This window comes from Cellulomonas sp., from assembly GCF_015234515.1.
GTDB lineage: Bacteria > Actinomycetota > Actinomycetes > Actinomycetales > Cellulomonadaceae > Cellulomonas.
The window spans coordinates 1-51247 of the sequence record NZ_JADGMY010000006.1 but is presented as its reverse complement, the minus strand read 5'-3'; the positions used below and the strand labels follow the sequence as shown (position 1 = coordinate 51247).

At 73.3% G+C, this 51247-nt stretch carries 45 protein-coding genes, 4 tRNA genes and 1 pseudogene; 33 read left to right on the top strand and 17 right to left on the bottom strand.

All coding sequences use genetic code 11. The features are described 5' to 3' along the window. The 12 genes from IR158_RS01610 to IR158_RS01555 all read left to right on the top strand — a co-directional run. The coding region (locus tag IR158_RS01610) for an NADH-ubiquinone oxidoreductase-F iron-sulfur binding region domain-containing protein (protein ID WP_291808600.1) at window positions 1–975 on the top strand (975 nt) is incomplete at its 5' end. Beyond that, the gene (locus IR158_RS01605) at window positions 972–3626 is read left to right on the top strand and encodes an NADH-quinone oxidoreductase subunit G (protein WP_291808598.1); all 2655 of its coding nucleotides are present in this window, start codon (window positions 972–974) and stop codon (window positions 3624–3626) included. The genes IR158_RS01610 and IR158_RS01605, both read left to right, overlap by 4 nt. Beyond that, complete coding sequence (nuoH, locus tag IR158_RS01600; protein ID WP_291808596.1) at window positions 3623–4999, top strand: NADH-quinone oxidoreductase subunit NuoH; 1377 nt, start codon at window positions 3623–3625, stop codon at window positions 4997–4999. The genes IR158_RS01605 and nuoH overlap by 4 nt, the downstream gene beginning before the upstream one ends. A gap of 118 nt (window positions 5000–5117) precedes the next feature. Beyond that, the gene (nuoI, locus tag IR158_RS01595) at window positions 5118–5801 is read left to right on the top strand and encodes an NADH-quinone oxidoreductase subunit NuoI (protein WP_291808606.1); all 684 of its coding nucleotides are present in this window, start codon (window positions 5118–5120) and stop codon (window positions 5799–5801) included. Next, window positions 5798–6757, top strand: a complete 960-nt coding sequence (locus tag IR158_RS01590) for an NADH-quinone oxidoreductase subunit J (RefSeq protein ID WP_291808593.1) — start codon at window positions 5798–5800, stop codon at window positions 6755–6757. The genes nuoI and IR158_RS01590 overlap by 4 nt, the downstream gene beginning before the upstream one ends. Beyond that, window positions 6754–7053: an NADH-quinone oxidoreductase subunit NuoK gene (nuoK, locus tag IR158_RS01585; protein WP_046529033.1), complete on the top strand. Its 300-nt coding sequence runs from the start codon at window positions 6754–6756 to the stop codon at window positions 7051–7053. Before IR158_RS01590 ends, nuoK begins: the two co-directional genes overlap by 4 nt. A 46-nt stretch (window positions 7054–7099) precedes the next feature. After that, window positions 7100–9049 (top strand): NADH-quinone oxidoreductase subunit L, encoded by a 1950-nt coding sequence (gene nuoL / locus IR158_RS01580; RefSeq protein WP_291808604.1) that lies wholly within the window; start codon window positions 7100–7102, stop codon window positions 9047–9049. Window positions 9050–9079: 30 nt separating this feature from the next. After that, window positions 9080–10627, top strand: a complete 1548-nt coding sequence (locus tag IR158_RS01575) for an NADH-quinone oxidoreductase subunit M (protein ID WP_291808590.1) — start codon at window positions 9080–9082, stop codon at window positions 10625–10627. Next, a complete protein-coding gene (nuoN, locus tag IR158_RS01570; RefSeq protein ID WP_291808587.1) occupies window positions 10624–12327 on the top strand; it encodes an NADH-quinone oxidoreductase subunit NuoN in 1704 nt (567 codons plus the stop codon). Before IR158_RS01575 ends, nuoN begins: the two co-directional genes overlap by 4 nt. A gap of 97 nt (window positions 12328–12424) precedes the next feature. Continuing rightward, window positions 12425–13432, top strand: coding sequence for a polyprenyl synthetase family protein (locus tag IR158_RS01565; RefSeq protein ID WP_291808585.1), 1008 nt, complete (start codon window positions 12425–12427; stop codon window positions 13430–13432). Between the two features lie 25 nt (window positions 13433–13457). Continuing rightward, the gene (locus tag IR158_RS01560; protein ID WP_291808582.1) at window positions 13458–14213 is read left to right on the top strand and encodes a protein phosphatase 2C domain-containing protein; all 756 of its coding nucleotides are present in this window, start codon (window positions 13458–13460) and stop codon (window positions 14211–14213) included. A 70-nt stretch (window positions 14214–14283) separates the two neighbouring features. Then, window positions 14284–15855 carry an RDD family protein gene (locus IR158_RS01555; RefSeq protein ID WP_291808580.1) on the top strand — a complete coding sequence of 524 codons (1572 nt, stop codon included), beginning with the start codon at window positions 14284–14286 and terminating at the stop codon, window positions 15853–15855. Window positions 15856–15880: 25 nt separating this feature from the next. Here IR158_RS01555 and rarD read toward each other — a convergent pair whose 3' ends face one another. Further along, window positions 15881–16801: an EamA family transporter RarD gene (gene rarD, locus IR158_RS01550; protein WP_291808577.1), complete on the bottom strand. Its 921-nt coding sequence runs from the start codon at window positions 16799–16801 to the stop codon at window positions 15881–15883. Between the two features lie 210 nt (window positions 16802–17011). On the opposite strand from rarD, the gene IR158_RS01545 reads away from it, so the two are divergent. Both IR158_RS01545 and htpX read left to right on the top strand, forming a co-directional pair. Continuing rightward, a complete protein-coding gene (locus IR158_RS01545; protein ID WP_291808573.1) occupies window positions 17012–18397 on the top strand; it encodes an FAD-dependent oxidoreductase in 1386 nt (461 codons plus the stop codon). 190 nt (window positions 18398–18587) lie between these two features. Continuing rightward, the gene (htpX, locus tag IR158_RS01540; protein ID WP_291808571.1) at window positions 18588–19457 is read left to right on the top strand and encodes a zinc metalloprotease HtpX; all 870 of its coding nucleotides are present in this window, start codon (window positions 18588–18590) and stop codon (window positions 19455–19457) included. 57 nt (window positions 19458–19514) lie between these two features. Here htpX and IR158_RS01535 read toward each other — a convergent pair whose 3' ends face one another. Then, window positions 19515–20012 carry a YajQ family cyclic di-GMP-binding protein gene (locus tag IR158_RS01535; protein WP_291808569.1) on the bottom strand — a complete coding sequence of 166 codons (498 nt, stop codon included), beginning with the start codon at window positions 20010–20012 and terminating at the stop codon, window positions 19515–19517. Window positions 20013–20250: 238 nt separating this feature from the next. Here IR158_RS01535 and IR158_RS01530 point away from each other — a divergent pair. Then, window positions 20251–20332: transfer RNA gene (locus IR158_RS01530), tRNA-Tyr, on the top strand. Between the two features lie 129 nt (window positions 20333–20461). On the opposite strand, the gene IR158_RS01525 is transcribed toward IR158_RS01530, so the two are convergent. Beyond that, window positions 20462–20890, bottom strand: coding sequence for a hypothetical protein (locus IR158_RS01525; protein WP_291808567.1), 429 nt, complete (start codon window positions 20888–20890; stop codon window positions 20462–20464). A 160-nt stretch (window positions 20891–21050) separates the two neighbouring features. Here IR158_RS01525 and IR158_RS01520 point away from each other — a divergent pair. The 5 genes from IR158_RS01520 (at window position 21051) to IR158_RS01500 (ending at window position 22441) form a co-directional block, all read left to right on the top strand. Beyond that, window positions 21051–21123 (top strand) — tRNA-Thr (locus IR158_RS01520). A gap of 61 nt (window positions 21124–21184) precedes the next feature. Then, window positions 21185–21261, top strand: a tRNA-Met gene (locus tag IR158_RS01515). Between the two features lie 94 nt (window positions 21262–21355). After that, complete coding sequence (gene rpmG, locus IR158_RS01510) at window positions 21356–21526, top strand: 50S ribosomal protein L33 (RefSeq protein WP_046529021.1); 171 nt, start codon at window positions 21356–21358, stop codon at window positions 21524–21526. Window positions 21527–21557: 31 nt separating this feature from the next. After that, the gene (locus IR158_RS01505; RefSeq protein ID WP_291808560.1) at window positions 21558–22010 is read left to right on the top strand and encodes a MaoC family dehydratase N-terminal domain-containing protein; all 453 of its coding nucleotides are present in this window, start codon (window positions 21558–21560) and stop codon (window positions 22008–22010) included. After that, a complete protein-coding gene (locus tag IR158_RS01500; RefSeq protein ID WP_291808559.1) occupies window positions 22007–22441 on the top strand; it encodes a MaoC family dehydratase in 435 nt (144 codons plus the stop codon). The genes IR158_RS01505 and IR158_RS01500 overlap by 4 nt, the downstream gene beginning before the upstream one ends. Before the next feature lie 54 nt (window positions 22442–22495). Here the strand turns inward: IR158_RS01500 and IR158_RS01495 are convergent, their stop codons facing one another. Continuing rightward, the gene (locus IR158_RS01495) at window positions 22496–23563 is read right to left on the bottom strand and encodes a LacI family DNA-binding transcriptional regulator (RefSeq protein WP_291808601.1); all 1068 of its coding nucleotides are present in this window, start codon (window positions 23561–23563) and stop codon (window positions 22496–22498) included. A gap of 166 nt (window positions 23564–23729) precedes the next feature. Here IR158_RS01495 and IR158_RS01490 point away from each other — a divergent pair, with 166 nt between their 5' ends. From IR158_RS01490 to IR158_RS01475, 4 genes are all read left to right on the top strand, one after another. Beyond that, complete coding sequence (locus IR158_RS01490) at window positions 23730–25151, top strand: MFS transporter (RefSeq protein ID WP_291808557.1); 1422 nt, start codon at window positions 23730–23732, stop codon at window positions 25149–25151. After that, a complete protein-coding gene (locus IR158_RS01485) occupies window positions 25148–26428 on the top strand; it encodes an MFS transporter (RefSeq protein WP_291808554.1) in 1281 nt (426 codons plus the stop codon). Before IR158_RS01490 ends, IR158_RS01485 begins: the two co-directional genes overlap by 4 nt. 9 nt (window positions 26429–26437) lie before the next feature. Then, window positions 26438–27583 carry a UDP-N-acetylmuramate dehydrogenase gene (locus IR158_RS01480; RefSeq protein WP_291808551.1) on the top strand — a complete coding sequence of 382 codons (1146 nt, stop codon included), beginning with the start codon at window positions 26438–26440 and terminating at the stop codon, window positions 27581–27583. Window positions 27584–27780: 197 nt separating this feature from the next. Then, a complete protein-coding gene (locus IR158_RS01475) occupies window positions 27781–29592 on the top strand; it encodes an alpha/beta hydrolase (protein WP_291808549.1) in 1812 nt (603 codons plus the stop codon). Between the two features lie 61 nt (window positions 29593–29653). On the opposite strand, the gene IR158_RS01470 is transcribed toward IR158_RS01475, so the two are convergent. The 8 genes from IR158_RS01470 to IR158_RS01435 all read right to left on the bottom strand — a co-directional run bounded on the left by IR158_RS01470 (window position 29654) and on the right by IR158_RS01435 (window position 38053). Then, window positions 29654–30685, bottom strand: coding sequence for an adenosine deaminase (locus tag IR158_RS01470; protein WP_291808546.1), 1032 nt, complete (start codon window positions 30683–30685; stop codon window positions 29654–29656). A 63-nt stretch (window positions 30686–30748) separates the two neighbouring features. Then, window positions 30749–31423, bottom strand: coding sequence for a response regulator transcription factor (locus tag IR158_RS01465; protein ID WP_291808543.1), 675 nt, complete (start codon window positions 31421–31423; stop codon window positions 30749–30751). Continuing rightward, window positions 31420–32961 carry a HAMP domain-containing sensor histidine kinase gene (locus tag IR158_RS01460; RefSeq protein WP_291808540.1) on the bottom strand — a complete coding sequence of 514 codons (1542 nt, stop codon included), beginning with the start codon at window positions 32959–32961 and terminating at the stop codon, window positions 31420–31422. The genes IR158_RS01465 and IR158_RS01460 overlap by 4 nt, the downstream gene beginning before the upstream one ends. A 78-nt stretch (window positions 32962–33039) precedes the next feature. Further along, the gene (locus tag IR158_RS01455) at window positions 33040–33669 is read right to left on the bottom strand and encodes a response regulator transcription factor (RefSeq protein ID WP_291808537.1); all 630 of its coding nucleotides are present in this window, start codon (window positions 33667–33669) and stop codon (window positions 33040–33042) included. Continuing rightward, window positions 33666–34901, bottom strand: coding sequence for a sensor histidine kinase (locus IR158_RS01450; RefSeq protein ID WP_291808534.1), 1236 nt, complete (start codon window positions 34899–34901; stop codon window positions 33666–33668). The genes IR158_RS01455 and IR158_RS01450 overlap by 4 nt, the downstream gene beginning before the upstream one ends. Window positions 34902–34944: 43 nt before the next feature. After that, the gene (locus tag IR158_RS01445; RefSeq protein ID WP_291808531.1) at window positions 34945–35820 is read right to left on the bottom strand and encodes an ABC transporter permease; all 876 of its coding nucleotides are present in this window, start codon (window positions 35818–35820) and stop codon (window positions 34945–34947) included. Further along, a complete protein-coding gene (locus IR158_RS01440) occupies window positions 35817–36722 on the bottom strand; it encodes an ABC transporter ATP-binding protein (protein WP_291808528.1) in 906 nt (301 codons plus the stop codon). The genes IR158_RS01445 and IR158_RS01440 overlap by 4 nt, the downstream gene beginning before the upstream one ends. 95 nt (window positions 36723–36817) lie before the next feature. Further along, entirely contained in the window at window positions 36818–38053 is a 1236-nt protein-coding gene (locus IR158_RS01435) for a pyridoxal phosphate-dependent aminotransferase (RefSeq protein WP_291808525.1), read from the bottom strand. A 242-nt stretch (window positions 38054–38295) separates the two neighbouring features. Between IR158_RS01435 and IR158_RS01430 the strand changes: the two genes are divergently transcribed. The 5 genes from IR158_RS01430 to rplA all read left to right on the top strand — a co-directional run bounded on the left by IR158_RS01430 (window position 38296) and on the right by rplA (window position 41082). Further along, a tRNA-Trp gene (locus IR158_RS01430) sits at window positions 38296–38368 on the top strand. A gap of 160 nt (window positions 38369–38528) precedes the next feature. Beyond that, entirely contained in the window at window positions 38529–38810 is a 282-nt protein-coding gene (gene secE, locus IR158_RS01425; RefSeq protein WP_291808523.1) for a preprotein translocase subunit SecE, read from the top strand. 98 nt (window positions 38811–38908) lie between these two features. Then, window positions 38909–39736, top strand: coding sequence for a transcription termination/antitermination protein NusG (nusG, locus tag IR158_RS01420; RefSeq protein ID WP_291808521.1), 828 nt, complete (start codon window positions 38909–38911; stop codon window positions 39734–39736). 83 nt (window positions 39737–39819) lie between these two features. Further along, on the top strand, window positions 39820–40251 hold the full coding sequence (gene rplK / locus IR158_RS01415) for a 50S ribosomal protein L11 (RefSeq protein ID WP_291808519.1): 432 nt from the start codon (window positions 39820–39822) through the stop codon (window positions 40249–40251). A gap of 114 nt (window positions 40252–40365) precedes the next feature. Beyond that, entirely contained in the window at window positions 40366–41082 is a 717-nt protein-coding gene (rplA, locus tag IR158_RS01410; protein WP_291808516.1) for a 50S ribosomal protein L1, read from the top strand. Between the two features lie 155 nt (window positions 41083–41237). Here rplA and IR158_RS01405 read toward each other — a convergent pair whose 3' ends face one another. The 3 genes from IR158_RS01405 to IR158_RS01395 all read right to left on the bottom strand — a co-directional run bounded on the left by IR158_RS01405 (window position 41238) and on the right by IR158_RS01395 (window position 43858). Beyond that, window positions 41238–41762 (bottom strand): hypothetical protein, encoded by a 525-nt coding sequence (locus IR158_RS01405; protein WP_291808515.1) that lies wholly within the window; start codon window positions 41760–41762, stop codon window positions 41238–41240. Continuing rightward, the gene (locus IR158_RS01400; protein WP_291808512.1) at window positions 41743–42384 is read right to left on the bottom strand and encodes a sigma-70 family RNA polymerase sigma factor; all 642 of its coding nucleotides are present in this window, start codon (window positions 42382–42384) and stop codon (window positions 41743–41745) included. Before IR158_RS01400 ends, IR158_RS01405 begins: the two co-directional genes overlap by 20 nt. 73 nt (window positions 42385–42457) lie before the next feature. Beyond that, complete coding sequence (locus tag IR158_RS01395) at window positions 42458–43858, bottom strand: S8 family serine peptidase (protein WP_291808510.1); 1401 nt, start codon at window positions 43856–43858, stop codon at window positions 42458–42460. Window positions 43859–44028: 170 nt separating this feature from the next. Here IR158_RS01395 and IR158_RS01390 point away from each other — a divergent pair, with 170 nt between their 5' ends. The 3 genes from IR158_RS01390 (at window position 44029) to rplL (ending at window position 47824) form a co-directional block, all read left to right on the top strand. Further along, a complete protein-coding gene (locus IR158_RS01390) occupies window positions 44029–46515 on the top strand; it encodes a CHAT domain-containing protein (RefSeq protein ID WP_291808508.1) in 2487 nt (828 codons plus the stop codon). A gap of 294 nt (window positions 46516–46809) precedes the next feature. Next, a complete protein-coding gene (gene rplJ / locus IR158_RS01385) occupies window positions 46810–47340 on the top strand; it encodes a 50S ribosomal protein L10 (RefSeq protein ID WP_227576146.1) in 531 nt (176 codons plus the stop codon). A gap of 94 nt (window positions 47341–47434) precedes the next feature. Then, window positions 47435–47824 carry a 50S ribosomal protein L7/L12 gene (gene rplL, locus IR158_RS01380; protein ID WP_227576145.1) on the top strand — a complete coding sequence of 130 codons (390 nt, stop codon included), beginning with the start codon at window positions 47435–47437 and terminating at the stop codon, window positions 47822–47824. 117 nt (window positions 47825–47941) lie between these two features. On the opposite strand, the gene IR158_RS01375 is transcribed toward rplL, so the two are convergent. Next, window positions 47942–48418 (bottom strand): hypothetical protein, encoded by a 477-nt coding sequence (locus tag IR158_RS01375; RefSeq protein ID WP_291808499.1) that lies wholly within the window; start codon window positions 48416–48418, stop codon window positions 47942–47944. A gap of 140 nt (window positions 48419–48558) precedes the next feature. Continuing rightward, entirely contained in the window at window positions 48559–48966 is a 408-nt protein-coding gene (locus tag IR158_RS01370; protein ID WP_291808496.1) for a DUF4383 domain-containing protein, read from the bottom strand. A 474-nt stretch (window positions 48967–49440) separates the two neighbouring features. Between IR158_RS01370 and IR158_RS01365 the strand changes: the two are divergent. Further along, window positions 49441–51247 (top strand): annotated as a pseudogene (locus tag IR158_RS01365) (DNA-directed RNA polymerase subunit beta); the annotation flags it as partial.

Here is a 51247-nt window from a genome sequence, read left to right as displayed (position 1 = left end):
TTCATCTACGTGCGCGGCGAGGTCGTGCACGTCTACCGCCGGCTGCTCGAGGCCGTGCGGGAGGCGCGCGAGGCCGGGTACCTGGGGACCGACATCCTGGGGTCGGGCTTCGACCTCGAGATCACCGTGCACGCCGGCGCCGGCGCGTACATCTGCGGCGAGGAGACGGCGCTGCTCGACTCGCTCGAGGGCCTGCGCGGTCAGCCGCGCCTCAAGCCGCCGTTCCCCGCGGTCGCGGGCCTCTACGCGCGCCCGACGGTCGTCAACAACGTCGAGTCGGTCGCGTCCGTGCCGGGCATCCTCGTCGGCGGGGCCGACTGGTTCACGTCGATGGGCACCGAGCGCTCGGCCGGTCACGGCCTGTTCTCCCTGTCGGGTCACGTCACGCGCCCCGGGCAGTACGAGGCGCCGCTGGGCATCACGCTGCGCGAGCTGCTCGACATGGCCGGTGGCGTACGCGAGGGCCACGAGCTGAAGTTCTGGACGCCCGGAGGCTCGTCGACGCCGATCTTCACCGCGGAGCACCTCGACGTGCCGCTCGACTACGAGTCGGTCGGCAAGGCCGGGTCCATGCTGGGCACGCGCGCGCTGCAGATCTTCGACGAGACGACGTCGGTCGTGAAGGCCGTGTCGCGGTGGATCCAGTTCTACAAGCACGAGTCGTGCGGCAAGTGCACGCCCTGCCGCGAGGGCACGTTCTGGCTGGCGCAGATCATGGGCCGGCTCGAGGCGGGTCAGGGCACCACGGCGGACATCGACCTGCTGCTGGACCTGTGCGACAACATCCTGGGCCGCGCGTTCTGCGCGCTCGGGGACGGCGCCACCAGCCCGGTGACCAGCGCCATCCAGTACTTCCGGGAGGAGTTCGAGGCGGGCACGCACACGCCCGCCGACGTCCTCTTCCCGCCGGAGCGCAGCTCGCTCTTCGACTACACGCCGCGTCGCAGCACGCAGCTGGCGGGGGTGCACGCATGACCATCACGACCCCGAGGGGAACGCCCACCACGCCGCTGGTGCCGGCCGCACCGCCGGCCACGCCCGCGGAGCCGTCGGACACCGTCACGTTCAGCGTCGACGGGATCGAGACGACCGTGCCGAAGGGCACGCTCGTCATCCGCGCCGCCGAGCAGCTGGGCATCCAGATCCCGCGCTTCTGCGACCACCCGCTGCTGGCACCCGCCGGCGCGTGCCGCCAGTGCCTCGTCGAGGTGTGGGCTCCCGGCCGCGACGGCAACCTGGCGAAGATGCCGAAGCCCCAGGCCTCCTGCACGCTGCAGGCCACGCCGGGCATGCAGGTCAAGACGCAGCACACGTCGCCCGAGGCGGACAAGGCCCAGCACGGCGTCATGGAGCTGCTGCTCATCAACCACCCGCTCGACTGCCCGGTCTGCGACAAGGGTGGCGAGTGCCCCCTGCAGAACCAGGCGATGAGCAACGGACGCGCCGCGACCCGGTTCGTCGACGTCAAGCGCACGTTCCCCAAGCCGATCGCGGTCTCGACGCAGGTCCTGCTCGACCGCGAGCGGTGCGTCCTGTGCCAGCGGTGCACGCGGTTCTCCGAGGAGATCGCGGGCGACGTGTGGATCGACCTGCAGAAGCGTGGCGCCGCGCAGCAGATCGGCACGTTCGACACCGAGGTGCTCGGCTTCACGGGCGACACCCCGGTCGGGGCGTCGACGCTCGACACCAGCGGCCGGCCGTTCGCGTCGTACTTCTCCGGCAACACCGTGCAGATCTGCCCGGTCGGTGCGCTCACGTCCGCCGCCTACCGGTTCCGTGCCCGCCCGTTCGACCTCGTGTCGGCAGCCTCGATCGCGGAGCACGACGCCAACGGGTCCGCGATCCGCGTCGACCACCGGCGCGGCGTCGTCCTGCGGCGTCTCGCGGGCGACGACCCGGCGGTCAACCAGGAGTGGATCAGCGACAAGGACCGGTTCGCGTTCCACTGGCAGTCCGCACCGGACCGCGTCACGACGCCGATGGTGCGTCGGCGGCTGGCGGACGGCACGCGCAGCGAGCTCGAGCCGTGCTCGTGGACCGAGGCGCTCGACACCGCCGCGGCCGGGCTGCGGGGTGCCACCGTCGGCGTGCTCCCCGGCGGCCGCGTCACGCTCGAGGACGCGTACGCGTACTCCAAGCTCGCGCGCACCGTCCTGGGCACCAACGACATCGACCACCGGGCGCGTCCCCACTCCGCGGAGGAGGAGACGTTCCTCGGGCACCACGTCGCCGGTCGCACGCTGCAGGTGACGTTCGGCGACCTGGTCGCCGCACCGGCCGTGCTGTGCGTCGGGTACGAGCCCGAGGAGGAGGGCGGCATCCTCTTCCTGCGCCTGCGCGCCTCCGTCGTCGCCGGTCGCACGCGGGTGTTCTCGCTCGCCGCTCTCGCGAGCCGCGGCCTCGAGCGGCTCGACGGCACGCTGCTGCCGGCCGCCCCGGGCACGGAGCCCGAGGTGCTCGACGCGATCACGACGGGCGCGGCCGACGTGCTCGGCACCACCGCCGAGGCGTTGGCCGCCGACGGCGCGGTCATCCTCGTGGGCGAGCGTGCCGCGACGGTGCCCGGCGCCCTGACCGCCGTGCTGCGGCTCGCGGAGCGCACGGGCGCCCGCGTCGCGTGGATCCCACGGCGCGCCGGTGAGCGCGGCGCGGTCGAGGCGGGCACGCTGCCGACGCTGCTGCCGGGCGGTCGCCCGGTGAGCGACGCGTCGGCGCGCGTGGACGTCGCCGCCGTGTGGGGCGTCGACGACCTGCCGGCCGCACCGGGGCGCAGCGCGGACGAGATCCTCGCGGCTGCGGCCGCCGGGCAGCTCGGTGCGCTCCTCGTCGGTGGCGTGGACCCTGCCGACCACAGCGACCCGGTGCTGGCACGTGCCGCGCTGGCCGCGGTGCCGTTCCTGGTCTCGCTGGAGGTGCGGCGCAGCGAGGTCACCGACCTCGCGGACGTCGTGCTTCCCGTGGCGCCTCCGGTCGAGAAGGCCGGGACGTTCGTGACGTGGGAGGGGCGTCCGCGCCCGTTCGCGCAGGTGCTGACGACCACGCAGCTGTCGGACTTCCGCGTGCTCGACCGGCTCGCCGACGCGCTCGGGGCCGACCTGGGCCTGCTGACGCTGGCGGACGTGCACGCCGAGCTCGACCAGCTCGGTGGCTGGGACGGTGCCCGGGTCGAGCGGCCCGCGACGGTCTCGGACGAGCCGCCCGCCGTGCCTCCGGGCCACGCGGTGCTCGCGACGTGGCACCAGCTCCTGGACGCCGGACGCCTGCAGGACGGCGAGCCGTACCTGGCCGGCACCGCGAAGCAGCCGGTCGCCCGCGTCTCGCCGGTGACGGCGCAGGCCGCGGGTGTCGCCGACGGCGACGAGGTCGCGGTCAGCACGGACCGCGGCACGATCACGGCCCCCGTGCAGGTCATGGAGATGGCGGACCACGTCGTGTGGCTCGCGACGAACCCGCGTGGCGCCGCGGTGCGCGACGTGCTCGGAGCGGTCGGCGGCACGGTCGTCGCGCTCGCTCCGGCGGGTCGCAGCGACGCTCCCGGCATCACGGCACATGCGGACTCCGGGCTCACCGGGGACGCTGCGGAGGCCGTCGCCGGCGTCCGCGTGGACGAGGAGGAGCGGGCATGAGCGTGCTGGGCACGGCGCTGGGCGCGCTGCCGACCGCGGTCGGCGACGGGGCGGTCGCCCCGGTCGTCGCGGACTTCAGCCAGGACGTCTTCTGGGTCTGGCTGCTCAAGGCCGTCGCGATCATCGTCTTCCTGCTGACCAGCGTCCTCATCGCGATCTGGTTCGAGCGCCGCGTCGTGGGTCGCATGCAGCTGCGGCCCGGACCCAACGTGCACGGACCCCTCGGCCTGCTGCAGTCGCTCGCCGACGCGATGAAGCTCCTCGTCAAGGAGGACGTCACCGTCAAGGCGGCGGACAAGCTCGTCTACATCCTGGCCCCGATGATCGCGGTGCTGTGCTCGCTGCTGGTCTTCGCCGTGATCCCGTTCGGGCCCGAGGTCAGCATCTTCGGGGTCGTCACGCCGCTGCAGCTCACCGACTTCTCCGTCGCGGTGCTGTACATCCTGGCGTGCGCCGCGGTCGGGGTGTACGGCATCGTGCTCGGCGGCTGGTCGTCCAACTCGACCTACCCGCTGCTCGGCGGCGTGCGTTCCACCGCCCAGGTCATCTCGTACGAGCTCGCGATGGGCCTGTCCCTGGTGAGCGTGTTCATCATGGCCGGGTCGATGTCGACGTCCCAGATCGTCGACTCCCAGACGCAGGTCTGGTGGTTCCTGCCGCTGCTGCCCGCGTTCGTCATCTACCTCATCTCGATGGTCGGTGAGACGAACCGGCTGCCGTTCGACCTGCCGGAGGCGGAGGGTGAGCTCGTCGGTGGCTACACCACCGAGTACTCGTCGATGAAGTTCGCCTGGTTCTTCCTCGCCGAGTACATCAACATGCTCAACGTCTCGGCGGTCGCGACCACGCTGTTCTTCGGCGGCTGGCGCGCCCCGTGGCCGATCTCGGCCATCAACGACGGCATGTTCAACACCGGCTGGTGGCCGGTGCTGTGGTTCGTCGCCAAGGTCTGGCTGTTCATGTTCATGTTCGTGTGGATCCGGGGCTCGGTGCTGCGGTTCCGCTACGACCAGTTCATGAAGATCGGCTGGAAGGTCCTCATCCCGGCCGCGCTCGGGTGGGTCGTGTGCGTGACCTTCGTCCAGGCCGCGCGTCAGCTGTGGGACGTGGACCTGCGCACGCTGCTCTTCTTCCTCGCCGGTCTCGTCGTGGTCGGGCTGGTGGCCTCGTTCCTCGTGCCGGAGAAGAAGCCGGAGCCGACGCCCGAGCCGCCCGGCCCGCAGGAGTTCGACCCGTTCGAGAACGGCTACCCGGTGCCACCCCTGCCGGGGCAGGTCCTGCCGCCGTCCCCGCGCGCGCAGCGCCGCCTCGCAGCGACGCAGCCGACCGACCCGTCCGGACCCGAGACCCCGTTGGAGGTGCGCGGTGGCTGAGCAGCGCAAGAAGAAGCCCGCGTCGGGCGCGCCCGCGCCCGGCGCACCCGGTCGTGAGGTGCGGCGCGCGGCACCGAACCGGGGCGAGGTCGACCGTCCCGCCGCCTACGAGTCGCTCATCGAGAAGCGCTCGGGCCTGAGCGAGCTGCTCGCGCCCGTCGCCGGCTTCGGCGTGACGTTCGCGAACATGTTCAAGCCGACGGTGACCGAGCAGTACCCGCGCGAGCAGGTGCCGACCAAGCCGCGGTACCACGGCCGCCACCAGCTCAACCGCTACGCCGACGGGCTCGAGAAGTGCATCGGCTGCGAGCTGTGCGCCTGGGCGTGCCCCGCCGACGCGATCTACGTGGAGGGCGGCGACAACACCCCCGACGCGCAGTTCTCGCCGGGGGAGCGGTACGGCCGCGTCTACCAGATCAACTACCTGCGCTGCATCTTCTGCGGCCTGTGCATCGAGGCGTGCCCCACGCGCGCGCTGACGATGACCAACGAGTACGAGCTCGCGGGCCCGACGCGTCCGGGGATGATCTGGGAGAAGCAGGACCTGCTCGCGCCGCTGCGCTCGGGTCAGCTCGCCGCGCCGCACCCGATGGTCGAGGGCACGTCCGACACGGACTACTACCGGGGTCAGGTCACGGGCGTCACCGACGACCAGGTCGCCTGGGTCGCCGAGCACCGTCCGGACGACCCGACGCTGCCGGAGAACGCCGCGAAGGGCGCGAAGGTCCCCGACCTCGGCGAGACGCGCCTCGCGCAGCGCGCGATCACGGCGGGCGCGCACCGCCAGGGGGGTGCCAGGTGAACCTGCTGTCCACCGCGCTGCCGGCGGCTGCCGGCGCGCTGACCGAGAGCGGCCAGACGAGCACGGCCGAGGCCGTGCTGTTCTGGACCCTCGGCCCGCTCATGGTGCTCGCCGCGCTGGGGCTGCTCCTGGCCCGCAAGGCGGTCCACGCGGCGCTGGCCGTCATCTTCATCATGATCTCGCTGGCGTTCATGTACGTCGCCCAGGGCGCCGAGTTCCTCGGTGTCGTGCAGGTGGTCGTGTACACGGGTGCCGTGATGATGCTCTTCCTGTTCGTCCTCATGCTCGTCGGCGTCGACCGGTCGGACTCGCTCGTCGAGACCATCCGCGGGCAGCGCTGGATCGGCGTCATGGCCGGGCTGGGACTGGGTGTCGTCCTCGCCGGCGTCGTCGGGCGCGCGACCTACGGACCGCCCACCGGGCTGGGCACGGCGAACGCGCCGTCCAACCCCGAGGCCGTCGCGCGCGTGATCTTCGGGCAGCACGTGCTGGCCGTGGAGGTCGTCGGTGCGCTGCTCGTGGTCGCCGCGCTCGGTGCGCTCGTGATGACGCACCGGGGCCGCCTCGCGCCCAAGGTCGGCCAGCGGGAGCGTGCCGAGCGCCGGCTGCGGGACGGCGGGCACCCGGTGTCGCTGCCGGCCCCCGGCGTGTACGCCCGGCACAACGCCATGGACGTCCCCGCGCTCCTGCCGGACGGCACACCGCTCGAGAGCTCGGTGCCCCGCGTGCTGCGCGTCCGGGGGCAGGAGGCCGACGCGCGCGAGTACGCCGCACGCATCGACCGGGTGCTGGCCGGCGGCTGGGCCGTCGGGGCGGGCACGTTCACGTCCGACGACGAGTACCTGGGCGGACCGGACGGAGCCGTCACCGGCGGGGTGGTCGTGCCTCGTCCTGACGCCGCGCCGCAGGACCCTGCGACCGACGCCCCGACGCACGACGAGGAGGACGGCCGGTGAGCCTCACCCACTACCTGGTGCTGGCCGCGATCCTGTTCGCGATCGGCGCGACCACGGTGCTGCTGCGCCGCAACGCGATCATCGTGTTCATGGGCGTCGAGCTCATGCTCAACTCCACGAACCTGCTGCTCGTGACGTTCTCGCGGATGCACGGCAACCTCTCGGGCCAGGTCCTCGCGTTCTTCGTCATGGTGGTCGCGGCCGCCGAGGTGGTCGTCGGCCTGGCGATCATCGTGACCATCTTCCGGACCAGGCGCTCGGCGTCGGTCGACGACGTCAACCTGCTGAAGAGCTGAGGGGCAGCACGTGCACACCCTGATCTCCCTGACCGCGCCTGCCGTGATGCCGACGGTGTCCCCGGTCGTCGCGGCTCCCGAGTGGGCGGGCGCGCAGGCGGCCGTCTGGCTCGTCGCGCTGCCGCTGCTGTCGGCCGCGGTGCTGCTGCTGCTCGGCCGTCGTGCCGACCGGTGGGGCCACTGGCTCGGCGTCCTCGCCTCGGCCGGTGCGTTCGTCGTCGGCGTCGTGCTGCTCCTGGGCGTGCTCGGCCAGCCCGCCGGCGAGCGGGTGCACGACGTGCACCTGGCGACGTGGCTGGACGCCGGCGCCCTGAGCATCGACGCCGGCCTGCGCGTGGACCCCCTGTCGCTGACCTTCGTGCTGCTCGTGACCTTCGTCGGCACGCTGATCCACGTGTACTCCGTGGCGTACATGGAGCACGACGCGGCGCGGCGCCGGTTCTTCGCCTACCTCAACCTGTTCGTCGCGGCGATGCTGCTGCTGGTCCTCGCGGACTCGTACGTGCTGCTGTTCGTCGGCTGGGAGGGCGTGGGCCTCGCCTCGTACCTGCTCATCGGCTTCTGGAACCACCACACGCCGTACGCGGTCGCCGCGAAGAAGGCGTTCGTCGCCAACCGCATCGGCGACGTCGGCCTCCTGATCGCGATGGGGCTGCTGTTCGCGACGTTCGGGAGCCTGGACTTCGCGACGGTCGAGGCCGGAGCGGCGTCCGGTGACGTGTCGCAGGGCACCCTCACGGCCATCGGCCTGATGCTCCTGCTCGCCGCGTGCGGCAAGTCGGCCCAGTTCCCGCTGCAGTCCTGGCTCGGCGACGCGATGGCGGGCCCGACCCCGGTCTCCGCCCTCATCCACGCCGCGACCATGGTCACGGCCGGCGTGTACCTCATCATCCGCTCGGGCGCGGTGTTCACGGCGGCGCCGACGGCCCAGCTCGTCGTCGCGATCGTCGGTGCGATCACGCTGCTGTTCGGAGCGATCGTCGGCTGCGCCAAGGACGACATCAAGAAGGCGCTGGCCGCCTCGACGATGTCGCAGATCGGGTACATGGTGCTGGCCGCCGGCCTCGGGCCCATCGGCTACGCGTTCGCGATCTTCCACCTGGTGACGCACGGCTTCTTCAAGGCCGGCATGTTCCTCGGCGCCGGCTCGGTCATGCACGGCATGGACGACCAGGTCGACATGCGGCGCTTCGGCGGCCTGGGCCGGTACATGAAGATCACGTACTTCACGTTCATGGCCGGCTGGCTCGCGATCCTCGGCATCCCGCCGTTCGCCGGGTTCTTCAGCAAGGACAAGATCATCGAGGCCGCGTTCGTGCCCGTCGACGGGCAGCCGTGGCGCGCCTGGGTCTTCGGCGGCGTCGCGCTGATCGGTGCCGGCATCACCGCCTTCTACATGTCGCGCCTGTTCTTCATGACCTTCGAGGGTCAGAAGCGCTGGAGCAAGACGAAGGACGGTGGCGAGCAGCACCCGCACGAGTCCCCGGCGCTCATGACGTGGCCGATGATCGTGCTCGCCGCCGGCTCGGTCGGGCTGGGCCTGATCCTGTCGCGCGTCGGCTTCGTCGAGTGGCTCGAGCCGTCGGTGGGGCACACCGAGCACCACGAGCCCGTGCTCGCCGTGCCGGTCCTCATCGCGCTCACCCTGATCGCCGTCGCCCTCGGGCTGGTCCTCGCGTGGCGCCGCTACGCGGTCTCGACCGTCCCCGTGACCCCGCCGCTGGGGACCGCGCTCACGCGCGCCGCCCGCGCCGACCTGTACCAGGACACCGTCAACGACGCGCTGCTGGTCGCCCCCGGCCAGTACCTGACCCGGTCGCTGGTGTACGGCGACAAGGCCGTGGTCGACGGTGCGGTGACCGGCGTCGGCCGCGCGACCGTCGCCGTCGGCGACATCGTGCGCCGCGCGCAGAACGGGTTCGCCCGCTCGTACGCGGCGGTCATGGTCGTCGGTGTGGTCGCGCTCGCGATCGTCGTCCTCGCCGTGCGCGGCTGACCGAAGAGTCGACAGGAGATCTGAGAACTGATGTCGAACTTCCCCTGGCTCACCGCGCTGGTGGTGCTGCCGCTGGTCGGGGCAGCCGCGCTGTGGCTGCTTCCCGCCGGTGCCCGCGCCCGCACGCGGACCGTCGCGCTCGGGTTCGCCCTCGCCGAGGTCCTGCTCGTGGTCGCGGCCTTCACGGCCTTCGACACGGCCGACGCGGCGGTCCACCAGCTCGTCGAGACGGCGCCGTGGATCCCCGCCCTCGGGGTGTCGTGGGCGCTGGGCGTCGACGGCGTCGGGCTGGCGCTGATCGCCATGTCGGTCGTCCTCGTGCCGCTCGTCGTGCTGGCGTCCTGGCGCGAGCAGGACTCCACGGACGCGCCCACCGACCGGCTGCGGCACTACCTGGCGCTCGTGCTGCTGCTCGAGGCGTTCATCGTGCTCGTGTTCGCGGCACGCGACGTCTTCCTGTTCTACGTCGTCTTCGAGGCGATGCTCATCCCCGTCTACTTCATGATCGGTGCGTTCGGCGGCGCCCAGCGGCGGTACGCGGCCGTGAAGTTCCTGCTCTACTCGCTCGCCGGCGGGCTGGTCATGCTCGTGGGCGTCATCGCGCTCTACCTGCAGGGACCGGGCGGCCCCGAGGGCTTCCTCATCGAGAACCTCGTGGGCGTGGACCTCGACCCGACGACGGAGAAGTGGATCTTCCTGTCGTTCTTCCTCGCGTTCGCCATCAAGGCGCCGATGTTCCCGGTCCACACGTGGCTGCCCGACGCGGCGCAGCAGGCGCCCGCGGGGACCTCGACCCTGCTGGTCGGCGTGCTCGACAAGGTCGGCACGTTCGGCATGCTGACGCTGTGCCTGCCGCTGTTCCCCGAGGCCTCGCGCTGGGCGGCGCCCGTGATCATCGTGCTCGCCGTCGTCTCGATCCTGTACGGCGCGCTGCTGGCCATCGGGCAGAAGGACATGATGCGCCTGGTCGCGTACACCTCGGTGTCGCACTTCGGCTTCATCGTGCTGGGGATCTTCGCGTTCACGTCGACGTCGATCGCCGGCTCGTCGTTCTACATGGTCAACCACGGGCTCTCGACGGGGGCGCTGTTCCTGCTGGTCGGGTTCCTCGCCGCGCGCCGCGGGTCGCAGCAGATCGTGGACTTCGGGGGCCTGCAGAAGGTCGTTCCCGTGCTGGCCGGCCTGTTCCTCGTCGTCGGTCTCTCGGCGCTGTCGCTGCCCGGGCTGTCGACCTTCGTCAGCGAGTTCCTCGTCATCGTCGGCACCTTCGCGCGGCACCCGGCGGCGGCGATCGTCGCGACGCTCGGCGTCGTGCTCGCCGCCATCTACGTGCTGTGGCTCTACCAGCGGGTCTTCACCGGCCCGGTGCGGCCCGAGCTGGCGGGCATGTCCGACGTCGGGGCGCGCGAGCGGTGGGTGATCGGGCCGCTCGTCGCGCTGATGCTCGTCCTCGGCTTCGTGCCCGGGCCGGCGCTGGACCTGGTCCGGCCGCCCGCCCAGGAGAGCGTCTCGCAGCTCGGCCTCGACGACGTGGCACCCACGACGACCACCGCCGGTACCGAAGGGAGTGACCAGTGAGCGACTTCACCGCGCCCGAGATCGCATGGGGGCCGATGCTGCCCGTGCTGGTCGTGCTGGTGGCCGCCGTCGTCGGCGTGCTCGTCGAGGCGTTCGTGCCCGCCGCACGGCGCCGCGTCGTGCAGCTCGCGCTGACGCTCGCGTCGCTCGCCGGCGCCCTGCTGGCCGTCGCCGCGCTCTGGAGCGACGTCCAGCGCACCGGCGGCACCGACGTGCTGGGCGGCTCGCTCGTCGTCGACGGACCGACCCTCGTGCTGCAGGCCACGATCGCGCTGCTCGCGCTGCTGTCGACCCTGCTCTTCGCCGACCGCGTGGCCGGCGGGGAGGACGCGTTCGCGCCGTCCGCCGCCGCTGTCCCGGGCTCGGACTACGAGGAGATCGCGCGCAGCAAGGGCCTGCGCCAGACCGAGGTGTACCCGCTGCTGCTCTTCGCCACCGGCGGCATGATGGTCTTCCCCGCGACCACCGACCTGCTCATGCTCTTCGTGGCCCTCGAGGTGCTGTCGCTCCCGCTGTACCTCCTGTCCGGCATGGCACGCCGCCGCCGCCTGCTGTCGCAGGAGGCTTCGATGAAGTACTTCCTGCTGGGCGCCTTCGTCTCGGCCGTCATGCTCTTCGGGATCGGGCTGCTGTACGGGTACTCCGGCTCCCTGCGGTACGCCGACATCGCGGCGGCGACGGCCACGCCCAACGGGCTCGAGGGTCTCCTCGTGGTCGGTGCGCTGCTCCTCCTGGCGGGGCTCTTCTTCAAGGTCGGCGCGGTGCCGTTCCACATGTGGACGCCCGACGTCTACCAGGGCGCGCCGACGCCGGTGACGGGCTTCATGGCGGCGTGCACCAAGGTCGCCGCGTTCGGTGCGCTGCTGCGCGTCGTCTACGGCATGCTCCCCGGCATGGCGTGGGACCTCGAGGTCGTCCTGTGGGTCGTCGCGATCCTCACCATGGTGGTCGGCACGGTGGCCGCGCTGGTGCAGACGGACGTGAAGCGCCTGCTCGCGTACTCGTCGATCGCGCACGCAGGCTTCGTCCTGACCGGTGTCGTCGCCCTGGAGGACTCGGGCATCACGGCCGTGCTGTTCTACCTGCTCGCGTACGGTGCGGCCACGGTCGGCGCGTTCGGCCTGGTCTCGCTCGTCCGGGAGCGGGGGACCGGCGACGACGACGCGCCGGCGGTGCTCGGTGAGGCCACGCGCCTGTCGCAGTGGGCGGGCCTGGGACGTACCCACCCGGTCGTGGCGGTGACGTTCACGCTGTTCCTGCTGTCGTTCGCGGGCATCCCGCTCACCGCGGGCTTCGTCGGCAAGTTCGCGGTGTTCTCCGCCGCCGTCGAGGGCGGCGCCTGGCAGCTCGCGCTGATCGGTGTGCTGGCCTCGGCCGCCGCGGCCTTCTTCTACGTCCGGATCATCGTGCTCATGTTCTTCACGGAGAGCGACGACGCGCCTGGCACGGTCCGCGGCGAGGTGTCCTCGCTCACACCGGACGACTCCGTGGCGTCGACGGGCGCGACCGGTGAGATGGTCGGGGCACGCGCTGCTGTCGGAACGGTCGAGGCCGAGCGCACGACGCGTGCGACGGTCGTCGGGGGTGAGGGGCTGACCGTGGTCGCCGTCACCGTGTGCGCCCTGCTCACCGTCGTGCTCGGAGTCGCGCCGTCGCCGGTGCTCGACGCGATCGCGTCGGTGGCGGTCCTGCTGCCGTGACCCGACGCGGGCGGGGTCCCGCCACCGGACCGGGAGCCATCGGACATCACAGGTCCCCGGTGCCGCCGTGCGGGTGCCGGGCGGATAGGTTCATGCTGTGACGACCGCTCTCGCCCTTCCCCTGCACGACGCCGCGCTCGCCGAGCGCCTCACGGGGCGCCTCAGGCTCGTCGAGGAGCTCTTGCGTGACGCCGTGACGCACGCCGACCCGATCGCCCACGACGCGTCGCGTCACCTCGTCGACGCGGGGGGCAAGCGGCTGCGCCCGCTGCTCACGCTGCTGACGGCCGAGCTGGGCGACGGCGAGCGCCGCGAGGTCGTCGACGCGGCGGCCGTCGTCGAGCTGACCCACCTCGCGACGCTGTACCACGACGACGTCATGGACTCCGCACCCCTGCGCCGTGGGGCGCCGTCGGCGCACGAGGTCTGGGGCAACTCCGTCGCCATCCTCACGGGCGACCTGCTGTTCGCCCGGGCGTCGTCGATCGTCTCGGGTCTCGGCCCGGAGGCGGTGCGGATCCAGGCGCAGACGTTCGAGCGGTTGTGCCTCGGGCAGCTCCACGAGACCGTCGGCCCCCGGCCGGACGAGGACCCCGTCGCCCACTACCTGCAGGTGCTCTCGGACAAGACGGCGTCCCTCATCGCGACGTCCGCACGGTTCGGGGCCATGTTCGCCGGTTGCGGACCGGACGTGGTGCGCACGGTCACGCAGTTCGGCGAGACCGTCGGTGTGGCGTTCCAGCTCGCGGACGACGTCATCGACCTCACGTCGGACGGCACGGTCACGGGCAAGACCCCCGGGACCGACCTGCGCGAGCGCGTGCCCACGATGCCGGCGCTGCTCCTGCGGGAGCGCGCCGCCGTCGCGCCGGCCGGCTCGGCGGACCGGGACGTCCTGGCGCTGCTCGACGCCGACCTCAGCGACGACGCGGACCTCGCGGAGGCGGTCGCGGCGCTGCGCGAGCACGAGGTCGTCGCCGTCACGCGTCGTCGGGCCGTCGAGCTGGCACGTCAGGCCGTCACCGAGCTGGGACCGCTGCCCGCAGGGCCCGCGAAGGACGCGATGATCGCGTTCGCCGACGCGCTGGTCGACCGGGCGTCGTGATGCGGTCGCGATGACGGTCGGGGGCGTGAGGCTGCGGTCCGGCGTCGCCACCGACCAGGCGGCGCGCGAGACCAACGAGGACACGGCGTGGGCCGCGGACGGCCTGTTCCTCGTCGCCGACGGCATGGGCGGTCACGAGGCCGGCGAGGTCGCCTCCCGCCTCGCGGTGGACGTCGTGCGGGAGCTCGCGGGCTCCACCCCGACGATGGACGACGTGACACGCGTCGTGCGCGACGCCCACCGCAGGGTCCGGGAGCTCCCGGCCGAGGGGGAGAGGCGCCCCGGGACGACGCTCACCGGTGTCGTCGTGACCGAGCACGCCGGCGTCCCGTGCTGGCTCGTGCTCAACGTCGGCGACTCGCGCACGTACCGCATGGTCGGGGGCATGCTCGAGCAGCTCACGCGGGACCACTCCGAGGTGGCCGAGCTCGTCGAGCAGGGGCTCGTGGCGGTCGAGGACGCCGCGCGGCACCCCCGCCGGCACGTCGTGACGCGCGTGCTGGGCGGCGGCGCGTCGCGCGTCGACCCCGACCTGCGGATGTTCCCCGTGAGCCACGGTGACCGCATGGTGGTGTGCTCCGACGGCCTGACCGAGGCGCTGTCCGACGCGCGGGTCCAGGCCGTGCTGCGCACCGAGCGGCACCCGCGCGCGGCGGCGGAGCGCCTGGTGCGCGAGGCGCTCGCCGCGGACGCCCAGGACAACGTCACGGTCGTCGTCGTGGACGCGGTCACCGTCACCCGGGAGCCAGGCGCGTCGGGCGCCGCCGACATGGCACGATGACCGCGCACCCGACACCGGAGGACCGCCCGTGAGCACCCGCGCCTCGGCTCCGCGCTGCGCATCCTGCGGCATGCCGCTCGCCCCCGACGCCGAGTCCTGCGCGGTCTGCGGGGCCCGGGTCCCGCTGATCGCACGCCCTGCTGCGGACGACGACGACGCGACCGTCGCCGACACGCCACCGGCCGGCGACCCGGGCGCGCGGTGGGCGTCCGGGGGCGCTGCGGTGCCGCGTGCGCAGGTCGTCGAGCCGACGGTCCCGACCGGGAGCGGCACCGGGAGCGGCACCGTGAGCCGGTCGCGACCGCCCCTGTCCCACCGGGCTCCCGGCCCGACGGCCGGATCCACCGAGCGCCCGGCCCCCGTGCCGGCCGCGTCCTTCGACGCGGCCGCGGCAGCGCGCGACGTGCGGGGGTCCGCGCGGGCCACGCGGTCGGGGGGGTCCCGCGTGGCGGACGTCCCGCCGTCCGTCGGCACGCGCGTCCTGGCGTACGCGATCGACCTGGTCGCGGCGGCTGCGGCGGCAGGCGTGGGCCTCCTCGTCGCCGGGTCCGACGGCGGCCTGCCGGTGCTGCCGGGTCTGCTGGCCCTCCTCGTGGCGGTCGCGCAGATCGTCGCCGAGGGTGTCGGCGGGGCGACGCTCGGGGCGCGTCTGCTGGGACTGCGCACCGTCGACGACCGCACGGGTAGGCCCCCCGGCGTGGGCCGCGCGTTCGTGCGGCAGCTGGTGGTGGGCGTGGGGACGCTGGCGTGCCTCGTCGGCAACTGGGCGGTCGCCGCCTCCGCCGCGTGGGACTCCGGTCCGCGGCGCCGGGGCTGGCACGACAAGGCCTCGGGGACGACGGTCGTGCACGCGTCGGCGCAGCCGCCCGAGTCCCGTCGGCCCGCAGGTGCTGCCACGTCCGGGGAGCAGCGGCCGCAGGGCGCGGCGCGACCGTGGACGCCGTCGGTGCCACCGGGCGCTCCCGCGCCGGAGGCCCCGGCCCCCGCGGCAGCCGTGGTCGACGACTTCCTCCTGGCTCCTGCGCCGCCGACGTCGTCGGTCGCGCCGGCGCCCGCGCCTGCCGCGCCGCCGCCTGCCCCCGACCTGCTCCCCGCAGCGCCCGCCGGGTCCGCCCCGCTGCCCGCTGCGGAGCAGGCCGAGTCGGACCTGCTGCCCCCGCCGCCCCAGGCGCGCCGGCAGACCGACGGTGTGCGCCCCGGGCCCGCCCCGGCCGCGGCGCACCCGCTCGACGACGACCTCGCCGAGCTCGAGCACACGCGTGTGCGCGACCCCGAGTCGCTGCGGCGTCGGACGGGCACGCTGGCGCTGCACTTCGACACCGGTGAGCGGGTGCGCGTCGTCGGACGGGGCCTGGTGGGGCGTGGCCCTCGCGCCGAGGACGGCGAGGACATCCTGCACGTGATCGTGCTGAACGACGCCGCGCGGTCCCTGTCCCGGGTGCACGCCGAGTTCGGGCCGCAGGGGGCCACGGCGGAGGAGGACTCGGCGATCTGGGTCGCGGACCGCGGGTCCACGAACGGCACGGTCGTCATCGACCCCGCGGGCACGGCGCGCGTGCTGCCGGCGGGGACCCGCGCCCTGGTCGGCGCCGGGTGGACGGTGCGTCTGGGCGACCGCGAGGCGCGCGTCGAGTCGGACTGACGACGCCGCGTGACGCCGTCCGCCGTCAGGGCGCGGGGCGGGCCGCGGCGTCCGGCGACGGGCGCCGGGAGTGGCGCAGCCCGTCGACCGTGAGGATGACGAGGGCGACCCACACGAGCCCGAAGCCCCACCAGCGGGCGGGGGGCATCTGCTCGCCGGCCACCAGGACGCCGATCGCGAGCTGCAGCACGGGCGCGAGGTACTGCAGCAGCCCCACGGTCGTCAGGGGGAGCCGGCGCGCCGCGGAGTTGAAGAGCAGCAGCGGGACGGCGGTGAGCACGCCCGTGCCGACGAGGGCCAGGCCGTGCAGGTCGAGCGCGAACGTGCCGCTGCCGGTCGCGTGGAGCCACCCGAGGTAGACCACGGCGACGGGCGCGAGGACGGCGGTCTCGGCCGCCAGCCCGGGCAGTGCCCCGACCCGCGGCCCGACGCGGCTCTTGATGAGCCCGTAGGCGCCGAAGCTGCAGGCCAGGACCAGGGCGATCCAGGGCAGCCGCCCGTACCCGACCGCGAGGACGACGACAGCAGCGGCGCCGCAGCCGACCGCGACCCACTGGACGCCGCGCAGCCTCTCCTTGAGGACGAGCACCGCCAGCGCGATGGTGACGAGCGGGTTGATGAAGTAGCCCAGCGCCGCGTCGACCACGTGCCCCGTGGTGACGCCGTGGACGAACACGAGCCAGTTGACGGCGAGGAACGTGGCGGCGACCGTGAGGCGCAGCAGCAGCCCGCGGTCACGCAGGATCGTGACGAAGGCGCTCCAGGTGCCGGTGACCTGCAGCAGGACGAGGCAGAACAGCAGGGACCACACGACGCGGTGGGCGATGATCTCGACCGGGTCGGACGGCGTCAGCAGGGGGAAGTACAGGGGGAGCGCGCCCCACAGCGCGTAGGCGGCGACGCCCGCGGCGAGGCCGCCGCGACGGCCGGGTGCAGGTACGTCCACCCGCCGACTGTAGGCGTGCCGACGGCGTGTCCCACATCGCGGACTGTCCGTATCGTGGAGTGGACGTCGAGCGGGTGCGTGCCCGCGTCCTAGACTTGTCGCGCACTGCTCTCGCAGCGATGGCGGGGCGCGGACGCGAGGCGCGACGTCACCTCCGTCAGGACGCCCCGTCGTGCGAGGGCTCCCCACAGCGGAAGGCAACCAGGTCCCGTGAGCACCCCGACCCTGCGCGTCGCGATCGTCGGCGCCGGTCCGGCCGGCATCTACGCGGCCGACATCCTGTCGAAGACCGACCTCGACGTGAGCATCGACCTGTTCGAGCGGCTCCCGGCGCCGTTCGGCCTCGTGCGTTACGGCGTGGCCCCGGACCATCCGCGCATCAAGCAGATCATCGTCGCGCTGCACAAGGTCCTCGAGCGGGGCGACATCCGTCTGCTCGCGAACGTCGACTACGGCACCGACCTCAAGCTCGACGACCTGCGCACGTTCTACGACGCCGTGATCTTCTCGACCGGCTCGATCCGGGACGCGGCGCTGCCGATCCCCGGCATCGACCTCGAGGGCTCCTACGGTGCCGCGGACTTCGTGTCCTGGTACGACGGCCACCCCGACGTGCCGCGCACCTGGCCGCTGGAGGCGACGCAGGTCGCGGTGCTCGGCGCGGGCAACGTGGCGCTCGACGTGGCTCGCATCCTGGCCAAGCACGCCGACGACCTGCTGCCGACGGAGGTCCCGCAGAACGTCTACGACATCCTCAAGACCAACCCCGTCACCGACGTGCACGTCTTCGCGCGCCGCGGGCCCGCCCAGGCCAAGTTCTCGCCGCTCGAGCTGCGCGAGCTGGGCCATGTCCCCGACGTGGACGTGATCGTCTACCCCGAGGACTTCGAGTTCGACGAGGGCTCGATGGCCGCGATCCACTCGAGCAACCAGACCAAGCAGGTCGTCAAGACCCTGACGGACTGGACCCTCAAGGAGCCGGAGGACCTGACGGCCTCGCGCCGCATCCACCTGCACTTCCTGCACAAGCCCGTCGAGGTCCTCGGTGAGGACGGCCACGTCGTCGGCCTGCGCACCGAGCGCACGGCGCTCAACGGCGACGGCAACGTGACCGGCACCGGGCAGTTCCACGACTGGCCGGTCCAGGCGGTCTACCGGGCGGTCGGCTACTTCGGCTCGCCCCTGGTCGACATCCCGTTCGACGACGTCGCGGGTGTCATCCCCAACCGCGAGGGGCGCGTCCTGGACGTGGACGGCGACCACCTGGCGGGCGTGTACGCCACCGGGTGGATCAAGCGGGGCCCCGTCGGTCTCATCGGTCACACCAAGTCCGACGCGTCGGAGACGATCCGGCACCTCGGTGAGGACGTCGCGGCTGCGGGCGAGGCCTTCTACACCGCGACGGAGCGTGACCCGCAGGCCGTGCTCGACTTCCTCGCGCAGCGCGGCGCGGACACGATCGAGTGGTCCGGCTGGGAGCTGCTCGACGCGTACGAGCGCTCCCTCGGCGAGCCCCAGGGGCGTGAGCGCGTCAAGGTCGTGCCACGCGAGCACATGGTCGCGGTCGCCCTCGGACGCGAGGTCCCGCAGGACTGAGCGCGCCGCAGCAGGGCTGAACGCTCGCACGCGGGCCCCCGGACGGTCGCACCGTCCGGGGGCCCGTCTGGTGCGCCGTGACGGCCTCGTGCCCGCTCCTGGGCGGCCTGCGGGAACGTCGTCACCACGCCGGGCGTTGACGTGGTACGGACGCCGCGAGCGGCGCCGGACGGGGGAGACGAGGACGAAGATGCAGCACAGGCACTACAACGGCCTGAAGACGGCGGCGCTGTTCGGCGTGATGTGGGCGGTCCTGCTCGGCATCGGCTGGCTCGTCGGGGGCCCGCGGTACCTGTGGGTGTTCACCGCGCTGGGCCTGGTGATGACGGCCTACAGCTACTGGAACTCCGACAAGATCGCGATCCGGGCGATGCGTGCCCGGCCCGTGAGCGAGATCGAGCAGCCCGCGATGTACCGCATCGTGCGCGAGCTCTCGACGGCCGCTCGCCAGCCCATGCCCCGGCTGTACGTGTCGCCCACGATGGCGCCCAACGCCTTCGCGACGGGCCGCAACCCGCAGAACGCGGCGGTGTGCTGCACGGAGGGCATCCTGGGGATCCTCGACGAGCGTGAGCTGCGCGGCGTGCTGGGCCACGAGCTCATGCACGTCTACAACCGCGACATCCTCACGTCGTCGGTCGCGGCGGCGGTCGCCGGCGTGATCACGTCCCTCGCGCAGTTCGCGCTGTTCTTCGGCGGTGGTGACCGCCGTGAGGGTGGCAACCCGATCGCCGCCCTGCTCATGGTCGTCCTCGCACCCGTGGCGGCGACGACCATCCAGCTCGCGATCTCGCGCACGCGCGAGTTCGACGCCGACGAGGACGGCGCCCGCCTCACCGGCGACCCGCTCGCCCTGGCGTCGGCGCTGCGCAAGCTCGAGGCGGGCACCCGCGCGCGCCCGCTGCCGCAGGACCGCGAGCTGGTCGACGTGTCGCACCTCATGATCGCGAACCCGTTCCGCGGTGCCGGTCTTGCTCGTCTGTTCTCGACGCACCCGCCGATGCCCGAGCGGGTCGCCCGGCTCGAGGCGATGGCGGGCGGCGGGGTGACGCGCTGGTGACGGCCTCGGGTGCCGCCCGGCACCGCGGGGGCACGCGAGCGTGCCCCCGGGAGCCGTCTACCGGTAGTTGACGAACTGCAGGGCCGCGTCGACGTCCGACCCCTTGAGCAGCGCGATGACGGTCTGCAGGTCGTCCCGGCTCTTGGCGGTCACGCGCAGCTCGTCGCCCTGGATCTGCGTCTTGACGCCCTTGGGGCCCTCCTCGCGCACGATCTTGGCCAGCTTCTTGGCGATCTCGGTGCTCAGGCCCTCCTTGAGGGTCCCTGCCAGCCGGTACTCCTTGCCGGACGGCTGCGGCTCGTTCTCGCCGGTGTCCAGCGCCTTGAGGGAGATGCCGCGCTTGATGAGCTTGGTCTGGAAGACGTCCAGCACCGCGAGCACGCGCTCGGGGGAGTTCGCGACCATCAGGATGTTCTCGCCGCTCCAGGAGATGGACGCGCCCACACCCTTGAAGTCGTAGCGCTGCGTGATCTCCTTCGCGGCCTGGTTCAGCGCGTTGTCGACCTCCTGGCGGTCGACCTTGCTGACGACGTCGAACGACGACTCGCTTGCCATGCTGCTCCCTCCCTGCACCCGTCGGGGTGCGTCTGCGGTCCGGTGGACGAGGTGCCGTGCGACGATCGCGCCGCGCGGCGCGGGCCGTGGTCACGGACCGCTGCGCGGCGATGTGCACGAGCCCCCTCCCGGAGTTGCTATCCTTCCATCCGCACGCCGTTCGCGCGGACGCGCCGGAACCGTCGTACGAGCACTCGTACGCAGGAACCGACGCCGACGACGCGGCCGCGCGTCCCTTGGCGGGTTACCCGAGTGGCCAAAGGGGGCTGACTGTAAATCAGCTGGCAACGCCTACGGGGGTTCGAATCCCTCACCCGCCACGTACCGAAGGGGGCGTCCTCATGGAGGACGCCCCCTTCGTCGTCCCACCCGGACGACCGGCCGGCACCCGGTCCGCCGTGCGAGGCGTCGGGCGCCGCCGCGGTGTCGCGGTGGTCGGCCTGGTGGTGTCAGCAGGTCCAGGTGCCCGTGGTGACCGAGACGGTGGCGCCCTCGTCGCGGGTGTCGAAGACGCCGGCGTCCTCGGCGGACGCGAACGCGACGCCGACGCCCACGGGCTCGGCTAACCCGGTGAGCGCGGACAGGTCCTCCTGGGCGCCGGACTGGCAGCCGGGCGCCCACGGCTCGACCTCGTAGCCCTGGTCCGCGAGGCGCTCGACCTCGGTGGCCAGCGCGGGGTCGTCGCCGTTCTCGGCCAGCGCGGTCCAGACGACGAAGAACTCGCCCTCGGCGTCGGCCGGCGTGATCGCGGTCGGCCAGTCGGCGGTGGAGGGGTCGACGCCCTCGTCACCGCCGCCGCAGGCGGCGACGGTGAGCAGTGCGGCGACGGTCAGTGCGGTGGCGGCCAGGCGGCCGGGACGGTGACGGGGGGTGCGCATGCGCCGGATCGTGGCACGCGACGCGGGGTGCCGCGACGAACTGAAACGCTTCGGCCGCCACTCGTCCCACCTGCTCCGGCGGCTCCGGGAGGGCGTCGCGCGGGCCTCGGCGGAGACGATTTCACGGGGACCCCACAGCCCGTGTACTCTGGTCCGCGCTGCCCCGATAGCTCAGTCGGCAGAGCGTCTCCATGGTAAGGAGAAGGTCAAGGGTTCGATTCCCTTTCGGGGCTCTGTGGTGTGTTCGAGGGCGGTGCCGTGTTCGCACGGCACCGGCCACGTCCGCATCGACATGGCGGGGTAGCTCAGGTGGTTAGAGCACACGGCTCATAATCGTGGTGTCGCGGGTTCGAGTCCCGCTCCCGCTACCACGTCCGGCGAACATCCGTCCCAGCAGCGCGCGTCGGCCGGCGCGCGCCAGGAGAAGAAACGCAGCCCCCGCGGGGCGCGAGAGGTGACATAGACATGGCCAGCAAGAGCGCGGACGTCCGCCCCAAGATCACTCTCGCCTGCACGGAGTGCAAGGAGCGGAACTACATCACCAAGAAGAACCGTCGGAACACCCCCGACCGGCTCGAGATGAAGAAGTTCTGCCCGCGTGACAACAAGCACACGGTGCACCGCGAGACCCGCTGACGCGGTTCGCGAACACGACTGACCTGCTGACGTGCCGGTCGACACCACATTCGCCGGGCGGGCCTACCCGCCCGGCGACGTGTATGTGGTCGCACGCGAGAAGCTGCGCGAGTTCGCCGAGGCCACGGGTGCCACGCACCCCGCCCACACGGACCCCGACGCAGCCCGGGACCTCGGGTACCCGGACGTCGTCGCGCCGCCCACGTTCGCCGTGGTGATCGCCCAGCGGACCGAGGCGCAGTACGTCGAGGACCCCGCCGCGGGCGTCGACTTCAGCCGCGTCGTGCACGCCGACGAGCGCTTCACGCACCACCGGCCCATCTGCGCCGGTGACCGGCTGCGGACCGCGCTGCACGTCGACGCCGTCACGCAGCGCGCCGGGCTGTCGATGATCACCACGCGGTGCGAGATCGCCGACGAGGACGGGGCGCCCGTCGCCACGGTCGTCTCGACGCTCGCCGTGCGGTCCGAGGACGACGCGTGAGCCGCGACGCCCGCCCCGCGGTCGCCGACCTCGCAGTCGGTCAGGAGGTGGCCCGCCGCACGCTCACGGTCGACCGCGCGCGGCTCGTGCGGTACGCCGGTGCGTCGGGCGACTTCAACCCGATCCACTGGAACGAGCGGGTCGCCACGTCGGTCGGTCTGCCGGGCGTGATCGCGCACGGCATGTGGACCATGGGCGCCGCCGTCACCGTGGTGGTCGACTGGGTCGGCGACCCCGGCGCGGTCGTCGACTACCAGACGCGGTTCACGCGTCCCGTGCCCGTGCCCGACCCGGGGGAGGCGTCCGTCGAGGTCGTCGCCACGGTCGGTGCGCTCGACGTCGACGCGGGGACGGCGCGGATCGACCTCACGGTGACGGTCGACGGTGTGCGGGTCCTCGGCAAGGCCCAGGCGGTCGTCCGGCTGGTCTGACCTGGCCGCGGTCCTCCGCGGGCGGCGCCGTCGTCGTGTCGCGCCGTCGTGGTGTCAGGCGCGTTGCGGTACGGGCCCGGTCGTCGTCCCGGTGCGCAGCTTCACGGGCAGCACGCGCGGCTCGGGCGTGCGGCCGGCGAGCAGCTCGGCCACGGCCTCGCCGATGGCGGCCCCCTTCTCCGCGAGCGGCTGCGACACGCTCGTCAGGACGTCGGGTGCGAGCCACGGCAGGTCCAGACCGTCGAACCCGGCGACGGAGACGTCCTGCGGCACCCGCAGCCCGAGCTCCCGGGCGGCCAGCACCACGCCCGAGGCCAGCAGGTCCGACTGGCACACGATCGCGGTCGGGCGGTCGGCTGCCGACAGCAGCGCGCGGCCGGCCGCCGCGCCGTTCTCGACGAGCGACGCGGGCGTCTCGTAGACGACGGTCGGGGTGACGCCCGCGTCGGTGACCCCGGTGAGCCGGCGCCGGGTGATCTCCCAGGAGATCCGGGCCAGGCGGGCCTGGCCGGCGGGGCCCTCGGAGCGCTCGCGGTCGAACGGCAGGGTCACGGTCGCGATGCGCGTGTGACCGAGGGCGAGCAGGTGCCGCGTGAGCTCGACCATCCCGCCGTGGTCGTCGATCCCGATGGCGGCCACGTCGGGCTGGGGCGTGCCCTCGACGAGGACCGTCGGGGTGCCGCGCCGTCGGAGCATCTCCAGGACCGGGTCGTCGGTGGTGCCGCCCCACATCTGCACGGCGACGTCCATCGCGGCGGACTCCAGCAGCGGGTCGACCGCGGGCTGCGACGGGTCGTCCGGGCCGGGGATGAGGAGCACGCCGAGGCCGAGCGGCCCGAGCGTGGAGGTGAGGCCGTCGAGCACCTGGACGGCGACGGGGTCGCGGAACGCGCGGCGCAGCGCGTCGCCCATGATGACGCCGACGATGCCGGAACGCCCGCGGCGCAGCTGGCGTCCGAGGGGGTTGGGACCGGCGTACCCGAGCGCCCGGGCCGCGTCCAGGACCCGCGCGCGGGTGGCGTCGGCGATGGGTCCGGAGCCGGAGAAGGCCAGGGAGGCGGTCGAGACCGACACGCCGGCGCTCGCGGCGACGTCGGCCAGGGTGGTGCGCTGCGCGGACAGGGCGGACCTCCGGGGCCGGCGAGGCAGGTGAGGGCTGACGTTTGACGTCGCGGTCAGCGTACCCGCAGTATGGATGAGGCCCCTCGAATCGATTCGAGAAGCGCGTGGACAGCCTATGGCGCGCCGTAGGCCGAATCTCGGTTCCCCCTTGACCCGGAGCTCTGCTGTGACCACCCCCGACCCGTCCGTGGTCGCCCGTGCCCGCCACCTGCTCGTCGGTCTCTTCGCCCTGGCGGGCGTGGCCTTCGCGAGCTGGTTGGCGCGCATCCCGACGGTCCGCGACCTCCTGGACCTGAGCACGGCCGACCTGGGCCTGCTCCTCCTCGTCGGCTCGGTCGGCTCGCTCCTGACCGTCATGTCCTCCGGCGTCGTGCTCCAGCGGCTCGGCAGCCGTCGCGTCCTGCTCGTCTCCACGTTCGTCCTCGCGACCGCCTTCGTGCTGCTCGGTGTCGGTCCGACCGTCGGGTCGCGCGTCCTGCTCGCCGCGGGCATGTTCCTCAACGGCGTCGCCGTCGCGCTGGGCAACATCGCGATCAACGTCGAGTCGGGGCGGGTCGAACGTGCGCTGGGGCGGACGGTGATCCCGCAGTTCCACGCGGCGTTCTCCATCGGTGCGGTCGTCGGGTCCGGCGCCGGCGCGCTGGCGTCCGCCGGTGGCGTGCCCGTGGTCGTGCAGCTCCCCCTCACCGCGGCGGTGATCGTCGTGTGGCGGCTCGCGTCGCTGCCCGGCGTGGTGCTGCCCATGTCCGCCGTCGAGGCGGGGGAGCGGCCCGTCGCCCCCGCCCGCGCGGCGCCGGCCGCCGCGGACTCGCGCACGCGACGGGGCGCGCGACGTCTCGCCACCGCGCTCGACGCGTGGCGCGAGCCGCGCACGCTGCTCGTCGGGGTCGTGGTCCTCTCTGCCGCGTTCTCCGAGGGCGCGGCCAACAACTGGCTCTCGCTCGCCGTGGTCGACGGCTTCGCGCGGTCCGAGTCGGTCGGCGGTGCGGTGCTGGGGCTGTTCGTGACGTCGATGACGGTCGTGCGTCTGCTCGGGACCCGGCTCATCGACCGGTTCGGGCGCGTCGCGGTCCTGCGGGCGTCCGGCGCGTCGTCGATCGTCGGCCTGCTGCTGTTCGGGTTCGCCCCGGGCTTCGTCCTCGCGTGCGCCGGCGTCGTCCTGTGGGGCGTGGGCGCCGCGCTCGCGGTGCCCATCGGCATCGCCGCGGCGTCCGACGACCCCGTGCGTGCCGCCGGGCGCGTCGCGGTGGTCTCCGCCTTCGCTTCCGTGGCGTCGCTCGTCGCTCCGCCCGTGCTCGGCCTGGCCGCGGAGTCCGTCGGCGCGCGCCACGCCCTCGTGCTGATCGTCGCCGCGATGGTCGCGAGCCTCGTCGTGGCACCGGCGGTGACCCGCGAGCGGCTCGACGTGCCCGGGCCCGCTGCCGCGCCCGTTCCCCCGGTCGGCACGCAGGCCTCCGGAGCCGACGCGATCCACGCGGTCGACCTCGAGGAGCTCGCCCACGCCCGTCACCACCACGGCCGGTTCGGGCGGGCCCGGAGGCGGCACGGACGGACGGATCGACCCGTCGCACGCGGTGGTGCACGATGAGCGGAGTGACCGACGTCCGGCGCGCGCCCGGTCCGCGTGACGTCCGGCTCGCCTCTGCGGCGGTCTTCACCGTCTTCCTGCTGTCCGGCGTGAACTTCGCCTCCTGGGCTGCCCGGCTCCCGGCCGTGCGCGACGCGCTGGGGCTGACGCCCGAGCGCATGGGTGTGCTGCTGCTCATCGGGGCGCTCGGCTCGCTGGTGTCGCTGCCCCTGTCCGGCCTCGTGGTCGAGCGCTGGGGCGCGCGTCGCACGGTGCTCGCCTTCGCGGTCGCGAACGCGTCCGGCCTCGCGCTCGCGTCGCTGGGCGTGGCCCTCGGGCACGTCGTCCTGGTCGGTGCCGGGCTCGTCCTCGCGGGCATCGGGGCGGGCGTGTGGGACGCCGCGATGAACATCGAGGGTGCGGTCGTCGAGCAGCGGCTCGGGCGCACCGTCATGCCGCGCTACCACGCGGGCTTCTCCGTCGGGACGATGGCAGCTGCCGGCGTCGCCGCGGGTGCGGCGGCGCTGCACGTGCCGGTCCAGGTGCACCTGCCCGTCGTCCTGGGGCTCTCGACGGTCGTCGTCGCGGTGGCGGTGCGCGCGTTCGTCGACGGACCCGACCGGCACGGGGGCGACACGGACCGGGACGTGCAGCGCGGCGGCGCGCCCGGCGGTGCCCGGGGCGCGCTCGGGGCGTGGCTCGAGCCGCGGACGCTGCTCATCGGCCTGGTGGCGCTCGCCGCGGCGCTCACCGAGGGCGCGGCGAACGACTGGGTGAGCCTCGCGGTCGTCGACGGCTTCGGCACCGCGCACGCGACGGGCGCGGTCGCCTTCGGGCTCTTCGTCACGGCGATGACCGCGATGCGGATGTTCGGCACGGCGCTGCTCGACCGCTTCGGGCGTGTCGCCGTGCTGCGGCTGTGCGCCGGCCTGGCAGGTGCCGGCCTGCTCGTCTTCGGCCTGGCCGACCAGCTGTGGCTCGCGCTCGTCGGTGTGGTCGTGTGGGGCGCGGGTGCGGCGCTCGGCTTCCCCGTCGGCATGAGCGCGGCGGCCGACGACCCGCTGCGCGCCGCGCAGCGCGTGGCGGTCGTCTCGACGGTCGGGTACGCCGCGTTCCTCGCGGGTCCCCCGCTGCTCGGGCTGCTCGCGGAGCACGTCGGCTACCGGCACGCGCTCCTGGCGATCCTCGCGCCCGTGGCCCTCGGTCTGCTGGTCACCGGCGCCGCGCGGCCGCTGCTGCGCACGGGTGCGCCGGTCGACGCCGACGCCGTGGAGCACCCGGCGCCGCCCGCGGTCTAGCCTGGCCGGGTGGAGCCCGACACCTGCGCACTGACCGGCCCGGCCCCCGCGTCGGCGTACCCGCCCGTCCCGACGCACGCCGGCACCCCCGCGCTCGCGGACCTCACGACCCTGCGCGTCGGCGGACCCGTCGGGCGCTACCTCGAGACGACGTCCGAGGCCGAGCTGGTCGCCGCGGTGCGTGCGGCCGACGAGGCCGGCGAGCCGCTGCTCGTGCTCGGCGGCGGCTCCAACGTGCTGGCCTCGGACGACGGGTTCCCCGGGGTCGTCGTGCGCGACGTGCGCGGCGGCGTGGAGGTGCCCGACGCGTCCGCGTGCGGGGGCGTCACGCTCACGGTGCCCGCGGGGACCGTGTGGGACGACGTGGTCGCGTACGCGGTCGCCAACGAGCTCGTGGGGGTCGAGGCGCTGTCAGGCATCCCCGGGTCGACGGGCGCGACGCCGGTCCAGAACGTCGGTGCGTACGGCCAGGAGGTCGCGCAGACCGTCGCGCAGGTGCGCGTGTGGGACCGCGGACGCGGCCGGGTCCGCACGCTGCCGTTCGTGTCCCTGGGGTTCGGGTACCGGACGTCGGTGCTCAAGCGGTCGTTGCGACCGGACGCGACCGACCCGGCCGCGCCGTGGGGCCCGACGCCCCGGTACGTCGTGCTCGACGTGACGTTCCAGGTCAAGGAGGGCTCGCTGTCGGCGCCCGTGGCCTACCCCGAGCTCGCCCGCGCGCTCGACGTGGCCGTGGGGGAGCGCGCACCGCTCGCGGACGTGCGCGCTGCGGTGCTCGCGCTGCGGGCACGCAAGGGCATGGTGCTCGACGGGGCCGACCACGACACGTGGAGCGCCGGGTCGTTCTTCACCAATCCCGTCGTCGCGGCGGCGGACGCCGGTGGGCTGCCCGCCGACGCCCCCCGCTGGCCGATGCCCGACGGGTCCGTGAAGACGAGCGCCGCGTGGCTGATCGAGCGTGCGGGCTTCGGCCGCGGGCACGGCGCACCCGGGCCGGCGACCCTCTCGACCAAGCACACGCTCGCGCTGACCAACCGCGGTGACGCGCGCGCCGCCGACCTGCTCGCGCTGGCCCGCGAGGTCCGCGACGGTGTGCGCGACCGGTTCGGCGTCGTCCTTGAGCCCGAGCCCGTCCTGGTCGGCGTCACCCTCTGAGGCGCCGGCGCGGGGCGCCGGTCCGCCCCGCGCGCGGGAACCTAGACCTTTCCCCCCGATCGGGACAACCACCGCAGGGCGGGCACGGGAGTCCGCCCTGCGGCCGACGTCCCGCGCACCTCGCGGCAGCCAGTGTGGTGGGTGCGCCGACGGCCGGGTCGCAGGGGCACCGGCGGGCGCGATCCAGGGGGATCACCATGACGAAAGCACAGTTCCGCCGTGCGCTCGCCGTGACGACCGTCGCGGCCTGTCTGGCCACGACCGTCACGGCGTTCACGGCCACGGGCGCGAGCGCCCACGGCAAGCCGGGCGCCGGCCACGACCGCACGAGCCGCGCGGAGGCGGCCCGCGTCGACCGGGTGCCGACACCCGAGCCGGGGTGGTACGACTGCTCGTCCATCTTCATGCCGGGCAGCGAGTGCGGCACCGTCGAGCTCCCGCTCGACTACGACCAGCCGCGCAAGGGCATCACCGAGGTAGCGCTGCTGCGGGTCCGGGCCACGGACCCCGCGCAGCGGATCGGTTCGCTCTTCGTCAACCCGGGCGGGCCGGGCGGCTCGGGCGTCGACATGGCGGCCTTCGCGCCGTACTTCCTGTCGCCCGAGGTGCTGGCGAAGTTCGACGTCGTCGGCCTGGACCCGCGCGGCACCAACTACTCGTCGAACGTGCGGTGCTTCCGCAACGCCGGCGAGCAGGACGCCGCGCTGTCCGGCATGGCCGTGCCGTTCCCGCAGGGCGAGGAGCAGACGGCGGCGTACGTCGGCTCGGCCTGGAAGCTCGGCAAGGCGTGCTCGACGACGGGTGCGCCGCTCAGCGCGTCGATGTCGACCGCGCAGGTCGCGCGTGACATGGACGTCGTACGGCGGGCCGTCGGCGACGAGAAGCTGACGTTCCTGGGCTTCTCGTACGGCAGCTACCTCGGCCAGGTGTACGCCAACATGTTCCCCGACCGCGTGCGTGCCGTCACCATCGACGGGGTCCTCGACCCGCTCGCGTGGGCGGGGACGCGCGCGACCGCGAACATCCCGGTGACCGAGCGCCTCGGTTCGGGGACCGCCGCATGGCGTGCGGCGCAGGAGATCCTCGACCGTTGCGCGCAGGCCGGCCCCGACCTGTGCCGCACAGCAGGGATCGGTGAGCCGCGGGCCGTGTGGGACGGGGTGGCGGCGGGTCTGCGCGCCACGCCGGTCGAGCTGCGCGACCCGGAGACCGACGAGCTGATCGTGACCGTCGACTGGCCGGTGTTCGTCGGTGCCGTGCTCAGCTCGCTGTACGCGCCGGACGCGTACGCCGGCGTCGACGTGCTCACCTGGGCGGTCCACTGGCTGCTCCAGCCCGAGACGCCCGAGAACGCCGAGATCCGTGCCGAGGCGCTGTCGTCCCTGCTGGGCTACGAGCGCGCGCAGCAGCAGATCGCGGCGGAGCACGCCGGCACCCGCACCGAGCGGGCGTCGGCGCTCGGGTTCGCGTTCCCGTACTACAACGGGACCGAGGCCTTCTCGGCGGTGCTGTGCACCGACTCCGTGAACCCCCGGCGGCCGGAGGACTGGATCGCGGCCTCCGACCGGCAGGACGCGCTCGCGCCGGGCTTCGGTCCGTCGTGGACGTGGGGGTCCGCGCAGTGCGCGAGCAAGGCCTGGACCGCGCGCGACGAGGACGCGTGGACGGGACGGTTCGACGCCCGTACCGCCTCGCCGGTGCTGGTCGTCGGCAACCTGTGGGACCCGGCGACCGCCTACGAGGGTGCCGTCGCGGCCGCGAAGGTGCTCCCGAACAGCCGCCTGCTGTCGTCCGACAACTGGGGGCACACGGCGTACGGCACGTCCGCGTGCGCCACGGAGGCGATCGACCGCTACCTCATCGGCGGTGAGCTGCCGGCCGAGGGCACGCAGTGCACGGGCGACGTGCAGCCGTTCGTCGACCAGCCGATGTCCCGCGGCTCGCAGGCGCCGCGCGCCCTGCCGCCGGTGGTGCCGCCGGTGCCCGGCTCGACGCCGCGCTCCTCGTGACGTCGTGAGCGGATGAGGGGCGGGGGCGCGGCCACGACGGCCGAGCCCCCGTCCCGCGTCGTCAGGCGGCGGCGGGCTCCGTCGCGAGCCACGCGTCCACGCCGGCGAGCAGGCGGGCCCGGGTCCCCGGGGACGCCGCGCTCGCGGTGATCGACGCCCGGGCGAGGTCCGCCAGCTGCGCGTCGGTGAACCCGTGGTGGTCGCGGGCGATGCGGTACTGGTCGACCAGCCGGGACCTGAAGAGCAGCGGGTCGTCGGCACCGAGTGCCACGCGCGCGCCCGCGTCGACGAGGCTGCGCAGCGGTACGTCGCGCAGGGCGGCGTACACCCCCAGCGACACGTTGGAGGCGGGGCACACCTCGAGCGAGACGTCGTCCTCGAGGACGCGCGCCAGGACGCGCGGGTCCTCGGCGCTGCGCACGCCGTGCCCCAGCCGGTCGGGCCGCAGGTGCTCGAGCACCTCCTCGACGTGCGCCGGCCCCAGCAGCTCACCGCCGTGCGGGACGGACAGCAGGCCGGCCCGGTGGGCGATCGCGAACGCACCCGCGAAGTCGGCGGTCGTCCCGCGCCGCTCGTCGTTGGACAGCCCGAACCCGACGACCTGGCCCGGGCCGTCCCCGGCGTGCTTCGCGGCGAGCCGCGCGAGCGTCCGGGCGTCCAGCGGGTGGCGCATGCGCGAGGCGGCCACGACGACCCCGATCTCCACGCCCGTGGACGCCTGCGCGGCACGCGCCTCGTCCAGGACGATCTCCAGCGCCGGCGTCAGCCCGCCGACGAACGGCGCGTACGACGTGGGGTCCACCTGGATCTCGAGGCGACCGGAGCCCTCGGCGGCGTCGTCCGCCGCGGCCTCGGCGACGAGACGGCGCATGTCCGCCTCGGAGCGCACGCAGGCCCGTGCCGCGTCGTACATCCGCTGGAACCGGAACCACCCGCGCTCGCCGGCCGGAACCACCAGCGGGTCGTCGTCGAGCAGGACGTGGGGGAGCCGGATGCCGTGCCTGTCGGCCAGCTCGGCGAGGGTGTCCACACGCATCGAGCCGGTGAAGTGCAGGTGCAGGTGCGCCTTGGGCAGCAGGCTCAGATCACGCATCAGGGCCAGTGTGCCAGCGGACGCGGGAGCCGGCGCAGCCGGTCCGCGTGAGGGGGACGGCCGTCACGCCGACGCGTCGACGAGGCGGTAGCCGACACCGCGGATGGTGTCGAAGTGCTCGGCGCCGAGCTTGCGGCGCAGGTAACGGACGTACACGTCGACGACGTTCGAGCCCGGGTCGAAGTCGTAGCCCCACACCTCCGACAGGAGCCGCTCGCGCGTCAGCACGTCCCCCGGGTTGCGCATGAACGTCTCCGCGAGAGCGAACTCCCGCGCCGAGAGGTCGACCTCGGTGTCGTCGACCTTCATGCGGCGCGTGCGCAGGTCGAGCTGCAGCCGGCCGTGCGTGAGGACGTTGCCGCGAGCGGTCGCGGCCGGCTGGCTGCGCAGCCGCAGCCGGACGCGCGCGAGGAGCTCCTCGAACCGGAACGGCTTGGCCATGTAGTCGTCGGCCCCGGACTCCAGGCCCGTCACCGTGTCGGTCACCGACGACCGGGCGGTCAGCAGGATCACCGGGAGCTCGTAGCCCTCCGTGCGCAGGTGGCGCAGGACCTCGAAGCCGTCCATGTCGCCCAGCCCCAGGTCGAGCACCAGCAGGTCGATCCCGCCTGCCTCGACGCGCTCCAGGGCCGCCTCCCCGGTCAGCACGGCGGTCGCCTCGTACCCGTGGGCGCGCAGCCCCTTGGCGACGAAGGAGGCGATGCGCTCCTCGTCCTCGGCGATGAGGATGTGTGTCATCGGTGGCGCTCCACGAGCTCGAACGACTCGGCCTCGCCGTCGAGGAGGCCGACGGCAGGCAGGTCGAGGACGAAACCGACGCCGGGACCGGCGCCGGGAGGAGGGTGCTCGAGGAACACGCGTCCCCCGTGAGCGGCGGCGATGGCCGCGACGATCGGCAGGCCCAGGCCCGCGCCGTGCTGCACGCGGTCGGCCTGGCCCCGGTGGAAGCGCTCGAAGATGCGCGACTCCTCCGCGGCTGGGACACCCGGTCCCTCGTCGCGCACCCAGACCAGCAGGCGTCCGCCCGCGACCTCGCTGCCGAGTCGCACCACGGCCTGGGGGCCGGAGAAGCGCACGGCGTTGGCGAGCAGCTGCAGCCACGCCTGGGTGATGCGCTGGGCGTCGAGGTCGACCACCACGTCGGCCCGCGCGACGACGACGAAACGGCGCCCACCCAGGCCGCGGGCCTTCTCCAGCACGTCGTCGGTCAGACGTCCCACGTCGACGGGTGCGCGACGGACGAAGTCCGGGCGGTCCGCGGTCGCCAGGGTCACGAGGTCGTCGACGAGCCGTTGCATGCGGTCGAGCTCGTCGAGCACCAGCGACTGCGTCGCGCGCACGTCGACCTCGTCGCCCGGGTCGAGCAGCTCGAGGTGGCCGCGCACGATCGTCAGGGGGGTCCGCAGCTCGTGCCCCACGTCGTCCAGCAGCTCGCGCTGGGAGCCGAACGCGCGCTCGAGGCGCTGCAGCATCGAGTTCACGGACGCGGCCAGGTCCGCCAGGTCGTCCTTGCCGGTGACCTCGATGCGCTCCGACAGGTCCGACTCGGTCACGCGTCGCACCGTGTCGCGCAGGACGCGCACCGGACGCAGCATGCGTCCGACCACGAACCACGCGACGAGCGACGTGACGACCAGCGCGGCGACCCCGACCGCCGAGTACGTCAGGAAGATCCGCCACACGCCCGCGTTCTGCGCGGTGCGGTCCGACGCGACCACGAACATGCCGGCGACGGCGGGATCCGCCTCCAGGTGCACCGGGACGGCGACCAGCCGGTACTCGGTGACCGACGTGCGCACCGTCCGCGGGAAGCCGGCGAGCGGGTCGTCGGCCGGCAGCGCGCGCAGCCAGGCCATCAGCTCCTCGTCGGTGTCGAGCCGCACCGCGCGGGTCTCGTCGGCCGGGCGCATGAAGAACGTCCCGTCGAGCATCGAGAGCACGCCCTCGTGCTCGCCCGGGACGCGCGCCTCGACCGCCTTCTGCAGCAGCGTCTGCACGGAGGTCCAGGGGACCCGCGACCCGTCGGGCTGCGGCTCTCCCTCGACCACGCTGGTCCGCAGCGCGCTGACCGCGCGGGTCAGGGAGTCGTCGATGCGGGCGTCGGTCGCGCGCAGCTGGAGCGCGAGCCCCGTGACGCCGGAGATGGTCATGGCAGCGGCGGTCAGGGCCACGACGGACGTCATCAGCCGACCGCGGACGGTGACGTGGGACGCCGGGCGGCGTGCGGCGTCGGCGGGCACGGTGAGGGCTCGCCCCGCCGTCGGCCCGTTCCGCATGGGGTCAGTATGGTCGCGCGACCACCGGCGCAGTAGGCCCGTCCGATCGCCGGTCCGCGGCACCCGCACGCCGCGGGTTCACGCGCCCGGCAGGATCCCGCGCTCGATCGCGACGGTCACCGCACGGGTGCGGTCGTCGACCCCGAGCTTCGCGAACGCGCGCAGCAGGTGCGTCTTGACGGTGGCCTCGGTGATGAACAGCTCGCGCCCCACGCCGGCGTTGGACAGACCGCGTGCGACGCCCGCGAGGACCTCGCGCTCACGCGGGGTCAGCCGCTCACCGTGGTCGCCACGCACCTGCTGGACCAGCCGGCGGGCGACCGAGGGCGACAGCGCGGACTCGCCGCGCGCCGCGGCACGCACCCCGGCGACGAGCTGGTCGCGCGGGGTGTCCTTGAGCAGGTAGCCCGTCGCGCCGGCCTCGACCGCGCGCAGGATGTCCGTGTCGGTCTCGTACGTCGTCAGGACGAGGACGTGCACGCCCGGCAGCTCGCCGACGATCCGGGCCGTCGCGGTCGCGCCGTCCGTGCCCGGCATGCGCAGGTCCATGAGGACGAGGTCCGGCTGCAGCTCGTGGGCGAGGGCGACGGCGCGCTCACCGTCACCTGCCTCGCCCACGACCTCGAGGTCCGGCTCGAGGTGCAGCAGCGCGACGATGCCGGAGCGCACGACGGGGTGGTCGTCGGCCACGACGACCCGCACGGTCACGACGACGCGCCCGTGGTGAGGCGCTGACGGGCCGGCACGCGCAGCCGCACGCACGTGCCCTCACCCGGCCCGCCCGTGACGTCGAACGTGCCCCCGGCCGCGTCCGCCCGTGCCCGCATGCCGCGCAGCCCGTTGCCCTCGGCCACGCCGGGACCGAGCCCTCGGCCGTCGTCGGCGACCTCGAGGACGAGCTCGTCGTCGTCGCGTGCCAGCCGGAGCGTCACGTGGGACGCCCCGGCGTGCCGGCGCACGTTGGCGAGCGACTCCTGCGCGGCCCGCAGCAGCACGACCTGCGCCTCGGCGCCCACGCTGTCACCGGCGTCGTCGACGACGTCGACGCGGACGCCCGTCTCGGTGCCGAACCGGGCGGCGAGCCGGGCGAGCGCGTCCGCGAGGGTGCCGTCCTGGAGGTCGGGAGGGGCGGTCGCCGCGACGAGCGCGCGCGCCTCGGCCAGGTTGTCGCGTGCGACGTCCTCGATGTGCTCCAGCCGCGTGCCCACCCGGTCGACGTGCCCGCGAGCCAGCTCCACGGCCGCAGCCCCCGCGAGCATCACGACGGACGTGAAGCCCTGCGCGAGCGTGTCGTGGATCTCCGCGGCCAGGCGCTCCCGCTCCTCGACCACTCCGGCCGCGTGGTGCGACGCCGCCAGCGCCTCCTGCGTGGCGCGCAGCTCGTCGAGCAGGTAGGCGCGTTCCTCGCTCTGCTCCGCCACCTGGGTGATCCACAGCCCGAGGACCACCGCGAAGAGCAGCGCGGTGCCGAACTCGGCGGCGATCTCTGCGATCTGCGGGCCGGTCGCCTGCACGCGCAGCACCGCGGCCGTCGTGATGCCGAGGGTGAGCGCCACCGCCCACACGACGCCCGCGACCCGGGTGCGGCTGAAGAACCAGATCTGCAGGAAGGCGAGGAAGAGCAGCACGGAGCCGATGTCACCGTTGGCGACCTGCACCACCACGACGACGACGAGGACCGCGAGGTAGCCGTCCGCGAGCCGGGCGCTGCCGCGCTGCGCGGCGCGGCGCCCGACCAGGACGTACGCGAGCGCCAGCACCCCCATCGTGACCAGCGCGACCCCGGCGTCGGCCAGGCTCGCCGCCTCGATGAGCACCGCCAGCAGGTACACCGCCGTCATCCCGGCGAAGACCAGGTCGTACATCAGCAGCGTCCGCAGCCAGAACCCGTGCCGGTCGACGGTCTGCGGCACGGGGCGCGCGTCGGCGACGGGGCTCATGGGTGCGACTCTGCCACGAGCGTGGCCGGCCGGCGGGCGGGCGTCACCCGTCGTCCCGACGGCGCCAGCGGAACGTCCGCACGCCCACGACCAGCCCGACGACGAGCCACGCGGCGAGCACCGCCACGGTCGCACCGTGCTGCCACGAGGCCGACGGCTCGATCGCCGCCAGCTCGTCCGGCAGGAACACCGAGCGCATGCCCTGGGCCATCCACTTCAGCGGGAACACCGAGGCGGCCTGCTGCATCCACGTGGGCAGCTCGTTGAACTGGAAGAACACGCCGGACACGAACTGCAGGACCAGGACCACGGGGATCACGACGGGGCTGGCCGAGCGCCCGGTGCGGGGCACCGACGAGAACGCCACCCCGCACACCGAGCCGGTGGCGGTGCCGAGCACGAACACCCACGCGAACGTCAGCCACCGGTGCGGGTCGGTCGGCAGCGGGACGTCGAACGCCAGCGCGGCGACGGCGAGCAGCAGCGCCGTCTGGACGGCGGCGGTGACGAGCACCTGCCCGGTCTTGCCCAGGAAGTAGGCCGTGGCGGGCAGAGGTGTCGACCGCAGGCGCTTGAGGGTGCCGTCGTCACGCTCGGCCGCGATGGCGATGGCAAGGTTCTGGAAGCTCGAGAGCATGACGCCCGTGGCGACCATCCCGGGCAGGAAGTACTGCGGGAAGTAGACGCCCGTGCCCGACGCCAGCTCCTCGTCGGAGCCGAACACGGTCGCGAAGATCGCGAGCATGAGGATCGGGTAGGCGAACACGAACACCACCGCGTCCCGCTCGCGGAAGAACACGCGGACCTCGAACGCCGTGCGCGCCAGCGCGAGGCGCGCCAGTCCGGGCAGCGGGCGGGCGGCGCGCGGGGCGGCGGGTGCGGTGAGCGTGCCGTCGGTGGTGCCGGTCGTCGTGCTCATCGTGCCGCCTCCTCGAGGGACCCGTCCGTCGTGGCGCCCGTCGTGGTCCCGTCGATCAGCCCGAGGTACACGTCCTCCAGGGTCGGCCGCAGGACCTGCAGGCCCGGCACCTCCCCGTCGGGCCGCCCGACCTGCGCGGCCAACCGCGCGACGAGCGCCGTGGGGGTGTCCGTGGCCTCCTCGTGGCCGACGCCGTCGACGGTCCAGCGCACGCGTGCGCGTCGCGCCTGCCGCCCGCCCAGGTCCGCCGGTGCACCCTCCGCGACGACGCGTCCGCGTGCCACCACGACCACCCGGTCCGCGAGACGCTCGGCCTCCTCGAGGTAGTGGGTGGTCAGCAGGATCGTCGTGCCCCCGTCACGCAGGGACTCGACCAGGTCCCAGAACGCGTGGCGCGCCTCGGGGTCGAAGCCCGTGGTCGGCTCGTCCAGGAACAGCAGCTCGGGGTCGCCGACGATCCCGAGCGCGACGTCGAGGCGGCGCCGTTGCCCACCGGAGAGCGCGCGGACGCGGGCCGACCGCTTCTCGCGCAGGCCGACCTCCTCGATCACGGCCTCCGGGTGCCGGGGCGCGGGGTAGAAGCCCGCGACGTGCCGCACGATCTCGGCGACGGTGACCTCCGCGAGGTCCTGGTTGTCCTGCAGCACCACCCCGAGCCGTGCCCGCCACGCCCGGTCGCCACGGGCGGGGTCCTCGCCGAGCACGCGCACGTGCCCGGCGTCGGCGCGTCTGAACCCCTCGAGGGTCTCGACCGTCGTGGTCTTCCCGGCGCCGTTCGGGCCCAGGACCGCGACGATCTCGCCGTGCTCGACCCGCAGGTCCAGCCCGTCCACGGCACGCTTGTCGCCGTACCTCTTGTGCAGCCCCTCGACCAGGACGGCCGGGGCGTTCGTGGTCGCCATGCCACCAGCCTGCCGCGCCGACGTGCGGCTACGGCACGACCGCACGACGGGCGCCCGTGTCCACCGACCGGTGGACACGGGGGTCCGTCAGGAGGTCAGACGGCCTCGCCGAGCAGGGCCTGGATGCGGCCGACGCCCTCGGCCAGGTCGTCGTCCCCCAGGGCGTACGACAGCCGCAGGTAGCCGCTCGGGCCGAACGCCTCGCCGGGCACGACCGCGACCTCGACCTCGTCGAGGATCAGCGACGCGAGCTCGGCCGACGTCGTCGGCGTGACGCCGCGGATGGTGCGCCCCAGGACCCCCTCGACGGACGGGTACGCGTAGAACGCGCCCTGCGGCGCCGGGCAGCGCACGCCGTCGATCTGCTCGAGCATCCCCACCATGGTGCGACGGCGGCGGTCGAACGCGGTCCGCATCGTGTCGACGGCGGACAGGTCACCGGTCAGCGCCGCCACGGCCGCGCGCTGCGACACGTTGGCGACGTTCGACGACAGGTGCGACTGCAGGTTGGTCGCGGCCTTGATGACGTCCGTCGGGCCGATCATCCAGCCGACGCGCCATCCCGTCATCGCGTAGGTCTTCGCGACGCCGTTGAGCACGATCGTCGTGTCCTCGAGCTCGGGCACGACGCGCACGATCGGCGTGAACACCGCGTCGTCGTACGTCAGGTGCTCGTAGATCTCGTCGGTGACGACCCAGATGCCGTGCTCCAGCGCCCAGCGGCCGATCTCTTCCGTCTGCTCGGGGGAGTACACCGCGCCCGTGGGGTTGGACGGCGAGTTGAACAGCAGCGCCTTGGTGCGCGGCGTGCGTGCCGCCTCCAGCTGCTCGACGGTGACCAGGTAGCCCTGGTCGACGCCCGCGAACACCTCGACCGGCTCGGCGCCCGTCAGCCGGATGGCCTCGGGGTACGTCGTCCAGTAGGGCGCGGGCAGCAGGACCTCGTCGCCCGGGTCGAGGATCGCGGCGAAGGCCTGGAAGACGGCCTGCTTGCCACCGTTCGTGACGAGGACGTCGGACGCCTTCACCTCGTACCCCGAGTCGCGCAGCGTCTTGGCGGCGATCGCCTCGCGCAGCACCGGCAGACCGGCGGCGGGGGAGTAGCGGTGGTTGACCGGGTCCTGCGCGGCCCGGACCGCGGCCTCGACGATGTAGTCCGGCGTCGGGAAGTCGGGCTCGCCGGCCCCGAATCCGATCACCGGCCGTCCTGCCGCCTTGAGCGCCTTCGCCTTCGCGTCGACCGCGAGGGTCGCGGACTCCGCGATCGCGGCGACCCGGGCGGAGACCCGGGCGCGGGTGGACGTCGTCGTCTGGGCGCTGTGCTCGGTCACGCGGACATCCTCGCAGAGCAGCACGGGTGCGGGGCCACGGCATATCACGACGTGGTACGCAGCCTGGTCCAGGGCGGCGCGAGGTCCCGTTCCGAGCGGGTTCGACCGTACCGCCCCGCGTCGCGTACAGTGGTCCACCGGCGGTTGACGTCCGCCATGATGAAGCACGCCTTCAGGTCGAGCTCGAGATGATCGAGCCTGGTCCGGCGGTGACGCGGAGCTCATGGCGACCCGGCCGTCGTAGGGCAGTGGCGCAATTGGTAGCGCAGCGGTCTCCAAAACCGCAGGTTGCAGGTTCGAGTCCTGTCTGCCCTGCGCACGCGGACCGGCTCGGCCTCGGGGCAACCCGAGGTCCGGGTCGGCGTCGTGAGCAGGACCGCCGGTCGGTCCGGCGCGTCGCGTCGGCCAGTCCGTGCGTCCTCGACACGCGGCACCCACCCCGGGTGTCGCACCGATGACGAGACAGGGGCCAGACGTGAGCGATACCGCTGCCGCCGCGGCGTCCGACGCCGAGGGCTCGGCCGCCAGCAGGAGCGAGCGTGCTCCGCGTCGCGGCGAGGAGAAGCGCGGGCTGTTCGCGCGCATCGCGCTCTTCGTGCGCCAGGTCGTGGCCGAGCTCAAGAAGGTCGTCCGTCCGACCCGGCAGGAGCTCGTCACGTACACCAGCGTCGTGCTCGTGTTCGTCACGGTCGTCATGCTGTTCGTGACGGTGATCGACCTGGGGGTCGGCAAGCTGGCGTTCTGGGTCTTCGGGTGACGCACGCCGGCTGACGCCGACGCATCACCCCACCCGCGCGGGTCGAGCCGCGCACGCACCGGCGCGCGCCGGTCCACAACGGAGAAAGCAGGTTGCACGTGTCGCAGGAGTCGCAGGAGCCCACGTCGGGCGCCGAGGCCGAGCTCGCGGACGCCCTGGCGTCTGTCGAGGCCGTCGAGGCGAGCGCGGGTGACGAGGTCGACGACACGGCCGCCACCGACGCCGTCGAGGAGGACGACGTCACCGTCGACGACGCCACCGCCGCGGACGACGTCGCGGCCGAGGACGCCGACGGCGCCTCCGAGGTCGACGAGGTCGACCCGGACGAGGACCCGGTCGCCGCGTTCAAGGCCCAGCTGCGTCGCATGCCCGGTGACTGGTTCGTCATCCACTCCTACGCGGGGTACGAGAACCGCGTGAAGGCGAACCTCGAGTCGCGCACGCAGAGCCTCAACATGGAGGACTACATCCACCAGGTGGAGGTCCCCATGGAAGAGGTCGTGGAGATCAAGAACGCGCAGCGCAAGGTCGTCAAGCGCGTGCGGATCCCCGGCTACGTCCTGGTCCGCATGGACCTGACCGACGAGTCGTGGGGCGCCGTGCGCCACACGCCGGGCGTCACCGGGTTCGTGGGTCACACGCACCAGCCCGTGCCGCTCACGCTCGACGAGGTCTTCTCGATGCTGGCCCCCGCGATCGAGGCGAAGACGCCCGCGCAGCAGGCCGCCAAGGCGTCGAGCAAGCCGGTGGAGGTCGACTTCACGGTCGGCGAGTCGGTCACCGTGACCGACGGCGGGCCGTTCGACACGCTGCCGGCCACGATCTCCGAGATCAACCCCGAGAACCAGAAGCTCAAGGTCCTCGTCTCGCTCTTCGGCCGGGAGACCCCGGTCGAGCTGTCCTTCAGCCAGGTCTCGAAGATCTGACCTGCTGACCGCCCCGCGCCGCGGGGCCCTGCAACCGGGTCATCGCCCACGGCGTCGGCCCACGAGAAGAAACGGAAGGCATCATGCCCCCGAAGAAGAAGGTCACCGGCCTCATCAAGCTCCAGATCAACGCCGGTGCCGCGACCCCCGCGCCGCCGATCGGCCCCGCGCTGGGTCAGCACGGCGTCAACATCATGGAGTTCTGCAAGGCGTACAACGCGGCGACCGAGTCGCAGCGCGGCAACGTCATCCCCGTCGAGATCACGGTGTACGAGGACCGCTCGTTCACCTTCATCACGAAGACGCCGCCGGCCGCCGAGCTGATCAAGAAGGCCGCAGGTGTGGCCAAGGGCTCGCCGACGCCGCACACCGTCAAGGTGGGCTCGCTGACGGCGGACCAGGTCCGCGAGATCGCCAGCACCAAGCTCGAGGACCTCAACGCGAACGACCTCGCGTCGGCCGAGAAGATCATCGCCGGCACCGCCCGGTCGATGGGCATCAAGGTCGAGGGCTGAGCTTCCGCTCGGCACTCACGACGCGTCGGTGAGCGCGACCTGCGCTCACCGACAGTGGCAGGGCCCGTGTGCGGCCCGCATGACCACAACTGCTGACAGAAGGAGAACAGGCAGATGCCCAAGCACAGCAAGGCGTACCGCGCCGCCGTCGAGAAGATCGACCCCGAGCGGATCTACGCCCCCCTCGAGGCCGTGCGCCTCGCCAAGGAGACGTCGACCACCAAGTACGACTCGACCGTCGAGGTCGCGTTCCGCCTCGGTGTCGACCCCCGCAAGGCCGACCAGATGGTCCGCGGCACGGTGAACCTGCCCCACGGCACCGGCAAGACGGCCCGCGTCATCGTGTTCGCGAACGGCGAGCGTGCCGAGCAGGCCCGCGCCGCCGGTGCCGATGAGGTCGGCGGCGACGACCTCATCGCCAAGGTCGCGGGCGGCTGGACGGACTTCGACGCCGCCGTGGCCACCCCGGACCTCATGGGCAAGGTCGGTCGACTGGGCAAGGTGCTGGGCCCCCGCGGCCTCATGCCGAACCCGAAGACGGGCACCGTGACGATGGACGTGGCCAAGGCCGTGTCCGACATCAAGGGCGGCAAGATCGAGTTCCGTGTCGACCGGCACGCGAACCTGCACTTCATCATCGGCAAGGCCTCCTTCTCGGAGACCCAGCTGGTGGAGAACTACGCCGCCGCGCTCGACGAGATCCTGCGTCTGAAGCCCGCGTCGTCGAAGGGGCGCTACATCGCCAAGGCGACGCTGTCGACCACCAACGGCCCCGGCATCCCGCTGGACCAGAGCAAGACGCGCAACCTCACGGAGGAGGACGCGGCCTGACGGTCGCTCCACCGCTCGTAGACGGCCCGGCACCCTCCAGGGTGCCGGGCCGTCGTGCGTCGACGCGCCGTTCCCGCCGGACGCGGACAGGGCCCGGTCCCCCCTGCGGACCGGGCCCTGTCCACGCCGGAAGCGTCTCGCGGCGCGTCAGCCCCTCACCAGGGCAGCCACTCGGTCACGCACGTGCCGTCCGTCGTCTCGCAGACCAGGCGCACAGGTCCCTCGGGTCGGGCCTCCAGGCGGAAGTACCCGACCTCGTCGGTGTCCACGGCAGCGAGGTCGCCGTCGGGCCGGCGCAGCACGACGCGACCGGGCCGGGCCGGGATCAGCTGACCCTCGATCGCGCCGTCGGTCACCTCGACCTCCACCCCGACGCCCTCGCCCTCGAAGACGAGGGTCCGCGAGGGCTGGCCGCTGCGGTCACGGACCCCTGTCAGCTCGCCCGCGGTGGACGAGTCGTGCACGAGGGTCAGCAGCAGCAGGTCGGTGGCCAGCTCCTCGCGCAGAGCCAGCATCCCGCGGTGGGCGCCGAACGCCGTCGTCGCTGCCGCGCTGACCCGCTGCAGCACCTCCTCCTCGCGGAGCGCCTCCACCAGGTCGGCGGCGAGCGCGTCGTCGTCCTCCCACCGGTCCGCCGGGCGCGGCTGCGGCAGGCTCACGTCATCCGAGTGCCAGGACATCGCGGCCTCCTTCGCCGAGCACGGCGCCGGACGGCGTCGCGAGATAGGTGCGGATGGCCTCCGTCTGACGGAGCCGGGCCAGCCCGCGCTGGCGCGTGGGGCCGATGGACCCCACGGGGATGCCCAGCTGCGCGGACACCTCCTGGTAGCTCGGGGGTGGATCGGTCGAGAGCAGGAGCAGCAGCTCACGCTGGTGCGGGGGCAGCTCGGCCAAGGCCGCCCGGAGTGCCGCGTGGCGCTCGCTGCGCAGCAGCTCGCGGTCCAGCTCGACGTCGTCCTGGGCGTCGAGGCGGCCGGTCGTCGGGTCGACGGGGATCGACCGCCGCGACAGGTTCGTCATGCGGATGCACTCGTGGCGCGTCGCGGTCGAGATCCAACCGGGCAGCGCCTCCGGCTCGCGCAGGTCGCCGAGGTGCTCGAGCAGGTTCAGCCACACGGTCTGCGCGACGTCCTCCGCCTGCTGCGGCGTGAGCCGGAACTGCCGGACCCGAGCCATCACGAGGTTGGTGTGCCGTCGGACGATCTCCGACCACGAGCCCTCGTCACCGGTGAGCGCACCCGCCACGAGCTGTGTCGCGGTGCGGTCACCGTACGGTCTGCCCGGCTGTTCTCGGCTGCTCACGGCGCGGCTCCTTCGCCTGTCGGGTTCGTCCCGAAGGCCATCATGACGCTCGACGAGGCAGGTGCCCAGCACGTCAGGCTCCCGGAAGGATCTGCAAGGCCTTGCCGAACCCTGCGACGGGCTTGCCGGCGGCGAGCAGCGCGTCGACGGCCTGCGTCGCAGACAGCGAGTGCTCGGTCATGGCGCGCGCGACCGCGCCCGCAACCTGGGGTGCGGCGAAGGAGGTTCCGCTCCACCGCGCCCAGGCGTCGCCGGTGAAGGTCTGAGGCTCGGCCGCGAGGTCGGGCGACTGTGCCCCGGTGACGTACGTGGAGACGACGCCCTCGCCGACGGCCGACACGTCGATCCAGTGCCCTCGGCTCGACCACGCACTCGGCTTCAGGCCGGCGGTCAGGCCACCGACCGACAGGACCCGCCCGAACGCGGCGGGCCAGACCGGCGACGTGGTGCCACCGTTGCCGCCGGCAGCGACGATGACCGTCTCCCAGCCGCGCGCCATCTCGATCTCGCGCACCACGTCGAGCGCCGCGGCCAGCGCCAGCGGAGGCTCGTCCAGGTAGGTCTCGGTCCCGAGGGACAGGTTGACGATCTGCGCGTTCTCCCGCACGGCCCGGATCAGGGCGCACGCGACGTCGACGTCCGTCGCCGTCCCGCTGGTCGTGAGGGCACGGTGCGCCGTGATCTCGGCGCCCGGCGCGACCTGGGCGATGATGCCCGCGACGAACGTGCCATGGCCGGCCGACACGTCGAGGTAGCCGTCGGCCGGGTCTGCATCGAGCACGTCGAGGTTCGACTCCGCGGGCGAGCGGCCGGGGGCACGTGCGACGCCATCGAGCCAGCCGTCGGAGCGCGACTGCTCGACGATGCCGGTGTCGATCACAGCGACGCGCACCCCCCGCCCGAAGGACGGGTCGACGGGGCCGTAGTCGGCGAATGCCGCGAGGCCGGGCGCCGGGACCCCGGAGCAGCCCTTCATCACGGGTGCGAGCGGCGTGACGTAGCTGAACGACACCGGGTGGCCCTGCGCGCGCAGGTCGGTCACGAACCGGGTGAGCCGCGTGGTGGCGTCCTCGCCGTCGGTGCGGAGCCGCACCACGCGGTCCTCGAGGTCGGCGCACCCGACCTCGGTGCGGGTCAGCCCGTCGCGAGTGGCCTCGTCGGCGACGTCGGGCCACGAGGCCGCGCTCACCAGCACCTCGCCGCCGACGACGAGCGCCTTCTCGTCGTCCCGCCCCTTGCCACGGAGGACGTCGACCCGGCGGTCGCCGCGCAGCCAGCGGCCGCGTACGCGCTCCCGGATCGCGTCACCACGGCCACGGACCTCGGGGTCGTTCGACGTGCGGGCCAGCTCGGCCGCCTGCCGCGCGACCACTCGTCGCACAGCGGGGTCTGCGGCGAAGGCTGCCGCACCCGGGGCGTAGTCGCGCCCGAACGGGCGCCCGAGTGAGGGTGGGTCGGTCCGGTACACGCTCACATGTCCTCCTTGGGCGGGATTGCGCAGCCTACGATCAGCAGATGGTGAGGACGTCGTCCGTGCGGGGTGAGAACGCGCCGGACCTGTCTCTCCGCGGGGAGGAGAGCCGGGAGGAGCTCCTGATACACCTCTGGGGTGTCGCCGATGCGCACCAGGCGGATCCTGCCCAGGTGGAGCCGAGCGCGCGCGCGGCCCTCGAACGTGCCCGTCGCACGCGAGACGTCGAGCTGCGGGTCATCGCGCTGCGGGCTCTGGCGTGGACGCACCGCGTGCGCCTTGAGACCGACACGGCGCGGGCCCTGCTCGACGACGCGGTCGAGACTGCGCGCCGGCACCGGCTCACCGAGGTCGAGGGTGCGGCGCGGGTCAGTCGCGCCTACGTCCGCCAGGAGCTCGGTGACCTCGCGGGTGCGCGCCGCGACCTCGACCGGGCCCTGCGTGATCCCGCACCCGGGGTAGGGGGACCCGAGCGTCGCCGGGCGGTCGGTCGTGCGCTGCTCGCACGGAGCGTCCTCGACCACAACGCGGGCCGGCTCGTGGACGCGGAGCGGGGCTACCGACGGGTGCTCGACAGCCCGGACCTCCAGGTGGGCACCGCAGTCGTGGCGGGCAACAACCTGGCGATGGTGCTCTCCGAGCGGGCGGCCTACACCGACGCGCTGCGCGCGGTCGAGCAGGCGGTGCGGCTCGCGCAGGACGCGGGTCCGGCCATGCTCGCGCCGGCGCTCCAGACGCGCGCGTGGATCAAGGTGCGCGCAGGTCGGCTGGGCTCGGGGATGCGCGACTTCGAGCGCGCGTCGGCCGTCTACTCGGAGGCGGGCATCCCGCTCGGCGAGTACTTCACGGAGTATGCCGATGCCATGACGGACCTGCGCCTGCTGCCGGAGGCGGTGGCCGCCGCCGGGCGGGCCGAGGACGAGTTCGACCGTCTGGGGCTGCCGCTCCTCGCGCTCGAGGCCGGCCTTCGGCGCGCGCGCGTCCTGCTGCTCTCGGGCGACCTCGACGGCGCGGCACGTGCGGGAGCGGCGTTGCGTCGGGCGGCGGAGAAGCAGCGTCGCGATCGCTGGCGGGACCAGGCGGTGCTGGTCGAGGTGGAGGCCGTATTCCTCGGGGGCGCGGCCGACTCCGACCAGGCGACCGAGGTGCGGAAGGTGGCGTCGCGGCTCGTGCGCGCAGGCGACCTGTCGGCGGCCGTCGACGCGCACGTGCTGGCCGGACGGCTGGCTGATGCCCGTGGCGAGGTCGCCCACGGGCTGGAGTCGTACACCGAGGCGGCGCGGCTCGCGGTGGACGGTGCCGTGCCCGTGCGGGTCAAGGGTCGCATCGCGGCTGCCCGGGCGGCGTTGCTGCGGAGCGACGCGGAGGGTGCCGTCCGACAGTGCGACACCGGGTTGCGCGACCTCGCGGTCCACCGCGACAGCCTGCCCACCGTGGAGCTGCGGGCGCTGGCGTCGGGGCACGGGGCAGAGCTCGGGGCGATCGGGCTGGAGGTGCTGCACCGGTCGAGCACGCCCGGCAGGGTGCTCGCCTGGATGGAGCGCACCCGGGCCCTCGCGCTCGCCGGCAGGTTGCCCGTGCAGGCGCCGGTGACCGCGCCGCCGGTCGCGACGGTCGACGAGAACCGGGTGCTGTCGTCGGACTGGCACGATGTCGCGCGGGCGTCCCGCACCAGGGGGACGCCGTGGAGCCTGGCGCGTCTGCGTGCCGGCCTCGAGGGCCGTGTCCTCGTCGAGCTGGGTGGCCACAGCGGTCGTCTCGTCGCCGTGGTGGTCGACGGACCGCGCTCACGCATCGTCGAGCTCGGTCCGGAGCAGGACGTGGCCGACCATCTGCGTGCACTGGTCTTCGCGCTGCGGCGCCTGGCGAACCCCCGCGGTGCGGCGGCTGCTGACGCGGCGCGCGTCAGCGCCGAGCTGCGGCTCGACGCCCTGTCGCGTGCGCTCGTCTCGCCGCTGGGGGTCGGGACGGATGACGAGCTGGTCGTCGTCCCCGTGGGCGTGCTGCACGGTGTCCCGTGGTCGGCGCTGCACGCGGGGCCCGTGAGCCTCGCCCCGTCCGCCTCGCTGTGGCGACGCACCGCGGACTGGGCACGGGACGACAGGACCGGCCAGGTCCTGGTCGCGGGCCCCGACCTGGTCGGCGCGCGTGAGGAGGTCGCCGCCCTGCGGCGGACCTACCCCGCGGCTCAGGTCCTCGATGCACGGGACGCCACGTCCGACGCCGTCGTCCGCGCGTTGGAGGGTGCCGACATCGCACACCTCGCGTGCCACGGGTCGCTGCGTGCGGACAGCCCGATGTTCTCCTCGATCTCCTTGGCGGACGGGCGGCTCACGGTGCAGGAGCTGCACGCGGCAGGTGCTGCCCCCCGGCGGCTCGTCCTCGCGTCGTGCCACTCCGGCGCGGACGTGGCGTTCGCGGGGGACGAGGTCCTGGGTTTCGTGAGCAGCCTGCTCTCGCGCGGGACCGCCGGTGTCGTGGCGTCCATCGCCGCCGTGCCGGACGTCGAGGTCGTCGACCTCATGCTCGCGCTGCACCGGCGACTCGCGGCCGGCCAGACGATGGCCCGCGCGTTGCACGGGGCGCGCGGGGAGATCGACCGCGACACCCCTGCGGGGTTCGTCAACTGGTGCACGTTCAGCGCTCACGGTGCGGCGTGAGGTCCCGGTGGGGGAGCGGGGCGCTCCACGTCCCGGGATTTGGACGTGCCGCGGATCTGTCGTAGTCTCGTGGCGCCCAAGACCGCCGGTCGTCGGTCCGCTCGTCGGACCGGCCGAAGCTCCGCATGACGCGGGGGCCTGCGCAGGTGAGAGTTCGTCGCACGTGATCGTGCTGCTCGTGGCCCCGGCCCGGGTGGTGGTCCTTGTCCGAGCCCCGCGCCTGCGCGGGGCTCTTGTCGTTCCAGCGACAGCGACGGAAAGACGCCCGGTGGCACCACCACCGGAAGGAATGCCATGGCGAGGCCGGACAAGGCTGCAGCTGTCGCGGAGCTGACGGAGCGCTTCCGCGGCTCGAACGCGGCCGTGCTGACCGAGTACCGCGGGCTCACCGTCGCGCAGCTCAAGACTCTGCGCAAGGCGCTCAGCGGCAACGCGAACTACGCCGTGGTGAAGAACACGCTGACCGCGATCGCGGCCAAGGAAGCCGGCTTCGACGGCCTCGACGACGCGCTCGAGGGCCCGTCGGCGATCGCCTTCGTCACCGGTGACCCGGTCGAGGCGGCCAAGGGACTGCGTGACTTCGCCAAGGCGAACCCCGCACTGGTCATCAAGGCGGGCGTCCTCGACGGCCGCCCCGTGACCGCTGCGGACATCACCAAGCTCGCGGACCTCGAGTCCCGCGAGGTCCTGCTGGCCAAGGCGGCCGGCGCGATGAAGGCCAAGCTCTACCAGGCCGCGTACCTGTTCACGGCTCCTGCCTCGCAGGCCGTGCGCACCGTCGAGGCCCTGCGCGTCAAGCGCGAGGAGTCCGACGCCGCAGCCTGAGCCCGACGCTCCGGCCGCACGCTCTCGTAGCAAGCCCAGCATCTCCCGCCGCCCGACCACCGGACGGCGGGTCCGAACGGAAGGAACCGCCACCATGGCGAAGCTCACCACCGACGAGCTCATCGACGCGTTCAAGGACCTCACGCTCATCGAGCTGTCCGAGTTCGTGAAGGCGTTCGAGGAGACCTTCGAGGTCACCGCTGCAGCCCCGGCCGCCGTCGCGGTCGCCGGCCCGGCCGGCGGTGGCGCCGAGGCCGAGGTCGAGGAGGAGAAGGACTCGTTCGACGTCGTCCTCGAGGCCGCCGGTGACAAGAAGATCCAGGTCATCAAGGAGGTGCGCACGCTCACGAGCCTCGGCCTGAAGGAGGCCAAGGACCTCGTCGACGGCGCGCCGAAGCCGGTCCTGGAGGGTGTCAACAAGGAGACGGCCGAGAAGGCCAAGGCTGCCCTCGAGGGCGCCGGCGCGACGATCACCCTCAAGTGATCCGGGCCCGGTCGGACGCCTGACGCGAGTCGGACGCCCGCCGGGGCCAGCCACGCACGACGAAGCCCGCACCCCTTCGAGGGTGCGGGCTTCGTCGTCGTCGGGGCTCGCCGCGCGTCACCCGTGGTGGACGTGCAGCCCGTGCGGGACGGCGTGGTCGCCCGCCTCGGTCGCCGCGAGCCCGGTGGCGCACGCCGCCGCCACCGCGAGTGCCCCCAGGACGAGCAGCACCAGGCGGGTCGCGCCGTGCTCCGTGCGCCGGTCGTCACCGGTGCCGGTGACGTGACCGGAGGCGCCCAGCAGGACCGCGCCCAGCACGCCGAGCGCCGACGCCGTGAGCTCGGCGGCGCCGAACCGCTGGGTGGCGAGCCCGGAGGCTGCGCCGGCCCCGCCCGCGAGGGCGAGCACGACGGCTGCGCGCGGCAGGTGGGTGGCCCCACCGCGCAGTGCGACGACCGCGGAGCCGAGCGTCCCGGCGGCGAGCGCGAGCAGGGCGGCTGCCACCGCCGGGTGCCCACCGAGGTGCTCGGCGCCGATACCCGTCAGCACGAGCCCCGCACCGAGCGCGGCGCACCCGCCCCACGTGCGGCTCACGAACGTGGCAAGAGGCTCGTCCGGCCAGGCCGTCGTGGTCCCCGCCGTCGCGCTCCTGACCGCGGTGGTCCTCGCCGCGGTGCGCTGCGGACGGGACGCCGCGACGGATGAGGTCCGCAGGGCGCCGGCGTCCGCCGGTGTCATGCGGTCCGGGCGCCCGTGCGCACCCGCTTGTCCGCCCCCAGGGCGACGGCGAAGAGGATCACCGCGGTGCCCAGGTGCAGGACGTTGTCCGCGCCGTTGAGGGCGAGGATGTTGGCCTCGGTGTCGATGATGAACAGGCCCGCGATGCCGACGACCAGGTACATGGCGCCGACGGTGAGGTTGGCCGCGCGCGCGCCGGCGACGGTGCGCGAGCCCAGCAGCAGGGCGATGCCGACGACGAGGTGGACGATGTTGTGCAGCGGGTTGACCTCGAAGCCGAGCAGCGGCTCGCCCTCACGGGAAGCGAACGGCACGTCCGCCGTGACGAGGAAGCCTGCGAGTCCGACGAGCGTGTAGACCAGGCCGAAGAGGACGGCGGCGAGGCGGTTCGGGGACTGGGACATGATGGCTCGCTTTCCGGGGCGCGGCCCCTGGCGGTCATCCGGGGACGCCCGACCTCTGCCTGGCCGGAAGCGTTGTCGTCCCTCGACGGTAAGAGGTCGGCGACGGCCTCGCACGCCGACGGGGACGGTGCCGGGGGACACGCGACGCGCCGTCCGGGTTCACGGTCGGGGGCGGGTGTGCCACCATGTGCGGGTCGGTGAGGATGCCGAGCACGAGGACGGACCTCCGGCGGAGGTGCGTACGGAGCTCGCGGGTCGGGCGGGCGGCGACGTTGCCGCTACGAGCAGACCCGCGGGGGGTTTACTTGGCACGCCCGTGCGGGTATGCTAGCGCTTTGCGCTGGCCTGTGCCCGCGATCTCAGATATCCCGACCCCGGTTCTGACGTACGTGCGCGTCGAACCTCGTGTCGTGGCGGGGGATTGCGCCATGCCAGGCGGCGCAGCGTGCCACGATCCGCAGGGAAGGACCCCTCTTGGCTGCCTCGCGCATCCCTCATGCACCGTCCGCCGACGCCATCGCGAACCGCACCGCATCCCGTCGCATCTCGTTCGCCAAGATCCACGAGCCGCTCGAGGTCCCCGATCTGCTCGGCCTGCAGACCGAGAGCTTCGACTGGCTGCTGGGCAACGAGCGCTGGCAGGCCCGTGTGGCCGCCGCGCTCGAGGTCGGCCGCAACGACGTGCCGGAGACCGCGGGCCTCGAGGAGATCTTCGAGGAGATCTCGCCGATCGAGGACTTCGGCGGGACCATGTCCCTCTCCTTCCGCGAGCACCGGTTCGAGCCGCCCAAGTACACGGCCGAGGAGTGCAAGGAGAAGGACTTCACCTTCGCCGCGCCCCTGTTCGTCACGGCGGAGTTCGTCAACTACACGACGGGCGAGATCAAGTCGCAGACCGTCTTCATGGGTGACTTCCCCCTGATGACCGAGCGCGGCACCTTCATCATCAACGGCACCGAGCGTGTCGTCGTCTCGCAGCTCGTCCGCTCCCCGGGCGTGTACTTCGAGCGCACGGCCGACAAGACGTCCGACAAGGACGTCCTCACGGCCAAGGTCATCCCGAGCCGCGGTGCCTGGCTCGAGTTCGAGATCGACAAGCGCGACAACGTCGGCGTCCGCGTCGACCGCAAGCGCAAGCAGAACGCGACGGTGCTGCTCAAGGCGCTCGGCATGACCGAGAGCGAGATCCGCGAGGAGTTCGCCGAGTACCCCGCGGTCATCGACACCCTCGAGAAGGACCACGTCCAGACGCAGGACGAGGCGCTGCTCGACCTGTACCGCAAGATCCGTCCGGGCGAGCCGCCGACCGTCGAGGCCGGCCGCGCGCTGCTCGAGAACTTCTACTTCAACTCCAAGCGCTACGACCTGGCGAAGGTCGGCCGCTACAAGCTGAACAAGAAGCTCGGCCAGGACGCGCCGCTGTCCGACTCGGTGCTCACGCTGTCGGACGTCGTCGCGACGATCAAGTACCTCGCGGCCCTGCACATCGACAAGCCCACGCTGCCCGGCACGCGCGGCGGGGAGTCGATCGAGATCCGCGTCGAGCCGGACGACATCGACCACTTCGGCAACCGTCGCATCCGCGCGGTCGGCGAGCTCATCCAGAACCAGGTCCGCACGGGCCTGTCCCGGATGGAGCGCGTCGTGCGCGAGCGCATGACGACGCAGGACGTCGAGGCCATCACGCCGCAGACGCTCATCAACATCCGCCCCGTCGTGGCCTCCATCAAGGAGTTCTTCGGGACGAGCCAGCTGTCGCAGTTCATGGACCAGAACAACCCGCTCGCGGGCCTGACGCACAAGCGGCGTCTGTCGGCCCTCGGCCCGGGTGGTCTGTCCCGCGACCGCGCCGGCATGGAGGTGCGTGACGTCCACACCTCGCACTACGGCCGCATGTGCCCGATCGAGACCCCTGAGGGCCCGAACATCGGCCTCATCGGCTCGCTCGCCACGTACGGGCGCATCAACCCGTTCGGGTTCGTCGAGACGCCGTACCGCCGCGTCAAGGACGGGAAGGTGTCCGACGAGGTCGACTACCTGACCGCCGACGACGAGGACCGGCACATCATCGCCCAGGCGAACGCGCCGCTGACCGCGGACGGCGCGTTCGTCGAGGACGCCGTCCTCGTGCGCACCAAGGGCGGCGAGCCCGACCTGGTCCCGCCGGCGAACGTGGACTACATGGACGTCTCGCCGCGCCAGATGGTGTCCGTCGCGACCGCGCTCATCCCGTTCCTCGAGCACGACGACGCCAACCGCGCGCTCATGGGCGCCAACATGC

Excerpts from the sequence above, each read along its gene's own strand:
- IR158_RS01575 (WP_291808590.1), top strand. The coding sequence starts at position 9,080 with ATGTCGAACTTCCCCTGGCTCACCGCGCTGGTGGTGCTGCCGCTGGTC.
- htpX (WP_291808571.1), top strand. The coding sequence starts at position 18,588 with ATGCAGCACAGGCACTACAACGGCCTGAAGACGGCGGCGCTGTTCGGC.
- rplJ (WP_227576146.1), top strand. The coding sequence starts at position 46,810 with ATGGCGAGGCCGGACAAGGCTGCAGCTGTCGCGGAGCTGACGGAGCGC.
- nuoH (WP_291808596.1), top strand. The coding sequence starts at position 3,623 with ATGAGCGTGCTGGGCACGGCGCTGGGCGCGCTGCCGACCGCGGTCGGC.
- IR158_RS01440 (WP_291808528.1), bottom strand. The coding sequence starts at position 36,722 with ATGGCGACCACGAACGCCCCGGCCGTCCTGGTCGAGGGGCTGCACAAG.
- rplL (WP_227576145.1), top strand. The coding sequence starts at position 47,435 with ATGGCGAAGCTCACCACCGACGAGCTCATCGACGCGTTCAAGGACCTC.
- IR158_RS01475 (WP_291808549.1), top strand. The coding sequence starts at position 27,781 with ATGACGAAAGCACAGTTCCGCCGTGCGCTCGCCGTGACGACCGTCGCG.
- IR158_RS01370 (WP_291808496.1), bottom strand. The coding sequence starts at position 48,966 with ATGTCCCAGTCCCCGAACCGCCTCGCCGCCGTCCTCTTCGGCCTGGTC.
- IR158_RS01535 (WP_291808569.1), bottom strand. The coding sequence starts at position 20,012 with ATGGCAAGCGAGTCGTCGTTCGACGTCGTCAGCAAGGTCGACCGCCAG.
- rpmG (WP_046529021.1), top strand. The coding sequence starts at position 21,356 with ATGGCCAGCAAGAGCGCGGACGTCCGCCCCAAGATCACTCTCGCCTGC.
- IR158_RS01405 (WP_291808515.1), bottom strand. The coding sequence starts at position 41,762 with ATGTCCTGGCACTCGGATGACGTGAGCCTGCCGCAGCCGCGCCCGGCG.
- IR158_RS01470 (WP_291808546.1), bottom strand. The coding sequence starts at position 30,685 with ATGCGTGATCTGAGCCTGCTGCCCAAGGCGCACCTGCACCTGCACTTC.
- IR158_RS01465 (WP_291808543.1), bottom strand. The coding sequence starts at position 31,423 with ATGACACACATCCTCATCGCCGAGGACGAGGAGCGCATCGCCTCCTTC.
- IR158_RS01460 (WP_291808540.1), bottom strand. The coding sequence starts at position 32,961 with ATGCGGAACGGGCCGACGGCGGGGCGAGCCCTCACCGTGCCCGCCGAC.
- IR158_RS01450 (WP_291808534.1), bottom strand. The coding sequence starts at position 34,901 with ATGAGCCCCGTCGCCGACGCGCGCCCCGTGCCGCAGACCGTCGACCGG.
- rplK (WP_291808519.1), top strand. The coding sequence starts at position 39,820 with ATGCCCCCGAAGAAGAAGGTCACCGGCCTCATCAAGCTCCAGATCAAC.
- IR158_RS01485 (WP_291808554.1), top strand. The coding sequence starts at position 25,148 with ATGAGCGGAGTGACCGACGTCCGGCGCGCGCCCGGTCCGCGTGACGTC.
- IR158_RS01445 (WP_291808531.1), bottom strand. The coding sequence starts at position 35,820 with ATGAGCACGACGACCGGCACCACCGACGGCACGCTCACCGCACCCGCC.
- IR158_RS01555 (WP_291808580.1), top strand. The coding sequence starts at position 14,284 with ATGCCGCTCGCCCCCGACGCCGAGTCCTGCGCGGTCTGCGGGGCCCGG.
- rplA (WP_291808516.1), top strand. The coding sequence starts at position 40,366 with ATGCCCAAGCACAGCAAGGCGTACCGCGCCGCCGTCGAGAAGATCGAC.
- IR158_RS01525 (WP_291808567.1), bottom strand. The coding sequence starts at position 20,890 with ATGCGCACCCCCCGTCACCGTCCCGGCCGCCTGGCCGCCACCGCACTG.
- nuoL (WP_291808604.1), top strand. The coding sequence starts at position 7,100 with ATGCCGACGGTGTCCCCGGTCGTCGCGGCTCCCGAGTGGGCGGGCGCG.
- IR158_RS01605 (WP_291808598.1), top strand. The coding sequence starts at position 972 with ATGACCATCACGACCCCGAGGGGAACGCCCACCACGCCGCTGGTGCCG.